General features: G+C 39.3%; 53 protein-coding genes and 1 tRNA gene (2 of these 54 cut by a window edge). 30 read left to right on the top strand and 24 right to left on the bottom strand.

Annotated elements, in window-relative coordinates; all coding sequences use genetic code 11:
* The 4 genes from GNP81_RS01040 to GNP81_RS01025 form a co-directional block, all read left to right on the top strand.
* Positions 1–923, top strand: partial view of an AMP-dependent synthetase/ligase gene (locus GNP81_RS01040; protein WP_155671010.1) — the 3' portion only. The gene continues 916 nt to the left of window position 1, outside the view; the window shows 923 of its 1,839 coding nt (coding positions 917–1,839); its start codon lies beyond the left edge, outside the window; the stop codon is at positions 921–923.
* Positions 924–1,196: 273 nt separating this feature from the next.
* On the top strand, positions 1,197–2,918 hold the full coding sequence (locus tag GNP81_RS01035) for an acetolactate synthase 3 large subunit (RefSeq protein ID WP_155671012.1): 1,722 nt from the start codon (positions 1,197–1,199) through the stop codon (positions 2,916–2,918).
* Entirely contained in the window at positions 2,918–3,412 is a 495-nt protein-coding gene (ilvN, locus tag GNP81_RS01030) for an acetolactate synthase small subunit (protein ID WP_005421038.1), read from the top strand. The genes GNP81_RS01035 and ilvN overlap by 1 nt, the downstream gene beginning before the upstream one ends.
* Before the next feature lie 131 nt (positions 3,413–3,543).
* A complete protein-coding gene (locus tag GNP81_RS01025; RefSeq protein ID WP_155674267.1) occupies positions 3,544–5,439 on the top strand; it encodes a sensor domain-containing diguanylate cyclase in 1,896 nt (631 codons plus the stop codon).
* A 312-nt stretch (positions 5,440–5,751) separates the two neighbouring features.
* Here GNP81_RS01025 and GNP81_RS01015 read toward each other — a convergent pair whose 3' ends face one another.
* The 5 genes from GNP81_RS01015 to GNP81_RS00995 form a co-directional block, all read right to left on the bottom strand.
* Positions 5,752–6,414: a GntR family transcriptional regulator gene (locus tag GNP81_RS01015; protein ID WP_155671016.1), complete on the bottom strand. Its 663-nt coding sequence runs from the start codon at positions 6,412–6,414 to the stop codon at positions 5,752–5,754.
* Between the two features lie 140 nt (positions 6,415–6,554).
* Positions 6,555–7,967 carry a pyruvate kinase PykF gene (gene pykF / locus GNP81_RS01010; RefSeq protein ID WP_005421033.1) on the bottom strand — a complete coding sequence of 471 codons (1,413 nt, stop codon included), beginning with the start codon at positions 7,965–7,967 and terminating at the stop codon, positions 6,555–6,557.
* Between the two features lie 385 nt (positions 7,968–8,352).
* Positions 8,353–8,754 carry a hypothetical protein gene (locus GNP81_RS01005; protein WP_011262672.1) on the bottom strand — a complete coding sequence of 134 codons (402 nt, stop codon included), beginning with the start codon at positions 8,752–8,754 and terminating at the stop codon, positions 8,353–8,355.
* 82 nt (positions 8,755–8,836) lie between these two features.
* Positions 8,837–10,381 (bottom strand): long-chain-fatty-acid--CoA ligase, encoded by a 1,545-nt coding sequence (locus GNP81_RS01000; protein ID WP_155671020.1) that lies wholly within the window; start codon positions 10,379–10,381, stop codon positions 8,837–8,839.
* Positions 10,382–10,525: 144 nt separating this feature from the next.
* On the bottom strand, positions 10,526–11,146 hold the full coding sequence (locus tag GNP81_RS00995; protein WP_155671022.1) for an outer membrane beta-barrel protein: 621 nt from the start codon (positions 11,144–11,146) through the stop codon (positions 10,526–10,528).
* 184 nt (positions 11,147–11,330) lie between these two features.
* Between GNP81_RS00995 and GNP81_RS00990 the strand changes: the two genes are divergently transcribed.
* Entirely contained in the window at positions 11,331–11,504 is a 174-nt protein-coding gene (locus tag GNP81_RS00990; RefSeq protein WP_155674268.1) for a hypothetical protein, read from the top strand.
* Between the two features lie 25 nt (positions 11,505–11,529).
* Here the strand turns inward: GNP81_RS00990 and GNP81_RS00985 are convergent.
* From GNP81_RS00985 to rpsU, 5 genes are all read right to left on the bottom strand, one after another.
* Positions 11,530–11,605 (bottom strand) — tRNA-Ile (locus tag GNP81_RS00985).
* Positions 11,606–11,758: 153 nt separating this feature from the next.
* The gene (gene rpoD / locus GNP81_RS00980; RefSeq protein ID WP_373863484.1) at positions 11,759–13,648 is read right to left on the bottom strand and encodes an RNA polymerase sigma factor RpoD; all 1,890 of its coding nucleotides are present in this window, start codon (positions 13,646–13,648) and stop codon (positions 11,759–11,761) included.
* Positions 13,649–13,699: 51 nt separating this feature from the next.
* Positions 13,700–15,463 carry a DNA primase gene (dnaG, locus tag GNP81_RS00975; protein WP_065597663.1) on the bottom strand — a complete coding sequence of 588 codons (1,764 nt, stop codon included), beginning with the start codon at positions 15,461–15,463 and terminating at the stop codon, positions 13,700–13,702.
* A gap of 74 nt (positions 15,464–15,537) precedes the next feature.
* On the bottom strand, positions 15,538–15,981 hold the full coding sequence (locus GNP81_RS00970) for a GatB/YqeY domain-containing protein (protein WP_005421026.1): 444 nt from the start codon (positions 15,979–15,981) through the stop codon (positions 15,538–15,540).
* 29 nt (positions 15,982–16,010) lie between these two features.
* On the bottom strand, positions 16,011–16,226 hold the full coding sequence (gene rpsU, locus GNP81_RS00965) for a 30S ribosomal protein S21 (protein WP_005421025.1): 216 nt from the start codon (positions 16,224–16,226) through the stop codon (positions 16,011–16,013).
* Positions 16,227–16,453: 227 nt separating this feature from the next.
* Here rpsU and tsaD point away from each other — a divergent pair, with 227 nt between their 5' ends.
* Positions 16,454–17,470 carry a tRNA (adenosine(37)-N6)-threonylcarbamoyltransferase complex transferase subunit TsaD gene (gene tsaD / locus GNP81_RS00960; RefSeq protein WP_155674269.1) on the top strand — a complete coding sequence of 339 codons (1,017 nt, stop codon included), beginning with the start codon at positions 16,454–16,456 and terminating at the stop codon, positions 17,468–17,470.
* A gap of 47 nt (positions 17,471–17,517) precedes the next feature.
* Here tsaD and plsY read toward each other — a convergent pair whose 3' ends face one another.
* Positions 17,518–18,114, bottom strand: a complete 597-nt coding sequence (plsY, locus tag GNP81_RS00955; protein ID WP_133415759.1) for a glycerol-3-phosphate 1-O-acyltransferase PlsY — start codon at positions 18,112–18,114, stop codon at positions 17,518–17,520.
* Positions 18,115–18,259: 145 nt separating this feature from the next.
* On the opposite strand from plsY, the gene folB reads away from it, so the two are divergent.
* Genes folB through GNP81_RS00940 form a run of 3 tightly spaced genes read left to right on the top strand, consistent with a single transcriptional unit; the run spans position 18,260 to position 19,911 of the window.
* Positions 18,260–18,613, top strand: coding sequence for a bifunctional dihydroneopterin aldolase/7,8-dihydroneopterin epimerase (gene folB, locus GNP81_RS00950; protein ID WP_155671029.1), 354 nt, complete (start codon positions 18,260–18,262; stop codon positions 18,611–18,613).
* On the top strand, positions 18,610–19,098 hold the full coding sequence (gene folK, locus GNP81_RS00945; protein WP_155674270.1) for a 2-amino-4-hydroxy-6-hydroxymethyldihydropteridine diphosphokinase: 489 nt from the start codon (positions 18,610–18,612) through the stop codon (positions 19,096–19,098). Before folB ends, folK begins: the two co-directional genes overlap by 4 nt.
* Before the next feature lie 9 nt (positions 19,099–19,107).
* On the top strand, positions 19,108–19,911 hold the full coding sequence (locus GNP81_RS00940) for an undecaprenyl-diphosphate phosphatase (RefSeq protein WP_155671033.1): 804 nt from the start codon (positions 19,108–19,110) through the stop codon (positions 19,909–19,911).
* A gap of 73 nt (positions 19,912–19,984) precedes the next feature.
* Here GNP81_RS00940 and GNP81_RS00935 read toward each other — a convergent pair whose 3' ends face one another.
* The gene (locus GNP81_RS00935; protein ID WP_336495405.1) at positions 19,985–21,208 is read right to left on the bottom strand and encodes a multifunctional CCA addition/repair protein; all 1,224 of its coding nucleotides are present in this window, start codon (positions 21,206–21,208) and stop codon (positions 19,985–19,987) included.
* Between the two features lie 138 nt (positions 21,209–21,346).
* On the opposite strand from GNP81_RS00935, the gene GNP81_RS00930 reads away from it, so the two are divergent.
* Both GNP81_RS00930 and GNP81_RS00925 read left to right on the top strand, forming a co-directional pair.
* On the top strand, positions 21,347–22,903 hold the full coding sequence (locus GNP81_RS00930) for an ExeA family protein (RefSeq protein WP_155674271.1): 1,557 nt from the start codon (positions 21,347–21,349) through the stop codon (positions 22,901–22,903).
* A 1-nt stretch (position 22,904) separates the two neighbouring features.
* Positions 22,905–23,585 (top strand): general secretion pathway protein GspB, encoded by a 681-nt coding sequence (locus GNP81_RS00925; protein WP_155674272.1) that lies wholly within the window; start codon positions 22,905–22,907, stop codon positions 23,583–23,585.
* Positions 23,586–23,646: 61 nt separating this feature from the next.
* Here GNP81_RS00925 and GNP81_RS00920 read toward each other — a convergent pair whose 3' ends face one another.
* From GNP81_RS00920 to GNP81_RS00910, 3 genes are all read right to left on the bottom strand, one after another.
* A complete protein-coding gene (locus tag GNP81_RS00920) occupies positions 23,647–24,258 on the bottom strand; it encodes a TIGR04211 family SH3 domain-containing protein (protein WP_005421005.1) in 612 nt (203 codons plus the stop codon).
* 168 nt (positions 24,259–24,426) lie between these two features.
* Positions 24,427–25,707 (bottom strand): inorganic phosphate transporter, encoded by a 1,281-nt coding sequence (locus tag GNP81_RS00915; RefSeq protein ID WP_005421003.1) that lies wholly within the window; start codon positions 25,705–25,707, stop codon positions 24,427–24,429.
* A gap of 27 nt (positions 25,708–25,734) precedes the next feature.
* Positions 25,735–26,415: a TIGR00153 family protein gene (locus GNP81_RS00910; protein WP_005421000.1), complete on the bottom strand. Its 681-nt coding sequence runs from the start codon at positions 26,413–26,415 to the stop codon at positions 25,735–25,737.
* Between the two features lie 185 nt (positions 26,416–26,600).
* Here GNP81_RS00910 and GNP81_RS00905 point away from each other — a divergent pair, with 185 nt between their 5' ends.
* The gene (locus GNP81_RS00905; RefSeq protein WP_155674273.1) at positions 26,601–28,118 is read left to right on the top strand and encodes a CYTH and CHAD domain-containing protein; all 1,518 of its coding nucleotides are present in this window, start codon (positions 26,601–26,603) and stop codon (positions 28,116–28,118) included.
* A 79-nt stretch (positions 28,119–28,197) separates the two neighbouring features.
* Here GNP81_RS00905 and GNP81_RS00900 read toward each other — a convergent pair whose 3' ends face one another.
* Positions 28,198–28,962: a potassium channel family protein gene (locus GNP81_RS00900; RefSeq protein WP_155674274.1), complete on the bottom strand. Its 765-nt coding sequence runs from the start codon at positions 28,960–28,962 to the stop codon at positions 28,198–28,200.
* Between the two features lie 106 nt (positions 28,963–29,068).
* Here GNP81_RS00900 and GNP81_RS00895 point away from each other — a divergent pair, with 106 nt between their 5' ends.
* The 3 genes from GNP81_RS00895 (at position 29,069) to hldE (ending at position 35,300) form a co-directional block, all read left to right on the top strand.
* A complete protein-coding gene (locus GNP81_RS00895) occupies positions 29,069–30,670 on the top strand; it encodes a methyl-accepting chemotaxis protein (RefSeq protein ID WP_155671042.1) in 1,602 nt (533 codons plus the stop codon).
* 205 nt (positions 30,671–30,875) lie between these two features.
* A complete protein-coding gene (glnE, locus tag GNP81_RS00890; RefSeq protein ID WP_155674275.1) occupies positions 30,876–33,734 on the top strand; it encodes a bifunctional [glutamate--ammonia ligase]-adenylyl-L-tyrosine phosphorylase/[glutamate--ammonia-ligase] adenylyltransferase in 2,859 nt (952 codons plus the stop codon).
* A gap of 135 nt (positions 33,735–33,869) precedes the next feature.
* On the top strand, positions 33,870–35,300 hold the full coding sequence (gene hldE / locus GNP81_RS00885) for a bifunctional D-glycero-beta-D-manno-heptose-7-phosphate kinase/D-glycero-beta-D-manno-heptose 1-phosphate adenylyltransferase HldE (protein ID WP_005420990.1): 1,431 nt from the start codon (positions 33,870–33,872) through the stop codon (positions 35,298–35,300).
* Between the two features lie 93 nt (positions 35,301–35,393).
* Here the strand turns inward: hldE and tolC are convergent, their stop codons facing one another.
* Positions 35,394–36,719 carry an outer membrane channel protein TolC gene (gene tolC, locus GNP81_RS00880; protein WP_012533958.1) on the bottom strand — a complete coding sequence of 442 codons (1,326 nt, stop codon included), beginning with the start codon at positions 36,717–36,719 and terminating at the stop codon, positions 35,394–35,396.
* A 232-nt stretch (positions 36,720–36,951) separates the two neighbouring features.
* On the opposite strand from tolC, the gene nudF reads away from it, so the two are divergent.
* The 6 genes from nudF to parC all read left to right on the top strand — a co-directional run bounded on the left by nudF (position 36,952) and on the right by parC (position 43,750).
* The gene (nudF, locus tag GNP81_RS00875) at positions 36,952–37,590 is read left to right on the top strand and encodes an ADP-ribose diphosphatase (protein WP_155674276.1); all 639 of its coding nucleotides are present in this window, start codon (positions 36,952–36,954) and stop codon (positions 37,588–37,590) included.
* Between the two features lies 1 nt (position 37,591).
* A complete protein-coding gene (locus tag GNP81_RS00870; RefSeq protein WP_047863562.1) occupies positions 37,592–38,023 on the top strand; it encodes a DUF1249 family protein in 432 nt (143 codons plus the stop codon).
* 15 nt (positions 38,024–38,038) lie between these two features.
* On the top strand, positions 38,039–38,863 hold the full coding sequence (cpdA, locus tag GNP81_RS00865; RefSeq protein ID WP_155671048.1) for a 3',5'-cyclic-AMP phosphodiesterase: 825 nt from the start codon (positions 38,039–38,041) through the stop codon (positions 38,861–38,863).
* Positions 38,863–39,447 carry an esterase YqiA gene (gene yqiA / locus GNP81_RS00860; protein ID WP_155671050.1) on the top strand — a complete coding sequence of 195 codons (585 nt, stop codon included), beginning with the start codon at positions 38,863–38,865 and terminating at the stop codon, positions 39,445–39,447. The genes cpdA and yqiA overlap by 1 nt, the downstream gene beginning before the upstream one ends.
* 143 nt (positions 39,448–39,590) lie before the next feature.
* A complete protein-coding gene (gene parE / locus GNP81_RS00855) occupies positions 39,591–41,471 on the top strand; it encodes a DNA topoisomerase IV subunit B (RefSeq protein WP_146862959.1) in 1,881 nt (626 codons plus the stop codon).
* Between the two features lie 2 nt (positions 41,472–41,473).
* A complete protein-coding gene (gene parC / locus GNP81_RS00850; RefSeq protein WP_155674277.1) occupies positions 41,474–43,750 on the top strand; it encodes a DNA topoisomerase IV subunit A in 2,277 nt (758 codons plus the stop codon).
* 54 nt (positions 43,751–43,804) lie between these two features.
* Here parC and degS read toward each other — a convergent pair whose 3' ends face one another.
* From degS to zapG, 3 genes are all read right to left on the bottom strand, one after another.
* The gene (gene degS / locus GNP81_RS00845; RefSeq protein ID WP_005420967.1) at positions 43,805–44,872 is read right to left on the bottom strand and encodes an outer membrane-stress sensor serine endopeptidase DegS; all 1,068 of its coding nucleotides are present in this window, start codon (positions 44,870–44,872) and stop codon (positions 43,805–43,807) included.
* 113 nt (positions 44,873–44,985) lie between these two features.
* Positions 44,986–46,353, bottom strand: coding sequence for a Do family serine endopeptidase (locus tag GNP81_RS00840; RefSeq protein ID WP_155674278.1), 1,368 nt, complete (start codon positions 46,351–46,353; stop codon positions 44,986–44,988).
* A gap of 79 nt (positions 46,354–46,432) precedes the next feature.
* Entirely contained in the window at positions 46,433–46,888 is a 456-nt protein-coding gene (gene zapG / locus GNP81_RS00835; RefSeq protein ID WP_005420963.1) for a Z-ring associated protein ZapG, read from the bottom strand.
* Between the two features lie 124 nt (positions 46,889–47,012).
* Here zapG and zapE point away from each other — a divergent pair, with 124 nt between their 5' ends.
* The 8 genes from zapE (at position 47,013) to sspB (ending at position 53,467) form a co-directional block, all read left to right on the top strand.
* Positions 47,013–48,119, top strand: a complete 1,107-nt coding sequence (gene zapE / locus GNP81_RS00830; RefSeq protein WP_196587404.1) for a cell division protein ZapE — start codon at positions 47,013–47,015, stop codon at positions 48,117–48,119.
* Positions 48,120–48,398: 279 nt separating this feature from the next.
* Positions 48,399–48,827 (top strand): 50S ribosomal protein L13, encoded by a 429-nt coding sequence (rplM, locus tag GNP81_RS00825; protein ID WP_005420958.1) that lies wholly within the window; start codon positions 48,399–48,401, stop codon positions 48,825–48,827.
* A 15-nt stretch (positions 48,828–48,842) separates the two neighbouring features.
* On the top strand, positions 48,843–49,235 hold the full coding sequence (gene rpsI / locus GNP81_RS00820) for a 30S ribosomal protein S9 (RefSeq protein WP_005420956.1): 393 nt from the start codon (positions 48,843–48,845) through the stop codon (positions 49,233–49,235).
* Positions 49,236–49,629: 394 nt separating this feature from the next.
* Positions 49,630–50,223 carry a ubiquinol-cytochrome c reductase iron-sulfur subunit gene (gene petA / locus GNP81_RS00815; protein ID WP_005420954.1) on the top strand — a complete coding sequence of 198 codons (594 nt, stop codon included), beginning with the start codon at positions 49,630–49,632 and terminating at the stop codon, positions 50,221–50,223.
* Positions 50,223–51,491, top strand: a complete 1,269-nt coding sequence (locus tag GNP81_RS00810; protein ID WP_005420953.1) for a cytochrome b — start codon at positions 50,223–50,225, stop codon at positions 51,489–51,491. Before petA ends, GNP81_RS00810 begins: the two co-directional genes overlap by 1 nt.
* The gene (locus tag GNP81_RS00805) at positions 51,488–52,225 is read left to right on the top strand and encodes a cytochrome c1 (RefSeq protein ID WP_155665336.1); all 738 of its coding nucleotides are present in this window, start codon (positions 51,488–51,490) and stop codon (positions 52,223–52,225) included. Before GNP81_RS00810 ends, GNP81_RS00805 begins: the two co-directional genes overlap by 4 nt.
* Before the next feature lie 142 nt (positions 52,226–52,367).
* Complete coding sequence (gene sspA, locus GNP81_RS00800; RefSeq protein ID WP_005420949.1) at positions 52,368–53,003, top strand: stringent starvation protein SspA; 636 nt, start codon at positions 52,368–52,370, stop codon at positions 53,001–53,003.
* Positions 53,003–53,467, top strand: a complete 465-nt coding sequence (gene sspB, locus GNP81_RS00795; protein ID WP_155674280.1) for a ClpXP protease specificity-enhancing factor — start codon at positions 53,003–53,005, stop codon at positions 53,465–53,467. The genes sspA and sspB overlap by 1 nt, the downstream gene beginning before the upstream one ends.
* A 69-nt stretch (positions 53,468–53,536) precedes the next feature.
* Here the strand turns inward: sspB and GNP81_RS00790 are convergent, their stop codons facing one another.
* From GNP81_RS00790 to GNP81_RS00775, 4 genes are read right to left on the bottom strand one after another with little or no spacing between them, the layout of a single operon-like run.
* Positions 53,537–54,124, bottom strand: a complete 588-nt coding sequence (locus GNP81_RS00790) for a BON domain-containing protein (protein WP_005420945.1) — start codon at positions 54,122–54,124, stop codon at positions 53,537–53,539.
* 4 nt (positions 54,125–54,128) lie between these two features.
* Entirely contained in the window at positions 54,129–54,719 is a 591-nt protein-coding gene (locus tag GNP81_RS00785; protein WP_005420943.1) for a phosphoheptose isomerase, read from the bottom strand.
* Positions 54,720–54,722: 3 nt separating this feature from the next.
* Positions 54,723–55,094, bottom strand: coding sequence for a YraN family protein (locus GNP81_RS00780; RefSeq protein ID WP_005420941.1), 372 nt, complete (start codon positions 55,092–55,094; stop codon positions 54,723–54,725).
* Positions 55,075–56,886 carry a penicillin-binding protein activator gene (locus GNP81_RS00775; RefSeq protein ID WP_155674281.1) on the bottom strand — a complete coding sequence of 604 codons (1,812 nt, stop codon included), beginning with the start codon at positions 56,884–56,886 and terminating at the stop codon, positions 55,075–55,077. Before GNP81_RS00775 ends, GNP81_RS00780 begins: the two co-directional genes overlap by 20 nt.
* Positions 56,887–57,064: 178 nt before the next feature.
* Between GNP81_RS00775 and rsmI the strand changes: the two genes are divergently transcribed.
* Positions 57,065–57,671, top strand: partial view of a 16S rRNA (cytidine(1402)-2'-O)-methyltransferase gene (gene rsmI / locus GNP81_RS00770; protein ID WP_047863564.1) — the 5' portion only. 257 nt of this gene lie beyond the right edge of the window; 607 of the gene's 864 nt are visible here — the first part of the coding sequence; it begins with the start codon at positions 57,065–57,067; its stop codon lies beyond the right edge, outside the window.

Below are 57,671 nucleotides of genomic sequence, written 5' to 3'. Positions count from 1 at the left end.
CTTGGGCTGTTAACATGGGTGCTAAGATGTCGGTTTGCCAACAAGAAGGCAAAGAGCCATCATGGATATTGAAACAGTCTTATAAGGTTGCAGATAAGTTAGTCCTATCAAAACTTCGCATGATCTTAGGTGGTAATATTAACTTTATGCCATGTGGTGGCGCTAAACTGGATGTTACTATTGGCCGTTTCTTTCATGCTCTTGGCGTGAATGTGAAACTAGGTTATGGCATGACAGAAACAACCGCTACGATTTCATGTTGGGAGGATGGTAAATTCCACCCTGATTCAATCGGTACGTTAATGCCAGGCGCGGAAGTTAAAATTGGTGAAAATAGCGAAATCCTAGTTCGTGGCCCAATGGTAATGAAAGGTTACTACAATAAACCTGAAGAAACAGAAAATAACTTTACTGAAGATGGTTTCTTAAAAACCGGTGATGCTGGTGAGTTTGATGCTGATGGTAATTTGTATATTACTGACCGTATTAAAGAGTTAATGAAAACATCTGGTGGTAAATATATTGCACCACAAGTTATCGAAGGCGCGATTGGTAAAGACCATTTTATTGAGCAGATTGCCGTGATCGCTGATACACGTAAGTTTGTATCTGCATTGATTGTTCCTTGTTATGACGCGTTGGAAGAGTACGCAAAAGAGCTAAATATTGCTTATCATGATCGCATGGAACTGATTAAACACAGTGAAATTGTTGAAATGCTTGAAAAGCGTGTGGCTAATCTGCAAAAAGAGTTAGCACGTTTTGAGCAAGTGAAGAAATTTACTTTATTGTCTAAAGAGTTCTCTATGGATAAAGGTGAGTTGACACCAACACAAAAACTGCGTCGTAAAGTAATCAATGAGCGTTATCAAGACGAGATTGAAGAAATGTACGATGAAAAAAAAGAGAAGAAAGATAAGTAATATCAAACTCTAAATACGATTTAATCAATAAAAGCCAACTCGAAAGAGTTGGCTTTTTTTATTTGGTTAAAATTTCCCCTAGACCTGAGTGCTAATAAAAGGTTAAAGTTGTTTCGTAAAAGGTGGTTTTGTTACCTACATTCACCACCAACATAGGAACTTAATCTAATTAATTTCAGTTTAGGCTAAAAATAAGCCCTAACTATGTAAAACCGTTAATTTAGCGATAATTCACGTCGACTGTTTTAAGGTTTTCAGTGTCTGGAGAACAATATGGAAATGTTATCTGGTTCAGAGATGATCGTACAATCTCTGATTGATGAAGGTGTTGAGCACATATTTGGCTACCCTGGTGGCTCTGTGTTGGATATATATGATGCGCTGCACATGAAAAGTGATGTGATTCAGCATGTACTTGTAAGACATGAGCAAGCAGCAACGCATATGGCTGATGGCTATGCAAGAGCAACCGGAAAGCCTGGTGTCGTTCTTGTGTGTTCAGGTCCTGGTGCAACCAATACCATTACGGGTATAGCTACTGCTTATATGGATTCAATCCCAATGGTTGTACTTTCTGGTAACGTTCCTACTAATATGATCGGTAACGATGCTTTTCAAGAATGTGACATGGTTGGTGTCTCTCGACCGGTAGTCAAACACAGCTTCTTAGTTAAGAAAGCCGAAGATATCCCTGAAACCCTTAAAAAAGCCTTTTATATTGCTTCTACAGGCCGTCCTGGTCCTGTGGTAATTGATATCCCTAAAGATGTAATGAATCCTGCTATTAAGTTTTCATACCAATATCCTGAATCCATGAAGATGCGTTCGTATAATCCAACAACATCTGGTCACAAAGGACAGATAAAAAAAGGATTAAAAACATTATTAGAAGCTAAGAAGCCTGTTTTGTATGTTGGCGGTGGCGCAATAATTTCTTCTGCAGAAAAACAAATACTTAAATTAGCTGAGACTCTTAATTTACCAGTTGTCAGTACTTTAATGGGATTGGGCGCTTTTCCTGGCACTCATAAAAATGCGCTTGGCATGTTAGGTATGCATGGTAAGTATGAAGCTAATATGGCTATGCATAACGCAGATCTTATTTTTGGTGTTGGGGTTCGTTTTGATGATAGAACCACTAATAACTTAGAAAAATACTGTCCTAACGCCACGATCATGCATATCGATATTGATCCATCGTCGATTTCAAAGAATGTTCGAGTTGATGTTCCAATTGTTGGTTCTGCAGAGATCGTTCTTGATTCTATGCTAAAGCTATTAGTAGAGCAGGGAGGAACGAACGATGAGACAGCCTTAGCAACGTGGTGGGAAGAAATTGGGGTTTGGCAAGAGCGTAATTGCTTAGCTTATGAAACCTCTCCTGATCGCATTAAACCACAGCAGGTTATCGAAACACTTCATAAACTAACTAACGGTGATGCTTATGTCGCTTCTGATGTTGGGCAACATCAGATGTTTGCTGCTTTGTATTACCCATTTAATAAACCACGTCGTTGGATTAATTCTGGTGGATTAGGAACCATGGGCTTTGGTTTGCCAGCAGCTCTTGGGGTTAAGTTTACACATCCTGATGAAGTGGTGGTTTGTGTTACTGGTGATGGCAGCATTCAGATGAATATTCAGGAGCTATCCACAGCATTGCAATACGATATCCCTGTAAAAATCATTAATTTGAATAACCGTTTCTTAGGAATGGTGAAGCAGTGGCAAGATATTATTTATCAAGGCCGTCATTCAAACTCTTATATGAGTTCGGTTCCTGATTTTGCCGCAATTGCTGAGGCGTATGGCCATGTAGGAATTCGTATTAATCATCCTGATGAGTTGGAATCAGGTTTAGAGAAGGCTCTTTCCCTAAAAGATCGCCTTGTGTTTGTGGATATTAATGTTGATGAAACAGAGCACGTTTACCCAATGCAAATTAAAGGGGAAGCGATGGATAAAATGTGGCTAAGTAAAACGGAGAGAACCTAATGAGACATATTATTTCACTATTATTAGAGAATGAACCGGGTTCTTTATCACGTGTTGTTGGCCTATTTTCTCAGCGTGGATACAACATTGAATCTTTAACGGTATCTCCAACCGAAGATCAAACATTGTCGCGATTAAATATCACAACCGCCAGTGATGCAATGGAGTTAGAGCAAATTCAAAAACAACTTCATAAATTGATTGATGTCATCAAAGTTCAAGAAGTAACAGAAGCGGATCATGTTGAGCGTGAATTATTACTGGTAAAAGTAAAAGCAAGTGGCTTTGCTCGAGCGGAAGTTAAGCGTACCGCTGATATTTTCCGTGGTCAAATTGTTGATGTAACCAGCTCATTATATACCATCCAATTAGCTGGTACTTCTGAAAAGTTAGACGCGTTTATTTCGGCTGTATCAGAGGTTACAGATGTGGTGGAAGTTGCTCGAAGTGGTGTCGTTGGCATTGCTCGTGGAGACAAGGCGTTAAAAGTATAAATATACTTAACAAGAGCCCTCATCCTATAAATAAAACCCTTCTTAGAAGGGTTTTATTTTATCTTGTGTAATACAAAATGATTATATAGAATTCTGTACTGTAGCTTGTTCATGAAATCATAAGGTAAAGTATGCAATATAAAAAAACGAAAGCTGTAACCTATTCAGCCGCTGTATATATAATCTTTTCCTTATTTATTTTCTTATATCTATATGGTGATTATCAAAAAAAGAAATTGATTGCTGTTGAACAAATTCAGAGTGAATCAACACGTCAATTGGCTTATACACACAATGAATTTAATGAGTTATCGGTTCGAATATCTAATACATTAGAGCTTCTTGCTGACAGTCGACCTTTATATGATTATTTTATACATCCTTCAGAAAGAGTCACAAATACGGTCGAATCATCATGGTTGAAATTGGTGGCATTGGAAAAGTTTTTTTCCCGATTAGAGCTTATTGATGATAAAGGAAATTATTTACTTTCTATCGTTTATTCAAATGATAATAAGCAAGCAATGAAACAACTCCCTACTTCTCTTTCTGTTAATCATTCTTTGCTTGATAAGTTAACTCTATTACCTAAAGGGCAAGCTTTCTCTGAAGGCGTAAGATTAAATGAAGCATTAGCTGTTTCTGGAGTTTATGAGCCGCTAATGCAGGTTGCTATTCCTATTGATATATCAGGGAAGAGGAAGGGATATATTCTTGCAGAGCTGAATGCATCCATCATTATTAACGTAGTAAAGTTCTCTCCTACATTAAGTATTTCTCCTGCCATGATCAATCAAGATGGTTATTATCTTTTATCTGATGATAATCAGAACATGCTTGGTCATCTTGTTAATGAACGAGTGAGTAAAACACTAAAAATTCAAAAGCCTGCATTATGGAGTGTAATGTCGAAACAAAAAGAAGGAAGCTTATCACTTGATGATGGTATTTATTCTTTTTATCGTTTTGATATGGAAAAAAAGATTCCAAATAAAAAAATGTATTTTTTACTTTATTACCCTACCTATGAAGTGAATGTTTTATTTGAATTAATCCGTGTTGAAATAATGGAAGAGGCCGCAATTATTTTTCTATTATTAAGTCTTATCGTTATCCCTTTTGGGATCCTACTTAGTTTTTGGGATAACTCTAATTTAGAAAGTCAGTTAGCTAAATCTGCATTAGAAGGTATGTCTGCTGTTGTTATCACTGATAGATATAGAAGAATTTTAAAGGTGAACCCTGCATTTACTTCAATTAGTGGTTTCTCCGCAAGTGAAGTTATAGGAAAAAATACTTTCGATGTATTGCTATCTGAGAGTGAAAACGTTGATAAACGCCTAAATACATGGAAGCAAGTTGAAGATCTTGGGGCTTGGCAGGGGGAGCTCGATGTACTGAGTAAAAATAAGAAAAAGCTAAGCCTACTTGTTCGTATTCAATCAGTGAAAAGTAAAAGAAAAGCGACTCAGTATTATATTATTTCCTACATTGATATTACCAAGCGTAAAGAGCTAGAAAAAGAATTGCGTTATTTAAGCGAAAAAGATGTGCTTTCTGGTTGTTGGAATCGTAGAAAATTTGAATTTGAATTAGAGAATCAGACTTTATTAACTCAGCGTTATTATCCTGTGCACCAATGCTGTCTTGCCATATTAGATATTGATTTATTTAAACGAATTAATGATACAAAAGGACATGACGTTGGTGATCAAGTTATACGTTTAGTTTCTGATATCTTAAACAGCGGGAGTCGAGAAACAGATTTTGTGGCTAGGATTGGTGGGGAAGAGTTTGCCATTATAATGCCGCATACCACGTTGATGGATGCTGAAATGGTAATAAATAGATTGCGAGTAGCTGTTTCTCAATTAGAGGAATATCACGTAACAATAAGTGGTGGGCTAACTGATTTAGGTCGTTCAAAAAAAGACGCTTATAAGTGTGCAGATCTAGCGCTATATGAATCAAAAACGAATGGACGAAATCAAGTGTCGATTTGTTCTAGTTTGGAAGATCTAGCATAACGGATGAAATAAAAGACCTATTAGACTAAAGTCTAACCTTGTCTATACTTATGATTACCGATACATAAGTCTAATGGTGAAAGCATGACTCTAAGAGAGTGATGGAAGAGGACTGAGAATGAAGTGAGGTTGATATGTTTACTGATTTTTTAGTAAGGCTCACAGTTGGTAGTTTAGCTATTTTAGGTTTCAAACTAAGCGCAATTTATTTTTTATTAATGGTATTGTTGATCAGTACCCATAATAAAGAGTTTTTTGGGTGGTAACTGTTTTGCTAAAAGCCAGGCATCATGATGTCTGGCTTTTTTGTTTTTAAGCAGAAAAGTAACCCGATATAAGATCAATCGCCTTTGAATAATGGTTATTTAAATACTTTGTTGCTTGCTCTGAGTCGCGTGATAAAGTGAATTTCATCATAGTTTCATGCTCTTCTAAGTATTGAGCATAAGTTTCACTAATTACTTGAGGATTATTATTTAGATGTCGGTAACGTGTGATTTGATTCGATATATCTTGATAGAATTGATACATGATAGGAGACTTAGCACCCTCTAGCAGTGCATTGTGGAAGTGAGTATATCGCTCTTCCCATTCTCTTAGCTCTTCTAACTCTGCATCTTTTAATTCAATCTTACTTAGCTTATGGAAACTGGTTAATACATTTAATTCCCAATTTTCATTCCCATTAGCGATAGCTTTAGTTAATAAAACTTGGCCGATAGTTCGTAAGCTCTCAAACAGTTCTTTAAGTTCATCAAGTGAAATTGAAGCAACCCAACATCCTTTTTGAGGCTCAAGTTTGACGTATTTATTCCAAGATAATTGAACTAGAGCTTCACGAATAGGAGATGCTCCTACGTTATAACGTTCTTTTAGTTCAGCAACGACCAACTTCTGACCAGGTTTTAATTTCCCTGAGAGAATATCTTTGTAGATCATTTTTGAAACTTTATCTGTGAGAGTTAAGCTAGACATCTTATATACAATTTGGCGTGCGGTTAATATTGTTCGATAGTATAGCGTATTGTTTGTTTTGGGCAAGAAAATTTCATAAAAAAAGAGGGCGAAAGCCCTCTTTTTATTAACTAGTTGTATTCGTTTATTAATTCAATGAATTATAGAACGTGTACAGAAGCTGTGTTTGTAGTACCAGATGGAACTAGAGCACCAGAAACCATAACAACGATATCGCCTTTAGCGCCAATACCTGATTCAAGAGCTAACTCTTTACCACGTAGGTAGAATGCGTCAGTGCTATCGATTGAATCAACGATCATTGGAGTAATACCTTTAGAAAGACATAGTTGTGCAGCAGTCTTAGTATTAGTAGTTACAGCGATGATTTTAGCTGTTGGGAAGTACTTACGGATTGAACGAGCTGATTTACCAGCTTCAGTTGCAACAACGATAACAGGAGCGTTTAGTTTCTCAGCTGTATCTACTGCACCTTTACATACCGCTTCAGTGATACGTAGACGTGGGCTATCTAGACGAGAACCTAGTTCTGCTTTAAGAGCTGCATCAGTACGAGCACAGATTTGAGCCATGATAGTTACAGCTTCTACTGGGTATTTACCTTTAGCAGATTCACCTGAAAGCATTACAGCATCAGTACCATCCATGATTGCGTTCGCAACGTCACCCGCTTCAGCACGAGTTGGACGTGGGTTTTTGATCATAGAATCAAGCATTTGAGTTGCAGTGATTACAACTTTACGTGCACGGTTACATTTCTCGATCATCATCTTCTGAGCGAAGATTACTTCTTCAACTGGGATTTCAACACCAAGGTCACCACGAGCAACCATGATACCGTCAGAAGCTTCTAGGATTGAATCGAAGTTATCAACACCTTCTTGGTTTTCAATCTTAGAGATGATTTGAATGTTCTCGCCGCCATTAGCAACAAGTAGTTCACGGATTTCTTTAACGTCTTCTTCTTTACGGATGAAAGAAGCAGCTACGAAATCAACACCTTGCTCACAACCAAATTTAAGGTCAGCTTTATCTTTTTCAGATAGAGCAGGAAGTTGAACAGAAACGCCAGGAAGGTTAACACCTTTGTTTTCGCCTAGGTCACCGTTGTTAAGAACTTTACACTTAACTTCAGTTTCAGTTGTCGCAACAACTTCCATTTCGATTAGACCATCATCAACAAGGATAGTGTTACCAACTTCAAGGTCGTTTGCGAAACCTGGGTAAGTTACAGCAACAACGTCTTTGTTACCAACAACTGAAGTATCTGTTGTGAATGTGAAATCTTGACCTGCAACTAGAGCAACGTCGTCGCCGTTTTCTAGTTTGATTGTGCGGATTTCAGGACCTTTAGTATCAAGAAGAATAGCAAGTTGTTTGCCAGTGTTTTTCATTACTTGACGTACGTTATCAATACGTTGGCCGTGTTCTGCGAAGTCGCCGTGTGAGAAGTTTAGGCGCATAACGTTCATACCAGCATTTGCTAGTTCAGTTAGTTTTTCAACTGATTCAGTTTTTGGGCCGATCGTACAAACGATTTTGGTCTTTTTCATGTGAGAAATCTCTCCAGATGAGTATATTTAAAATGATAAACGCAGTAATGCCCAGCTAATGTTTGAAGTGTTGAAAAATTACAACAATTTTATCTTCAAATAACACGATAGCTAAGCATTGAAATTCAGTAATTACCTGTATTTTAGCTCGAAAAGAGTAATGGATTATTGATTCAGGTAAACAATTTGTACTTTAATCACAATATTAAAAACAAATTTACATTACTCGACATAATTTCGAACATGTCTTTTTCGTAAGTTTCTATCTATTTTGACGCAAATTCTAACAGTAAAACCAGTGAAGATCACTTTCTAGTTAGTATGATCTTCGTCAAATATTTATTTTATGACTCGAAATAAAAAAGGCACATTAAGTGCCTTTATATTATTGATTTTCAATTGGTTGATATGCTTTAAGTTTTTGCATGCCTTTCGCTAATTTAACGAACCAAGTACCAATAGCAAGTACTGAGATTACCGCACCAACAACTGGAATTGCAGCGTAAACTTTATCAAGGATAGAGCTATCTACCCAGTAATCGAGACCCGCAGCCATACCACTCATTGTTGCAGCAGTTACTGCCAAAACAACGAAAAATGTAAGAAAAAGGAAAAAGCTTTTTATGATCGCGTAGTAATGACTATCGATGACTTCATCATTAGTGCCTTTATTCATTTGGTAGCCCGCATAAATAATTGCAATAATACCTGAAACCATAAGAGTGATTGGAGTTAGTAGGCTTGCAATATAAGCAAACCAAATACCATTATCTGTTTTCTTTGACATAATATTTGTCCAGTAATGAAATGAATGTAGCAAGTATATACCTTATTTTTATTATGGGAATATACTTGCTGAGTAGTAGCGATTATTTCAGCATTCTTTTTAGAATTTTACCGGTTGCTGTCATTGGTAAAGCTTCAACAATATCAAGATGTTTAGGACATTTATAATCAGCTAAATGCTGACGACTCCATTTCATTAATTCTTTTTCTGAAATAGAGTGTCCTTCTTTTAGAATGACAAAGGCTTTCACTTCTTCACCAAAGCGAGGGTGCTCAACACCAATAACAGCCACAAGGTGAACAGAAGGGTGTGTCATATACACTTCTTCTACTTCTCTTGGGTAGATATTGTAACCACCGCTAATGATCAGTTCTTTTAAACGATCAACAACATAGATATATCCTTCATCATCAAAGCGAACAATATCACCAGTATGAAGCCAACCATTGACGATTGTTTTTGCTGTTTCTTGTGGTTTCTTGTAATAACCTTTCATTACGTTATGACCACGAATCACTAATTCACCTTCTTGACCGTTTGGAACGTCATGACCATTTTTGTCGACGACTTTCATGGTTACCCCCGGTAATGGTTGGCCAATACTTCCCGGCTTGCGTTCAAACTCTAGGTGGTTAAATGCAGCTACTGGTGAAGATTCAGATAAACCGTAACCTTCGATAACCGGTACCTGTAGTTTCTCTTCAAATTGTTTTAGAACTTCCACTGGCATAGAGGCACCACCGGAGATCGCAACTTTCAATGTTTGTGCAATTTCTTTAAGGTAAGCCCCCGGATGTTTTTCTGCATAGGCTAACAAGCCAATAAACATAGTTGGAACACCTGCTAAGTGAGTTACTTTATGCTCATGTATTTGCTGAACCACTGTTTTTGGAACAAAGCGAGGAATAAGAACTAAAGCACTGCCAGCAAGGATGGAAGTGTTCATTATTAATGATTGGCCGAAAGTGTGGAAAAGAGGCAAGATCGCAATACTTACATCTGTACCTTTTTGGTTCGTTAATGCTTGGCAAGCTTGAGCATTACATAGCATATTACTTTGGCTAAGCTCTGCTCCTTTTGCAGCTCCAGTTGTACCTGATGTGTATAGGATTACGCAGCTATCTTCTGCTGAGCGATAAACGGTTTCGAAGGTTTTTCTACCCGTTTCTAACCATTGATTAAAAGAGTGTGCTTCGGCTGGCTTTTCAGATACAGGAGCGGTTTCGATAAGAATAAAATGCTCACAAAAATCAGCTTTAGTATAGCCTTCGTAACCAAATTGGCCGATAGGCATCGCATCAGAACCTTGATATGAAATAAGAGCTACAGCATCTGAATCTTTTAAGTGATAAGCCACTTCTTCGCCTTTTAGCATGACATTTAAAGGAACAACAACGGCTCCTATTTTTTGAATGGCATAATAGGCAATAACGAATTCTGGTGTGTTAGGGCAAGAGAGGGCTATTTTTTCATTTGGTTTAATATTTAACTGACTTAGGTGATCTGCAATCGCGTTTACTTTTTGATTTAGTTCTTGGTAAGTAATTTTTAGCTCTTGAAAGATTAAAGCAATGTTGTTTGGACGAAAAGTCGCGTTACGCTCAAGATTATTGGCTAAATTGTACATAGATAACCTTTATTGTTATTAGTTAATGGTGAATATATGGAAGTGTATATCAAGAAAGAAATAAAAGCAGAAAGGAAAAAAAGATTTTATTGATTATATTAAGAATAAGAGCAAAGGATGAGATACCAATGCTCTATTTAATCATTAAAATTTATATGAAGCACCGACATATAAAGAGTCTAAGGCATATAAGTTTGTTTCTGTTGTTAGTCCTGTACCACTTTGATAATCAAGATATTCAACAGCATACATATCCATTTCATAAGCGGCTCTAAATTGAACTCCACCTAATGCTTTTGGGGTGTATTCAACGCCAAATCCAAACTTAAAAGCGGCTCCGCTATCGTCAGTGAGTAACTCTTCACTTTGATTCAAATCTAAATTCGACATACCAACGAGTCCAAAGGGTCTAATACCATTTGCAAAGGTATAACCTAAGTTTGCCGCTAAGGAAATAGAGGTGGGTTTCATTGAATAATTACCAACCTTCGCTTTAGCTGTACCATAGTTAGTGTATGTCCCTTCAATCCCGACAATTTTATTGAATTGGTACCCTAGATAGACTTTTGTTGAGTTACCATCCGCTTCTGCTGAAATAGGGTTATTACTATAGCCCCAAGAATCTTCTTCAGAGTAACCAAATGAACCAAAACCTACCCCGGCATAAAAGCCGCTGATTTTGGGCTGAGATATGTCCATATTATCGTTAGCAAGCGTGTAGAAAGAGGTGGTAGAGATAAGGAGAGGAAGAAATATTCGTTTCATTGATAGCTCCATAATCAAAGTAATTATCAATCAGTATAGGTAGCTTTATTTAATATCCAAATTATTAATGACTTTTTGTGATCTATTGATAGTGCAATTGGTTCTTTGATAGTGCGATTAGCTATTTTTCATTATTGAAAGGATCTTGAATAATAGTCTTTGAGTTATTTCTAGGATGGAGTATATGAATAAAAAAGGATTATTGGCGATTGTTACTATATTAATTATTGTCGCAGTATGTACTTCAGGTTTAATGAGAGCGGTGATAGAACTATCAATATTTTTACTTTTGATGGGGTACTTATTCATCGTCAAAAAAAAAGAAGATAAAATAAAAAGCAAAAAGGCTGATAAGTAAAAATACTCATCAGCCTTTTTTAATTTGGTGGCCCCTCCCAGACTTGAACTGGGGACCGAACGATTATGAGTCGTGCGCTCTAACCACTGAGCTAAGGGGCCTTTGTAGGTGGTCGATTATAGGGGAAGATGAAAACAGTGTCTAGACATAAGGCGACTGCTTTTTAATCAGTTGATTGAAAATATGCGTTCAGATCGAAAAAAGGTGAGCCTAAGCCCACCTTTTTGATTCTATTAGCAAATAATTGTGTTTAATTATTCGTCTAAGAAGCTACGTAATACTTCAGAGCGACTTGGGTGACGCAATTTACGAAGCGCTTTTGCTTCGATTTGACGAATACGTTCACGTGTAACGTCAAATTGTTTACCCACTTCTTCTAGAGTATGGTCTGTATTCATGTCGATACCAAAACGCATACGAAGTACTTTTGCTTCACGAGGAGTTAGACCTGCAAGAACGTCATTTGTAGCAAACTTCAAGCTAGTTGATGTAGCTGAGTCTACTGGTAGTTCAAGCGTGTTATCCTCGATGAAATCACCTAGGTGAGAATCTTCATCATCACCGATTGGTGTTTCCATTGAAATAGGTTCTTTAGCGATCTTCAGCACCTTACGGATCTTGTCTTCTGGCATTTGCATGCGCTCAGCAAGTTCTTCAGGTAGTGGTTCACGGCCCATTTCTTGTAGCATTTGACGTGAGATACGATTCAGTTTGTTGATCGTTTCGATCATGTGAACTGGAATACGGATCGTACGTGCTTGGTCAGCGATCGAACGAGTGATAGCTTGACGGATCCACCATGTTGCGTAAGTAGAGAACTTGTAACCACGACGGTATTCAAATTTATCTACTGCCTTCATTAGACCAATGTTACCCTCTTGGATAAGATCTAGGAATTGAAGACCACGGTTTGTGTACTTTTTAGCAATAGAGATTACAAGACGTAAGTTTGCTTCAACCATCTCTTTTTTCGCACGGCGAGCTTTTGCTTCACCGATAGACATACGACGGCTGATGTCTTTAATATTCTCTACAGGTAAACCTGTTTCTTTTTCGATGCTATCTAGTTTTGCGATAGAGCGACGGATATCTTCTTCGTAACGCTGTAGACGCTCAACGTATGGCTTATCTGAAGCCATAATTTCATTGAACCACTCATCAGAAGATTCATTACCTGTGAATAGGGCAATGAATGATTTCTTAGGCATTTTACCGTATTCAACACACATACGCATGATTAGGCGTTCTTGTGTACGAACACGATCCATACCATCACGCATTTCTTTTACTAGGTAGTCGAATTGTTTAGGGATCAGTTTAAATTCACGGAAAATATCCGTTAATTCACCAATCGCTTCGCGTGATTTTGCATCATCACGGCCAAATTCTTCAAATGCTAACTGCATATTATGGTAAGAAGTACGAAGCTCTGTGAATTTCTCTAGAGCAAGTTCAGGGTCAATACCTGCATCTTCTTCTTCTTCCGTTTCAGCATCTTCTGCTTCATCATCTTCATCATCAAGCTCAGCTTCGCTTAATTCAGAACCGATATGAGTCGCTGTTGGTGCAGATGAACCGTCATCATTTGGATCAACAAATCCTGAAATAATGTCAGTTAAACGAATTTCTTCTGTTTGTACTTTGTCAAACTGTTCTAGTAAGTATGAAATAGCGCCAGGGAATTCAGCAACAGAACACTGAACTTCGTTGATACCTTCTTCAATACGTTTAGCGATGTCAATTTCGCCTTCACGAGTAAGAAGTTCAACTGTGCCCATTTCACGCATGTACATACGCACTGGGTCAGTTGTACGGCCAATTTCACTTTCTACACTTGATAGTGCTGCTGCAGCGGCTTCTGCTGCATCTTCATCAGTTACGGCATCATCATCATTTAATGACATGTCATCAGCATCAGGAGCGGTTTCTACCACTTTGATACCCATGTCATTAATCATTTGGATAATATCTTCAACCTGCTCAGAATCGACAATCTCTTCTGGTAGGTGATCGTTAACTTCTGCGTAGGTCAGGTAGCCTTGTTCCTTGCCTTTGATTACAAGTAATTTTAGCTGTGACTGCGGATTTTGATCCATAGACGGTATCCTACTTCTGGTCTGTGTGACGGAATTAGTATGCGATATGCAAACCACTAATAATAACAAATTTTTTCATTGATGACGACAATTTGGGTTCTACGCTTTTAATTCTAGCATTAAGGCTAGCAGCTCCCTTTTTTCTTCGACTGATAAGCCAAGTGTTCTTTCTTTCGTCTGCAAACTTTCAATTTGTTGATTGATGCACTGGGCTAAAACGCTGTCCAGTGAATCCATGAATACATCTTGTATATTGTCTTGGTCTATAGGGAGTTCCCATGCTGCCAAGCGTGATAATAGTTTTTCATTTTTATCACCGCGCCAATGTTCTAATAACAGGCCTGTGGTGATATGGGGATTATGTCGACAACTTTCAAGTAGCTGAAGAAATAAACTTAAACCAGGAAGTGGAATTTCTTTAACACTTTCTAGATCTGGTACTAATTGAGCTAATTCTGGGTTTTGTAATAATAAGGTTATTACTTCTCGCATAGCCGTACGTTTTATTTCTGGTTGCGCAAGGCGTTTAGGCTCTACAGCTCCTTGTTTAGATATTAGTTGCTGTAATTGACTTTCATCGAGAATTCCAAGCGTTTTGCCAAGTTGCTCACGTAAATAAAGGCGTAATGTTCCACCAGGCACTTTATCTATTAGTGGCACTGCAAGTGTTGTTAATTTTGCTTTCCCTTCACGCGTGCTGGTATCAATTTGGTCAACCAGAGTTCTGAACATAAAGTTAATTAATGATTCAGCATTGGCCACTTCTTGCTCAAATGCTTCTTTTCCATATTGACGGATATAGGTATCAGGGTCTTCACCATCAGGTAAGAACATAAATTTAAGTTGGCGCCCATCATTTAAATAGGGAAGCGCTTGTTCCATTGCTCGCCATGCTGCTTCTCGACCAGCTCGGTCACCATCATAACAACAGACGACAGTGCTCGTTTGACGGAAAAGAAGCTGCATATGATCGCCAGTTGTTGCTGTTCCTAGAGAGGCTACGGCATAATCAACACCATATTGCGCTAGAGCAACTACATCCATATAACCTTCAACAACGAGTGCTTGTGGTAGGTCTTTGTAGGCTTGCAATGCTTCATATAAACCATAAAGCTCTTTGCCTTTATGGAAAATAGGCGTCTCAGGTGAATTTAAATATTTGGGAGTGCCTTCACCAATTACGCGTCCACCAAAGCCTATAACGCGACCACGACGATCTCGAATTGGGAACATGACTCGACCACGGAAACGATCGTAACGGCGTCCATTATCGCTTTCAATTAACATCCCACCGCTGACAAGGGCATCTTGTGATGCTTTATCGCGGCCAAAGTTATTTTTAACTAACTCCCATTCATCAGCAATATAACCAATACCAAATTTTTGGACTATCTCACCAGAGAGACCTCTATCTTTAAGATAGTTGATTGCGTGAATGTTTGCTGCAGATTTTAATTGGGAGCGATAAAACTGACTAATGCCGCCCATTAAGTCATACAAGCTGCGTTTTTGTTCTGAATTCGCAGTTGGACCTGATGATGGAGCATTAAAACCACTGCGTTGTTCTCGAGGTACATCAAGACCAAGCATTGATGCTAGTTCTTCGATAGCCTCTACAAACTCAAGTCGGTCAAACTCCATAAGGAAGTCAATGGCGTTACCATGAACACCACAACCGAAGCAGTGATAGAACTGTTTTTCTTGGCTTACAGAGAAAGAAGGGGATTTTTCATTATGGAATGGACAGCATGCACCGTAGTTTTTCCCTTGTTTTTTCAGTTTTACTCTTGCGTCAATGATATCGACAATGTCGTGTCGATTTAAAAGCTCATCTATAAAACTGCGAGGGATATGTCCAGCCATCTTTTCTTTTCCTGTAGATACAAACAAGCCGTGCAATCAAAGATAGCACGGCTTGTTTTATAAATAGAGTATTATTAAGCCAGTTTAGATTTAACTAATTGGCTTACTTTACCCATGTCAGCGCGGCCTTGGATTTGAGGTTTTAACACACCCATCACCTTGCCCATATCTTGCATACCAGCAGCACCTGATTCAGCAATTGCTTTGTCTAATAACTCAGCAACTTCTTCATCGGTTAATGCTTGTGGCATGAAATCTTCCAGTACTGTAATTTCAGCACTTTCTTTTTCAGCAAGATCATCACGACCAGCAGCAGTAAACTGCGAAACTGAATCGCGACGTTGTTTAACCATCTTCGTTAAAACAGCAATGATTTCGTCGTCAGACAAAGTTGTTTGACCATCGACTTCACGTTGTTTAATTTCAGATAAAGCTAAACGAATAGTGCCAAGGCGTAATTTATCCTTGGCTTTCATCGCTAACTTTTGCTCTTCTTTGAGTTGTTCAATTAGAGCCATAACTTAGTCCTAAATAGTTAGGTAAGTTATTAGTACAGGCGAACGCGACGTGCGTTTTCGCGAGACAGCTTCTTAGCGTGACGCTTTTGAGCTGCTGCTTTAGCGCGTTTACGTACTGTAGTAGGTTTTTCGTAATGTTCACGACGGCGAACTTCAGAAAGAATACCTGCTTTTTCGCAAGAGCGCTTGAAACGACGTAGTGCAACGTCGAACGGTTCGTTTTCACGTACTTTAACTACTGGCATATGCCTTTCACCTCAGGTGTTAGTCAATTCGCTGGTAGTTATAATTAACCAGCTATTATTCAAATTGGTGCCGAATTTTAATCCGATCTAGTCTCTTTGTAAAGCATTCTTGATTAAGAATTGAGTAATTTCTTTGTTTATTTTGTCTTCTTAAGGCATCTCCTTGCTTGAGGTAGCTCAGGGATGTAGGTAATATGGCGATAAATTAACAGGTAGCTGAGAAAAATATGCGAATTTTAGGCATTGAAACCTCGTGTGATGAAACGGGTGTTGCGATTTATGATGATGAAAAAGGGTTATTAGCTCATCAGCTGTATAGCCAAGTAAAACTGCATGCTGATTACGGCGGTGTAGTGCCTGAATTGGCTTCTCGTGATCATGTTAAAAAAACCATTCCTTTGATCAAGGCGGCACTGAATGATGCTGGTTTAACCAAAGATGATATCGATGGTATTGCTTATACCGCAGGCCCTGGTTTAGTCGGTGCCTTACTAGTGGGTTCGACGATTGGTCGAAGCATCGCTTATGCATGGGATGTTCCTGCAATTCCTGTTCATCACATGGAAGGACATCTGCTTGCTCCAATGCTTGAAGATGTGCCACCTGCGTTCCCATTTGTTGCTTTACTTGTTTCTGGTGGTCACACCATGATGGTTGAAGTAAAAGGAATTGGTGAGTATCAGATCCTTGGTGAATCGGTAGACGATGCAGCAGGCGAAGCATTCGATAAAACTGCAAAACTGATGGGCTTAGATTATCCTGGTGGACCATTGCTTTCGAAATTAGCAGAGAATGGTACAAAAGGACGTTTTAAATTTCCGCGTCCAATGACCGATCGTCCTGGTTTGGATTTTAGTTTTTCAGGTTTGAAAACATTTGCAGCAAATACGATTCGTGCTAATGAAGATGATCTGCAAACACGAGCTGATATTGCTTTTGCTTTCCAAGAAGCGGTAGTTGATACATTAGCAATTAAATGTCGTCGTGCTTTAAAACAAACAGGCATGAAACGTTTAGTGATGGCTGGTGGTGTGAGTGCGAATAAATACTTACGTCAAGAACTTGAAGTGGTGATGAAGAAAATTGGTGGAGAGGTATATTACCCTCGTACTGAGTTTTGTACCGATAACGGTGCAATGATTGCTTATGCAGGTATGCAACGTTTGAAAAATGGTGAAACGACAGATTTAGCTGTTCAAGCTAAGCCTCGTTGGCCAATCGATCAATTAGCGCCAATCAAATAGTGATCTATTTGGATCACAAAAGATCGTCATCTATATAAAGGGGCTAATTAGTCCCTTTTTCTTTGCCAGATTTTTGTTTCTTTTCCTTCAAAGAAGCGTTTTATGTTCTCATGGTGTTTTAAAACGATTAAGCAAGAGAGCATGGCAACAGGCAAAGTGTATTGAGGTTTTACAAGCCAAGTAAATAGAGGGGCAAGTAAAGCGGTGATCATTGAGGCTAATGAGGAATATCCAGTTACTAATACTGTTACGACCCAGCAACCAAATAACATACCTGTTAAATCTAATCCTATCGGGGCTAATGCTCCAAGAGCGGTTGCTACACCCTTACCACCTTTAAAGTGGAAAAATAGCGGGTACATGTGACCTAAGCAAGCTGAGATGGCAATGACACCAAGCATAAAAGGGTTTATTTCAAGAAAATAGCCACCCCATACAGGTAACATTCCTTTGAGGATGTCGCATAAAAGAACTAGCCCAGCAGCACTTCTTCCACCAATTCTAAATACATTCGTGGCGCCTGGATTATGTGACCCAGAAGTTCGAGGGTCAGGTAACCCTTTTAATCGGCAAATTAAAACCGCACTAGAGATCGATCCTAGCAGATAGGCGATGATGATCATAATTAGTGCAAGAGGGGTCATGAATGAGCCTTAATTTAAGCGATCGAGAGCGATCAGAAATCATTTTTATAGTATATTGCTCGACACATTGAGCAAAGTAATATCAATATTACGTTGTTTTTCTTTTGATGGGTATCCGACCTCTTAATAAAAAGTGTGATCAAAGATGGATTTAGTATTTATAAAACAGCTTGAAGTAATTACCACCATTGGCGTTTATGAATGGGAACAAGGAATTAAACAAAAGCTCGTATTAGATATTGATATGGCTCACGATAACAAACCAGCGGCAAAATCGGACGATGTTGAGTATTGTTTAAATTACGCTGAAGTGAGCGAAGCAGTAACAGAATATATTCAAAATGGTCGATTTCTATTGGTTGAACGTGTTGCTGAAGAAATTGCCGAGTTAATCATGACTCGTTTTTCTGTTCCTTGGGTTCGAATTCATTTATCTAAGCCAGGTGCAGTTGTAAATGCGCATAGCGTCGGCGTTGTGATTGAGCGAGGAAATAAATGATCACAACCTATATTGGTATTGGCTCCAATATTGAACCAGAAAAGCATGTAAAGGCTGCGATAGATGAGTTAAAGCTGTTAGGAAATATAGCTCAAATATCAACCGTATATGAGGCTGAGCCGGTAGGCTTTTCAAGTAATAATTTTTTTAATTTAGTCGCTGAATTAGAAGTTACGTGTTCATTAAGTGAACTTGCAACTCAATTACGTGCGATTGAACTAAAATGGGGAAGATTACCTGATGCACAAAAGAATCAAGATCGTACTTTAGATCTGGATATCTTGTTGTATGGTGATGTGATCTCAAATAATGATCCTAAATTACCTAGAGAGGATCTATTTAAGTTTGCATTTGCTATTTTGCCTCTTGTTGAGCTTAACCCTGATTTAATTGTACCTGGTACAAAAACCACTATTAGTGAGATATGGAACCATTTCACTCACAGTCAATCACTTAAACCCGCGTTAATTAACTTAAGGTCTTAATGGAATATCATGACGTACTTTGAAGCTTTCTTTCTTGCTCTTCTGCAAGGATTCACAGAGTTTTTACCTATTTCAAGTTCAGCTCATTTAATTTTACCTTCTGCAATTTTAGGTTGGCCAGATCAAGGTCTAGCTTTTGATGTTGCAGTTCATGTTGGCACATTAGCTGCCGTGGTTATCTACTTTAGAAAAGAAGTGGTGACATTATTAACAGCTTGGGTAGGCTCTATTGTAAAAAAAGAGCACAACAAAGAATCAAATTTGGCTTGGTTAATCGTGTTAGCTACGATTCCTGCAGCTTTATTTGGTTTACTATTTAAAGATTTTATCGAAGTGTATTTACGTAGTGCATGGGTTATTGCTACGACTACGATTGTTTTTGGTCTATTGCTTTGGTGGGTAGATAAAAATGCAACGTTAGCAAAAGATGAATACCAAATGACGTGGAAAAAAGCGTTATTTTTAGGTATCGCTCAGGCAATGGCGATGATCCCAGGTACTTCTCGATCAGGAATTACAATTACCGCAGCTTTGTATCTTGGCTTTACTCGTGAGGCTGCAGCTCGATTTTCTTTCCTAATGTCCATTCCAATTATTACACTTGCTGGATCTTATCTTGGTCTTAAATTGGCGATGAGTGATATTTCAATTCACTTAGGCCTATTAAGCACCGGAGTGATAATTTCTTTTATTAGTGCTTATATCTGTATTCATTTCTTTTTGAAGCTGATTTCAAGTATGGGGATGATGCCGTTTGTTATCTACCGTATCTTATTAGGTTCAAGTTTATTGGTATGGTTAGCTTTGCACTAGAGACTAGAGACTAGAGACTAGAGACTAGAGACTAGAGCGAAGCGTTCTAGTCTCTAGTTAGCGTGCGTATAGCTTATTTGATATTCAACTTATCCTTCACTGCTTCAATTCGTCTTTTACTCAACTCGTCTCTAATCTCCGGCCCTTTAAATCCTGCTGCAACCACTTCTTTCACTTCCACATTTTTTGCTGCATCAAATGCCGTTTCAAAACGTTGTTTTTGTGGGTAAGGTTGAGTTTCTAATCCCAATCTTCCAGCATGATCAGCTTGGCAACAAAGTAAAATTGGCTCTAAGCGTTCTGGTTTACGCCACACATCCATTTTATCGAATATTTTAATGAAGGTTTGTGCTCGTAATTCTGGGGCTCTATGGATATTTGAGTGATGTTCACATACTAATAGAGCAAGATCTCGATAGTCATTTGGTACACGAACACGATCACACAATCTTTTAATCAGTTTAATGCCTGTATGGCAATGCAGTTTATGGCTTGGCCATTCTGATTCTGGTGTAACGCCTTTTCCAAGGTCATGTACTTGTGCTGCGAAACGAGTCGGTAAGTCTTGGCTTAATAGGGCGGCTTGCTGAGCAACCATTAGGGTGTGGATCCCTGTATCAATTTCAGGATGCCATTTTTCTGGTTGTGGTACACCAAATAAAGCATCGATTTCAGGCAATACAATAGCGAGAGCACCACACTCTTTTAGTGTAGAAAGAAAGATTTCAGGATGTTGACTAGATAATGATTTTTGCCATTCTTGCCATACTCGCTCAGCAGTTAAATAAGAGAGTTCACCACTATCCACTAACTCTCTCATTAAGTCCATGGTTTCAGGGGCAACCATAAAGCCTAGATGGTGAAAACGAGCAGCGAAGCGGGCTACACGTAGTACTCGTAGGGGATCTTCAGTAAAGGCTTCAGATACATGGCGAAGTGTTCGATCTATAATATCTTGTTGACCATTATAAGGGTCGATGAGTTCACCATTATCAGCTTGAGCGATGGCATTTATGGTAAGGTCTCGACGTAATAAATCTTCTTCTAAAGTAACGTCTGGCTCTGCGTAACAGGTAAATCCTTTATAACCTTGACCACTTTTTCGTTCGGTTCGTGCAAGTGCGTATTCTTCTTTAGTTTTAGGGTGCAGAAATACAGGGAAATCTTGTCCAACGGTTTGATAACCTAGAGCTCCCATTTCTTGTGGAGTGGACCCAACAACAACCCAGTCCTTATCTTTTACGTCAATATTGAGAAGTGAATCTCGAACTGCACCACCAACTAAATAAATTTTCACGTTTTGTCCTAATCGCTGCCAAGATAAAGAGAACTTTCTTTACTTTCTTACATCCAATGATACCGTGCAAATAGAGTTTTTCGACTTTTTATTCCCATGCTTTGTTTTTGTTGAGCCGATTAGGATAGATTTAACCTTATGTACCAAGATTTTTTTGGCTTTGATGAGCTGCCATTTTCAATGACACCAAATGCGCGATTTCTTTATTTAAGCGATCGTCATAAAGAAGCATTGAATTACTTATTGTCTGGTTTAGGACAGGGTGGTGGCTTTGCACTATTAACAGGGGAAGTTGGCACAGGAAAAACAACGGTTTCAAGAGCGCTTTTTTCACAGTTAGACGAAAAGGTAAATTTGGCTTTAATTTTAAATCCTATGTTTAGTGCTCAAGAGTTATTGGAAGCGATTTGCGATGAATTTGAAATTGCTTATTCTTCTCTTGCTTCATTAAAGCAGTTGACTGATAACATTGTTCATTACTTAAAAAGTGAAAATGAAAAAGGCTATCAGACCATTGTTGCGATCGATGAGGCTCAACACTTAGGCCCTGATGTTCTCGAACAATTGCGACTATTAACAAATTTTGAAACTGATAGCGATAAGTTATTAAAAGTATTATTAATTGGTCAACCTGAGTTACAACAAAAACTCCAACAAACTAACTTACGACAATTAGCGCAGCGAATTACGGCAAGGTATCATTTACTGCCTTTAACACCTCAAGAAATTGAGCATTATATTACTCATCGTTTGAATGTTGCTGGCGGAGATACCACACTTTTCTCTCCCTCATTAATTAAAAAAATTGCTCAGCATTCAAATGGGGTTCCTCGTTTAGTTAATTTATTATGTGATAAAGCATTATGGGTTAGCTATCAAAATGGGAATCCCAAAATAGATCAAGCTGCAGTTAATAAAGCAAGTGAGTTGGTTCTTGATTGGCAAGTTGCTTCTAGTACTGAACGTTCATCTATAAATACTCAAGCGCGTCGCTTTATTCCGTTAGTCGCTATCGGTGTGTCGGCTTTGTTGTGCTTTGGCATTTATTCTATGCTGCCTAGTTATTTAGATAAGCATTTTCCAATACAAGAACCAGTTGTTGAAGCGCCTTTAGTGGGGTTTCATGATCAATCTGATGCATTTAAACAGTTACTTTCCGTATGGGGCTACTCTGTTAATTCATTCCAAGCTAACTGTACCAATGCAAAACGTGCGCAATTATATTGTTTAGATGACAATGGATCTTTAAATGATTTGCTTGCTGTGAATCGTCCGGCGGTTGTTTGGTTACAAGAATATTCTGGTGAAGGCCTGTTAGCTATTGTATATCGTGTGAGCTCTAAAGGTATTGAGTTGTTGCTTCCTTCTAAGCGTGTGGAAGTATCACACCAATGGTTTAGTCGCCACTGGAATGGGGCATACGTGCAATTATGGCAAAAGCCAATAATAACAGAACGAGCAATGAGAAAAGGAGACGAAGGTGAAGCTATTTTTGCTTTAAATCACTTACTTTCAACCGCATTAGAGCAGCCAATGGTTGAGTCAGATCGATTCGATGAACAAACGGAACAACAAGTAAAACAATTTCAGGAAATTTTTGGTTTGAAAAAGGATGGAATTGCGGGTTCTAGTACCTTGATGTGGTTAGATAGTGTTACCAATGCAAATGCACCGTTATTACAAGGAGAAGATTAATATGTTGTCCAAATCGATATCTCCCGTAATCATTGGAGCAATTATTATTTTACCTCCGATATCACTTAGTGCGTATATAGCTTGGCCTTATTATCAAGCTCAGCAACAAGAGATAATTATGTCACCTTCGACTTATACAGAACTTTCATTTCCAAAGGTAGATACTCAAAAATTACCTATTCAGGCAACGAAGCTCGCATTGATTTCATCTGTTAAAAGTAGGGGCAATACGATTGAATCTTCTTTGGTTTCAGAACCTGAAACAAAGGCGCCTATAAAAAATAAAAGCATGGGAGATTCTGGTGATTTCAATGTAAATGAATTGGATCTGTCTGGGTTATCTCCAGAATTAGCCGCTCGATTTGAGTCAATATTGAATGATCCTGAAAATGATTATGTTGAGTCAGAAGCTGAAGAGTCGTCAGATACTTATTCTGGCGTTGTCGCATTAGATAAAAATGCAGCTCAATTTATCGGGCGCTTGCCTGCGATGAATTTTCAAACGCATAACTACACGTCTAAGCCTAGCCGTCGATGGGTTAAAGTAAATGGAAAAGAGGTGAATATAGGCGGACATATAACGTCAAATATTTCCTTATTAGAAATTAACCCAAGAAATGTGGTCGTTGATTTTAAAGGACAGAAAATTGAAATCCCAGCACTGTATGAATGGAAAGGGTAATTTGTAATAAATAAAAAAGCTCAGAATATTCTGAGCTTTTTTATTATATGAAACTTGTCGATTAAGACCAGCCGTTTGGTTTCTTCTTACGACTTGGGATCATGTGTGGAAGTAGTAAACCAAACAATAAACCGATACCAGCAACACCACCACCGTACATAAAGTATTTTAGTAGTAGGTCTTCTTTTTGTGTATCAAGTTTAGCTCGTAGTTCACGAACTTCTGTTTGAGAGCTAATTAGTTGATTATTTACATCACTGTAGCTTTGCTCTAAATCTTGAATTTGTTTATTACGTTGTTCCAAGCTATCAGCTAACCCGGCTTTTTCATTGTTAGCCGCTTTACGAGCGTTAGCCAGTTGTGTTTTAACTGTAGCCAGTTCTTGTTCAACCTTTGGTAAACGCTCACCTAAACCTGGTTGACGAGAAACAAACTTACTTTCAACCCAGCCTTTACGACCTTTAGTATCTACGATTTGCGTAAAACCAGTACTTCTGTTACTTGCCAATTGAGTGATTCGATCACCCGCATTAACACTACCAATAATTTTGTATTGGTTGCTTGGACCTGAATGCATGTAAGTAAACAGGTTATCAGAAATATAACGAGTTTGAGCTTGTGCTGGCGCAGCAATAGCCCAAGCAAGTAGAATCAGGCTAATAAAATGCTTCACAATAATATTCCTTTGAAAAATGGACCCTGAATCATTTTGAGATCATCAAGTGCTGATATCTTATCGATTCAAACGAAGCTATAGATACTAAAAATAATTGGGCCCAGATGCAAGAAAAGAGGAGATATTACTCTCCTCTTTGTGCCATTGTTGCAAAATTGATTAAGCTTATGCGCCGATACCAAAGATCGCTTGCATTGCGTAGTAGAAAACTACCGCTAATAACGCACCTGCAGGTAGGGTAACAACCCAAGATGCAACAATGTTACGAACCACACCTAAGTTTAGTGCGCCAATACCACGTGCAAAACCTACACCTAGAACCGCACCAACTAATGTTTGTGTTGTTGAGATTGGAAGACCAGTACCTGACGCTAATACAACCGTTGATGCTGTCGCTAATTGAGCAGCAAAACCACGGCTAGGAGTCAGTTCTGTAATACCAGTACCAACTGTTGCCATTACTTTGTGACCTAAAGTCGCAAGACCAACAACAATACCAATACCACCTAATGGAAGAATCCACCAAGCGATGGTGCTTTTCGCTGTGATTTCGCCCATGTGCTCAACCGTTGAAACAACCGCAGATAGAGGACCAATCGCATTAGCAACATCGTTTGAACCGTGAGCGAAAGCCATCGCACACGCTGTGATAACCATAAGCGTACTGAAGATACTTTCTACGCCAGTAAAACCACGGCTGTCTTTCTCATCGTTTACAGTATTTGCAAATTTACGAGAAATATACATGTAACCACCAACCATTACTAATGCAGAGATACCTGCAGAAGCAATCCATGCCTCACCATTACTTAGGTGTAAGCCAACATGTTTTAGACCTTTTTTGATCGTAACAAGAGCGATAACCATAGTCGTAATGAACATGTAAACAGGAACAAAACGTTTCGCATTCATCAGTGGCTTATCTGTATCGAATATCAGTCGTTGAGCACTGATAAAGATCATATAAGCAAAGATACCAGAGATAAGCGGGGTAACTAACCAGCTACCAACGATACCTTGAACTGAGCTCCAATCAACCGCTTCTGTACCAACAGCAACACACGCGAAACCAATGATAGCACCAATGATTGAGTGAGTTGTTGATACTGGCCAGCCCATGTAAGAAGCAAGTAATAGCCAAGTACCAGCAGCAAGTAGTGCTGACATCATACCGTAAACTAAAACTTCAGGTTGGCTAGCGAATAGAGAGGTATCAATTACCCCTTTGCGGATTGTATCTGTAACCTCACCACCTGCAAGGTATGCCCCTGCAAATTCGAAGATCATAGCAATGATGATTGCTTGTTTTACTGTTAGTGCTTTAGACCCTACAGATGTGCCCATTGCATTGGCAACATCATTTGCACCAATACCAATAGCCATAAGGAAGCCAAAGAAGGCTGCGATTAAAATAAGGGTCGTGCCGTAGTTAGCAAGAATATCCATTGTATTACCTGTTACTGAATCACAAACTTATGAGCGAGATAGCATTAGTTCTAAACGAGAACCAACACGTTGTGCTTGGTCGGCAATGCCACCAACCCACTCAAGGATTTTATAAAGGAACATAACATCGATCGGATTGTACTTGTGTTCGATGCTCATGAGTTGTTGGCGCAGTTTAATTTGCAATTCATCAGTATCATCTTCAATGATATCTAATTTATTGATCATTTCTGCAACCAAAGTGACTTCACGTCCTTTAAAGCCTGTTTCCAATAGCTCGTCCAATTCGCTGATTACTTCTTGTGCTTGACTAGCAGCATCTAAACAGCGTTGAACATAAGCTAAAAATGCATCCTGCATGGAGCTTGGAATTTCAAGTTGGCGACCAACAACGCGGCCAGCAATATCTTTAGCTAAGTTAGCAAGTTTATCTTGCTGAGTTAAAAGACCAAGCATATCGGTACGATCAACTGGCATGAATAAACCGCGTGGAAGCTTCAAACGGATTTCACGTTTTAATACATCCGCTTCTTTCTCTAAATGAGAAATCTGCGTACGAATTTCATTCGCTTTTTCCCAATCACCTTTTGTGCACGTTTCGAAAAACGGAACAAGAAGTGAGCAGCATTCATTGACACAAACAACGTGACGCTGCAAAGGTTTCATAGGGGACTTTGCGAATAACCCCATAATAGTATTTACTGGCATGGTTTCTTAACCTATAAAACAAGCACCTAATGGTGATTTGTTAGACGATGGCCATAAAGGCGCGAATGTTAACCCAATCCTAGACTCAATAAAACTACTTTAGATCATGGTTTGGGCATTATTTCTTGCTTGATACCGAACAGTTTAAGCCATATCCTTGGAAAGACAACGGTTATGAGGTCATTATGGAAACTGAAATAGAATTGAAATTTTTTGTATTTCCTGAGTTTGTAGACACTATTATAGACAAAATTTCAGGCGCGAAAGTCATAGAACAAAGCTGTCTTAACCTAGGAAACATCTATTTTGATACTCCTGAACAGCATCTTCGTAAGCATGATACTGGACTTAGAATCCGACGATTTAATGATGAACGCATTCAAACATTAAAGACTGCGGGAAGAGTTGTTGCTGGTTTACATCAACGACCAGAATACAATGCAGATCACGATTCTGACATTCCAAATGTTTATTTACATCCTTCCGATGCATGGCCAGATGACATCACTTTAGAAGATCTTCAGCAGCAACTTTCTCCTCTTTTTTCTACCAATTTTGTTCGTCAACAATGGTTAGTTGCTATGCCTGATGGCAGTGAAATTGAATTGGCATTTGACCAAGGTGAGGTGATTTCGGGTGATAAAACCACTCCGATTTGCGAAGTTGAACTTGAACTTAAATCAGGTCAAACCGATGCATTATTTACCCTAGCGCGTGATTTGTGTAGCTCTGGTGGAATGCGGTTGGGCAACCAAAGTAAAGCGGCAAAAGGGTATCGTTTAGCGATGGATACGCCTACGGATAGCGTAAAACCATTAACCTTAGTAAGAACCGAATCAAGCGATAGTGTAGAAACGTGCTTTGTTAATTCGTTAGAGCATGCGTTGTCACATTGGCATTATCATGAACAAATTTATGTCGATACTCAGGATAAATTAGCACTACAAGAAATTCGCATTGCTATCGCATTCTTGCGACAAATCTTCTTGGTGTTTGGTGAAATGGTACCTAAACGAGCCAGTGAATTATTACGCCAAGAGTTAAAATGGTTAGAAGAAGAGTTGCATTGGCTGGATGAATCTGAACACCTTGAGTATTTAATTGAAGAAAAAGGCAATGTATTAAGAAAACTGGATGCTCGTAAGTTTTTAGTTGCCAGCTTAAAAGAGAGTGCAGAAGCATTACCTACAACTGATGAGATGATGAAATTATTAATGTCAGCTCGTTATTGTGGTCTTTTACTCGATTTAAGTCGTTGGATATTAACTCGTGATTGGCAGCCTTTCCTTGATGATAAAAAACGTCAAGTGTTGCAAGAATCTATCGATAGTCACTCTGGCATATTGCTTGATCGTACGTGGGAAGCGTTAGATTCTGCATTCTCGACAGAGAACCAATTATTACCTGTGGACTACTTTAAACAGAAAATGCGTTTGCGTCGTAATTTGATGACAGGTACTTGTTTTGCTCTTATTTATGATGAAGAGCGAAGAAAAGGGTTCCGTCTGCCTTGGTTAGATTTATTACAAGGTATTGGTGACTTGATGAGTTTAGAGCCATTACGTTCGCGAGTGCAGCTTTTGGAAGATAACGAAGAGCGAGAGCAACTTGAACGTTGGCTACTTCGTCAAGAACGCTCAATTCTGCACGCCATGGAGCAAACTCGTCGAGCTGGGCTTGAATATCCTCCTTATTGGCAATAGAGGTTTACATAACTCTAATTTATTGAGAGCCAGTTGCAGTTGTAACCAAGAGAGAAGGAATTAGCCTAAGTAGGTTTAATTACTTCTCTTTTTTATTTTCTATGAGCTCAATCTTTTTCAAAATCTCGGCTTGCTGTTGTAAGAGTAAATTGAGTTTTTCATCTCTTTCTCGCTTTTCTTGTTGCTCATGTCGTCTCTGTTCTAGTTTCGCTGGCTCTGTGATGATTGATGTTATTAAGCCTGAGATCATACCGAAAATACCAACGCCAGATAAAATAATCATTACCGCTAAAATTTTTCCTGCCACCGTTATTGGATAATGATCGCCATAGCCAACCGTTGAAATGGTCACAAAGGCCCACCATATAGCATCCCCTGCGGTTTGTATGTTTGCATTAGGATTATTACCTTCAAACATCAGCATAAAGACAGAACCTAAAGAAATAAGGGTGACCATCAATACTAAAATGGAGGCAATAGTGGCTTCTTTACGGTTTGAGCGGATTTGTTTTAGTAATGATTGGCTAGATCGTAGTAAGCGGAAAACACGCAGAATGTGAAAAATACGAGCATAACGAACAGGTTCAATAATCGGAATGCTAGCAACAAAATCTATCCAATGATCTTTTAGATATTGTGTTTTATGTTTTGTACGGAATAAGTCTAGAGATAGTTGAAATAAAAAGAGTGCGCAGATAATAGTATCAAGTGCGATCAGTATGGTGCGACTATTATGTTCTAGTGGTACAAACAGTAGGCTAGAGATCACAATTAACGATAAAAAGGAAAGTATCAGTGACATTAAGCTCATTGGTTTAAGGTCAACTTTGTTATTATTCATCATAATTATTTATGTATTTCCGTTAAAAACAAAAGTGATATGTGTATCTGCATGAAGCGTTTTCATCATGCACTAAAAAATTTAATTCTGAAAGGTTGCGGGAGAAACTATGTCAGTAATAACGTTTAAGCCATGGGAAAGGCTAGTCACCGATATTAAATTGGTACCAAAATTGGTCATGTTAATGGTATTTAGTACCATATTGTTGGTAACGAAACAGTTATGGGATGCTAATACATTTTATCAATCCGTTATTACTATTCAGAAAGAGCGAGCACAAGAATCTGCAATGGCGAATGCTGAACTTGTAAATCGTCTACTAAATTATAACGCTGAAGGAAAAGAGTTAGCTGCAGAAGCCATCACAATTCAAGCTAAGGGCTGGAAAGACGGTAACTACATTTATGTAATTGACCGTGACACAGGTAAAGTCTTTGGACATCAATCAGCAACATCGCTTTCATCGTTAACTCAAACGTTAGATGAAGGGGCATCATTACAGCAAGTATTTGAGCAACTCACTTCTAATAAAACCTATTCATTACTTGATCACACTCGATATGAGTCAGCGGTGAAAGTTCCAGACCATAACTGGGTTGTTGTGGCTTCTCAATCAGCTAGTGTTGCAGAACAATATTATCAAGATTATCTCACTCAAGTGATCTGGCAAACTTTGGCAATGATTGTGTCATTCATGGTTATTTTACTTGGTGCTTCAAGCATTATGCTACGACAAATGAAATACTTGAATACGTCAATGAAGCAGATCGCGGAGCAAAATTTATCAGAGCCAGTAGAGATGAACTGTAAAGATGAATTTGGTGATTTAGCAAGAGAGTTGAATAAAACACGGTTACAACTAAAGAGTGTTGTTGAGACTCAGTTGTCAGCATCTCAAGAGCTCGCGGGTTTAACTGAAGTCATGACTATCAGTATGGAAGGTACAAAGGAAGCGGCTCAAGAGGAGTTTGCAGAAATTGACCAGTTAGCAACAGCGATGAGTGAAATGAACTCAACGGTTCAAAATGTTGCTGAGAATGCACGTAATGCTTCAATTGGAACTGAGCAAGCTCAATCTCAAGCGAAAATTGGCCAAGAGTTTGTAGAAGGTACAATTGTTAAGATTCAAGCATTGTCAGGTGATATTGCTGCCTCAGCAGAAGTGGTAAATCAAGTAGAAGAGCGAGTGGTTTCTATTAGCTCTGTTGTTGAGACGATTCGTGGTATTTCAGAACAGACTAACTTACTTGCTCTTAACGCGGCGATTGAAGCGGCACGTGCTGGTGACGCTGGTCGTGGTTTTGCTGTCGTTGCTGATGAGGTAAGAAACCTTGCGCAGAGTACTCAAGGGGCGACAGTAGAAATTCAAGATATGATCACGCAACTTCAAAACAGCGCTAATCAAGCGGTAGAGTTGATGGAAAAAAGCGTAGTTGAAGCCGCGGAAGGTGTTGAGCTTGTTACGAATGCAGGGTCTGAACTTGATCGCATTGTTGAACAAGTAAATAAGATTAATGAAATGAACTTCCAGATCGCAAGTGCTGCAGATCAACAAAGCAGCGTAGCGGAAGAAATGGATCAAAACCTAACTAATGTTAGAGAGTTGGTTGATGCTTCTGTTGTGGTGATGACTGAATTAACGGAAACCTCAGAAGAAATGCAGAAAAATGCAGAAGAGTTAGAGTCAAAAATGAAGGTTTTTAAAATCTAACTTATCCTGCTTTAAAATTAATAACGCCTACACTCCAGTTGTAGGCGTTTTTGTTTGCGGCTAAAACTAAAATTTGGCACAGTGTTATTTGCTCTGTGTACTATGCTACTAATCCAAATAAGTCTATGGCTATTTTGCTTGTTAACATAACCGATTCATTTATTTGCTCGAATTGGTATGAATGGAACTTTCGATAAGGAATATCATGTCTTTGCCATCATCTCTACTTTCTCTCGCTGAACATCGTTTTCAAGAGCTTACATATATTGATCATATTCAATCGTGGCCAGAAGCGTTTAAAACTCAATTAATGATAGCTTTGGGATGCAGTGACTTTCTTCATGAAGCGTTTGAACAAGATGAATATCTTTGTCAGCATTTTCCAAACTTATTCGAAGTGGAGTGTCGTAGTGAACAATATCGAGAGTTATTACAAACTCAGTTAACGAAATGCACCGATGAAAATAGTTTAATGAGGGAACTTCGTTATTTTCGTCGTCGAGAGATGAGTTACATTGCATGGCAGGATTTTAATTTAGCTCACAATGACACCTCCAATTGGTCATTAAAGCAAAGCTTATCTCACCTATCGTTACTGGCTGAAGCCCTAATTGTTGAGTCGTATCAATGGTTATATAAGCAAGCGTGTATTGATTGGGGTACACCTAAGAACGAGAAAGGTGAGGATCAACCCATGCTCATTATCGGCATGGGTAAATTGGGTGGTGGAGAGTTGAATTTCTCATCCGATATTGATTTGATTTTTACTTATCCTGAAAACGGGGAGACCGAAGGCGCTCGTCGTAGCATTGCCAATGCACAATTTTTTACTCGATTAGGCCAAAAGCTGATTAAAGCGTTAGATCAAAAAACATTTGATGGTTTCTGTTATCGAGTTGATTTACGACTTCGTCCATTTGGAGACAGTGGACCGTTAGTCATGAGTTACGCAGCGTTAGAAGATTATTATCAAGAGCAAGGGCGTGACTGGGAGCGTTACGCAATGATAAAAGCGCGAGTAATGGGTAAAGAAACGTATAGCCATTATCAAGAACTTCGCCAAATGCTGCGTCCCTTTGTTTTTCGTCGCTATATTGATTTTGGTGCCATTCAAGCATTACGTCGAATGAAATCCATGATCACCAGTGAAGTTCGCCGTCGTGGATTAAGTAACAATATTAAATTAGGCGCAGGTGGTATTCGAGAAGTTGAGTTTATTGCTCAAGTATTCCAACTTATTCGTGGTGGACGTGAGCCATCATTGCGTGGTCGTGGGTTACTAGAAACCTTATCTGCGATTAAAGAATTAGGACAACTTTCTGTTTCAGATGTTGATACCTTAATGGTGGGGTATTGCTTTTTAAGACGTTTAGAAAACCTGTTACAAGCTATCAATGACAAACAAACGCAGACGTTACCTGATGATGAAAGAGATCAAATGCGTTTAGCTTTTGCGATGGGAATGCAAGATTGGTCAACCTTGTATACAGAAATACAGCAACACATGACGTCAATTCATGCGGTATTCCATGACCTGATTGGTGATGATGACGATGAGTCAGAAAACAGTATCGATTCATCTTATCGTGAGTTATGGGATATGGCTCATAACAAAGAAGTATTAGAGCACATTCTCGAAGAGCTCAATCCAGAGCAATCAGTACAACTCACTAATCAGATTATTGACTTTAAAGGTGAGCTTAAAAAGAAAACCTTAGGGCCAAGAGGGCGAGATGCGATTACGCATTTAATGCCGAAATTGTTCAATATTGTGATTAAGCGAGAAGACGCAGCTGATACTTTACCTCGCCTAACTAAATTGATTCAGGCCATTGCAACTAGAACAACGTACCTTGAATTATTGGATGAACATAATGGTGCACTGCAGCATTTAGTTCGTTTGTGTTCAGCAAGCCCAATGGTTGCAGAGCAATTAACGCGATATCCAATATTATTAGATGAACTATTGGATATTAACCAACTCTATAATCCTATTGAATTAAGCCAATATAAAGTCGAATTGCGTGAGTTTTTAGCTCGTATTCCTGAAGATGACATGGAACAGCAAATGGAAGCTTTGCGCCAGTTTAAGCAAATATGCTTGCTTAGGATTGCTGCATCAGACATTGCTGGTGGTTTATCGTTGATGAAAGTGAGTGATCACTTAACTTATCTATCAGAAGCAATAGTAGAGGCGGTTGTAAACCAAGCTTGGTTACAAGTAACTGAGAAATTTGGTGAACCCTCTCATTTAGAAGGTAGAGATAGTAAAGGTTTTGCGGTTATTGGTTATGGTAAAGTAGGCGGATGGGAGTTAGGTTATAACTCCGATCTCGATATCGTATTCATGCACGATTGTGATGTTAATACGTATACCAATGGTAAAAAAGAGATTGATGGTCGCCAATTTTATTTACGATTAGCGCAGCGCATTATTCATATTTTTTCAGTTCGTACTGCATCAGGCATTTTGTATGAAGTGGATACTCGTTTACGTCCATCTGGCGCATCGGGTCTGCTCGTTAGTACGAGTGAGGCGTTTGATGAATACCAAAGAGAGGATGCGTGGACATGGGAACATCAAGCTTTAGTTCGAGCTCGTATGATTTATGGTGATGAACAATTACAACAAGCTTTTAGAACTACACGGCATGAGATTTTGTGCTTAGAGCGAGAAGATGAAAAGCTAAAACAAGATGTTCTTGATATGCGAGAAAAAATGCGTGATCACCTTGGTGGGAAAAAAGCGCATCGTTTTATGATTAAGCAAGATGCTGGGGGAATTACAGATATTGAATTTTTGGCACAATATCTTGTTTTGAAATACAGCCATACACTTCCCAAGTTAACCCATTGGTCAGATAACGTTAGAATATTTGAAAGCTTTGCTCAGCAAGATGTGATGGACAATGGTACTGCAAATGAGCTCGTTGAGGCTTATTGCACATTAAGAAATGAAATACATCACCGTAATTTACTTGGTTTTGATGCCGACGTTGAAGACGATAAATTCAGTGATGAAAGAAACGCCGTAATAAAAGCTTGGGAGCATTGGCTTAAATAATAGTTAACGTTAGGTTTAAAACGACTAAGTTGGCGTAGAACTTGCGTAAATGCTACCATTTGTAACAGTAGATTTTTTATAAATAGCTCGAACCAATAATGGTGGATAGTTTGCTATTTATTGCCGGAGAAAAGAATGAAACCGACACTTCCAAATTATGATCAATCAAGCGTATTGATTGTTGGTGATGTGATGCTTGACCGTTACTGGGGTGGCCCTACGAGTCGTATTTCACCAGAAGCACCAGTACCTGTTGTTAAAGTTGAAAAAATTGAAGAACGTCCAGGTGGTGCAGCAAACGTAGCAATGAATATTGCTGCATTAGGTGGTGATGCACACTTAGTTGGATTGGTTGGTGAAGATGAGCCAGCACAAGCGTTAACAACAACATTAGAGTCATTAAAAGTACATTGTGATTTTGTGGCTCTTCCTGAATTTCCAACTATTACTAAATTACGAGTGATGAGTCGCGGTCAGCAACTTATTCGTTTGGATTTTGAAGATAGTTTTCATGATGTTGCTGCTGAACCAATTATTAGTCGTATGCAACAAGCACTATCAAGCGTAAAAGCAGTTGTTCTTTCTGATTATGCGAAAGGCGCTTTAGAGCACGTTCAGTTGATGATTCAAGAAGCACGTAAAGTCAATGTACCTGTGTTTATTGATCCAAAAGGTGCAGATTTTGAGCGTTACCGTGGTGCAACGTTATTAACGCCTAATATGCTTGAATTTGAAACGGTAGTTGGCAAAGTTAAAGATGAAGATGATCTAGTCGCAAAAGGTCAACAGATTATCGAAGAATTTGATTTTGAAGCATTACTTGTTACTCGTAGTGAACACGGTATGACATTACTACGCCGTAATATGGAACCATTGCATTTACCGACTCAAGCACGTGAAGTGTTTGATGTGACAGGTGCTGGAGATACGGTTATTTCAGTATTGGCTGCATCAGTATCAACAGGTAAACCGTTAGATGAAGCGTGTGCATTAGCAAACGCCGCTGCGGGTGTTGTTGTTGGTAAATTGGGTACTTCTACGCTATCAACCATTGAACTTGCAGAAGCGATTCATGGTAGCCAAGATTCTGGCTTTGGTATTATCGGTGAAGAACAGCTGATCAGTGCAGTAAAACAAGCTCGTGCTCGTGGCGAGAAAGTTGTTATGACAAATGGTTGTTTTGATATTTTACATGCAGGTCATGTTTCTTATTTAAATCATGCTGCTGAACTGGGTGATCGTTTGATTGTTGCTGTAAACACTAATGAGTCAGTACAACGATTAAAAGGTCCTGGTCGCCCAATTAACCCAACAGATCGTCGCATGGCGGTATTAGCTGGTTTAGGTGCGGTTGATTGGGTAGTTCCTTTCTCTGAAGACACACCGCAACGATTAATCTCACAAGTACTACCATCACTATTGGTTAAAGGTGGTGACTACGCGATTGAAGATATCGCAGGTGGTGCTGAAGTGATTGCTGCCGGTGGCGAAGTGAAAGTATTAAACTTTGAAGATGGCTGTTCAACAACGGGTATCATTGAAGCCATTAAAGGCGGTCGCGGTTAATATCCCTAACGCATAAAAGAAAAGCCACATTATAGTAATGTGGCTTTTTTGTTTGTGTACCCATAATGTGACAATTACATAATGGGCATAAACTTATTTGGTTTGCGTTGTCTTATTCGCTTTTAAACCCATATTGATATCCATGATATCTTGTTCGCTTAGTGTACCAACCGCTTGTTTTAGCTGAAGTACGCTAATAATGTAATCGTAACGAGCGTTTGCTAAGTTACGGTTTGCATCATATAAACGACGAGTAGAGTCTAATACATCAACAATAGTACGAGTACCAACATCAAAACCAGCTTCTGTTGCTTCTAATGCTGATTGTGCAGAGATAACTGTCTGTTCGTATGCTTTTAAAGCACCAATTGACGCATTGATGTTGTTATTAAATGCACGTACATTTTTAGTTACATCACGGTACGTTGCTTCTAGCTCTTGGCTTGCTGCTACATATTGGAATTCAGCTTGGCTTGTTAGTGAGCTTGTATTGCCACCCGTGTACAGTGGAATATATAGGTTAATACCCGCATTGATATCGCCATAGCTTCCATCATTTGCAGAGATACCAGAGTTACTTTGGTCTGTGTAATTATAACCCGCATCAAAAGTTAGAGACGGCATATGACCTGAACTTGCTAGAGAGATATTATCTTTTGCTACATCAGCGCTAATACGAGCGGCTAATAAGCTTAAGTTTTTCTCTTGTGCTTCTTCAATTAGGCTATCAGATGTTTGCTCTGATGGGCTTGCTGAAAAGCGTTTAGTATCAAGTACACTTAGGTGAGTATGGCCTTGGCCTGTAATTACTCGTAAATCTTCGTAGCTATTGACTAATTGGTTTTCTGTTAATACTTCATTTGCTAATACGCTATCGTATTGAGCTTGAGCATCATGTACGTCAGTAATTGCTGATAAACCAACATCAAAGCGTTGTTTGGTTTGTTCAAGTTGACGAGCAACGGCTGCTTTCTCTGCGCGTACAAATTCTAGATTATCATTGGCACGTAATACGTCAAAGTAAGCTTGTGCAACACGTAGAATGACACCTTGCTGCTCTGCAGCATAGGCTGAATCTGCTTGGCGAGCACTTTTCTCAGCAATGTCTAGGCTAACCCAACTAGATTGTTGGTATAGCTCTTGAGAAAGGTTAATACCAGCAGTTAAACGGTCGTTATCGCGACGATCTTCGTCACTACGTAAAATATTGTAGCCTGCTGTTAAATCGATTTGAGGTAACAATGAACTTTGCGAAGAGTTTACCGCTTCAAACGCTGCGTCTTTCGTTGCAGCAGCTCTTAATAGCTGAGGGTCATTTTCTTTAGCTTGGTTATAGACTTGTGCTAGATCATCGGCAGCAGCTAAAGAGCTGAAACTACCTAGTGCCATTCCAATAAAGAGTGGAAGCAGTTTTCTCATGGTGGTTTGTCCTGCAAAAATTGTTTTATATAATATAGTTCATAGAGTGTACCTTATCTAGACACTCTCTGGCTCTAAAGATTACGTTTTTTTACGTTTTATAAGCATTACTTCAAACAAATATAATGGAAAGCTTATAAAAAAAATGTAAGCATTATCAAAAAAGTTGAGTTAATAAATTGTTGCTCGTAAAAATGAGTGATAAAACAGAGCGAGAAATTGAGAGGAATCGATGGTTTTATCATCAAATATGGACCCTGTGAATCAGTTTAATTCTAAAGATGTTGAAATAATATCGAAAGAGCCTTTGTTTAATGGTTTCTTTAAAATGACAAAAGTTGCTTTTCGTCACCAATTGTTTAGCGGCGGTTGGAGTGAAGTCATTGAACGAGAGCTTTTTGAGCGAGGTCATGCGGTTGCATTATTGCCTTATGATCCTAAAACGGATCAGGTTGTATTAATTGAACAGATCCGAGTTGGGGCATTAGAATCTAACGCGCCTTGGCAATATGAAATTGTCGCAGGCATGATCGATAAAGATGAATCGGCAGAACAAGTAGCAGTACGTGAAGCCAACGAAGAAGCTGGTATCTCCGTTGCGCATTTAGAAAAGATATCGCATTTTTATCCATCTTCGGGTGGCTGTACTGAAAGAATCGATGTTTTTGTTGGGTGTGTTGATGCGTCTAAAGCCGAAGGTATCCACGGTTTAGAAGATGAAAATGAAGATATTCAAGTACATGTTGTTTCTCGTGAAGAGGCGTATGCTCTTGTTAATCGTGGCATAATTGAGAATGCAGCCTCAATTATTGCCCTTCAATGGTTAGAATTAAATGTTTCGCGTTTGCGATCACAGTGGAATGCGCAATAACATGCGTAAATACCATGTAGATTTAGCAAGCTTGATGAGAGTATATGAAACTAATTACGCTAAATTAGTGTCTCTTTTACCAAAGAAAGAAAATATAGGTGCATTAGCAAGCTATCAAGTGTGCCAACAGCAGTATCAGATAAAAGTCTTGGAAGTCACGGTATATACCACCTTGGTTGAGGTTTATCAGATTGATGAACAACCGATATATCCGCTTCCGAAATTAACGGTTCGACTTTATCATGATGCGAGAGTTGCAGAGGTATGTGCGAGTCAGCAACTTGCTTATATCAAAGCAAAATATGATTATCCAAATGGAAAGATGCTTCAGAAAGATGAAAAGCATCAATTAAACCAGTTCTTAAGTGACTGGCTGACGTTTTGTTTAAAAAATGGGATAAGCCAAGAACCCATTTTTTTAGAAAAGAATTAAAAGGTTGTAGCTATTTTGCTCTCTGAAACATTACTTAATGAAGAAAGCGATTCGATTCGCTTGTTACAGATAACAGATACCCATTTGTTTGCGCCAGAAGATGGAGCATTACTTGGCGTACCTACACGAAAAAGCTTTCAAAGCGTTGTAGAACAAGTGCTACAACGAACTCCTGATTTTGATGCCATTCTTGCTACGGGTGATATTTCTCAAGATCATACCGTTGAATCTTATCAGCACTTTGTTAAGGGAATAACACCTCTAAAAAAGCCTTGTTTTTGGCTTCCTGGTAATCATGACTATAAGCCAAGCATGGGCGGTGTTTTGCCTTCTCCTCAAATTAGTGCGTGTGAACACTTACTTATTGGTCAGCATTGGCAAGTGATTATTCTGGACAGTCAAGTTGTAGGTGTTCCTCATGGTGCATTATCTGATGAACAATTAACATTATTAGATAACGCATTATCTCAACACCCTCAACGTCACTCGTTGGTATTATTGCATCATCATCCATTACCTGCTGGAAGCGCTTGGCTAGACCAACATCAACTTAAAGAAAGTGACCAATTTTGGTCTGTTTTAGCAAAACATCGCAATGTGAATGGGATAGTTTGTGGACATATTCACCAAGAGCTAGATCGTATCGTTAACGGTGTTCGCTTATTAGCAACGCCATCCACTTGTGTTCAATTCCTACCTGATTCGGATGATTTTGCTTTGGACTCTCAAGCTCCAGGTTGGAGGACGTTAGATTTATTACCAAATGGTGATATTGAAACTCAGGTGCATCGCCTTAAAAATTGTGATTTTTCAGCGGATAGTGAAGCAGGAGGCTACTAATGAGTAAACCAAGTTTGCTTTTGTATATCCATGGTTTTAACAGTTCCCCTTTGTCGCATAAAGCACAAGTTATGGCGGAGTACTGCAAAGTACATCGGCCTGATATAAAGGTCATTGTTCCTCGATTACCTTCTTATCCTTCACAAGCTGCTGAATATTTAATTCAACTTGTTGAAGAATATAAAGATACTTATCAGATTGGTTTAGTTGGTAGTTCTCTTGGCGGATATTTATCTACTTGGTTGAATCATCGATATGGTTTTAAAGCCGCTTTAGTTAACCCAGCTGTTAAACCTTATGAATTGCTTGTTGATTACCTTGGAAAACAGATAAATCCATATACTCAAGAAGAATACTTTCTTGAGGAAAAGCACATGGCTGAGTTATTCGCTTTACAAGTAGAAACTATCCATTCAGTAGATGACTTATGGCTATTGCAACAAGAAGGCGATGAAGTCCTTGATTATCGACAAGCCGTAGATAAGTATTCAGCTTGTAAACAAACAATAGAAAAGGGCGGCGATCATAGTTTTGTTAACTTTGAACGTTATCCTGAACAAATTATTCAATTTCTAAATTTATAGTTACTGTTTCTCTACGCACGAGACACAGTATCTATACAATCTTTAATACAAAGCCACATATTTAGAGTGGAATAAGGGCGTTTGCTTGACTTTCTTTCCTCGCTTTCAGACTATGTGACAAATTTTAAGAAGCCTTCCGAGATATGACTGAACAATATAATGCAGGAGCCATTGAGGTTCTAAATGGCCTTGAGCCCGTTCGTCGCCGTCCTGGTATGTATACCGACACTGTCCGTCCAAACCATTTGGGCCAAGAAGTTATTGATAACAGTGTCGATGAAGCCCTAGCCGGACACGCGAAAAAAGTTGAAGTAATTTTACATGCCGATCAATCACTTGAAGTTATTGATGATGGGCGTGGTATGCCTGTTGATATCCATCCAGTAGAAAAAGTATCAGGTGTTGAACTTATTTTGTGTAAGTTACATGCTGGTGGTAAATTCTCAGGTAAAAACTACGAATTCTCAGGTGGCTTACACGGGGTTGGTATCTCTGTAGTAAATGCCCTGTCAAAACGAGTTGAAGTAACGGTTCGTCGTGATGGCCAAGTGTATGAAATTGCATTTGAACACGGTGATAAAGTATCTGATTTAACCGTAACGGGCACTTGTGGTCGCCGTAACCGCGGTACCAGTGTTCATTTCTGGCCTGATGCGAGCTATTTTGATTCTGCAAAATTCTCTGTTACTCGTCTTATCAATAATTTAAAAGCCAAAGCGGTACTTTGTCCTGGCTTAGAAATTGTTTTTAAAGATAAAGTTAACGATAAAGAGCATAACTGGTGTTATGAAGACGGTCTTAAAGATTATCTTCTTGAAGGTGTCACTGGCTTTACATTATTACCAGAAATTCCATTTACAGGTGCTTTTTCTGGCACTGGTGAAGCGGCAGATTGGGCGGTAACTTGGCTACCAGAAGGCGGTGAGCTAGTTGCTGAAAGTTATGTAAACCTTATTCCTACAGCACAAGGTGGTACACACGTAAATGGCATGCGCCAAGGTCTTCTTGATGCAATGCGTGAGTTTTGTGAATTCCGTAACCTTGTTCCTCGCGGCGTTAAGTTAACTGCTGATGATATTTGGGACCGTTGTGCCTACGTCTTATCGGTGAAAATGCAAGATCCACAATTTGCAGGTCAAACTAAAGAGCGTTTATCTTCACGTCAGTGTGCGGCGTTTGTTTCTGGTGTGGTAAAAGATGCATTCAGTTTATGGTTAAATGAGAAACCACAAATTGCAGAGCAACTTGCTGAAGCATGTATTGCGAATGCGCACCGTCGTATGCGTGCAGCTAAAAAAGTGGTTCGTAAGAAAATTGCTTCAGGTCCAGCTCTTCCGGGTAAATTGACCGATTGTTCTGTTCAAGATTTGGCTCGTACCGAACTTTTCTTAGTGGAAGGGGATTCGGCGGGCGGTTCTGCAAAACAAGCCCGTGATCGTGAGTTCCAAGCGGTTATGCCACTGCGTGGTAAAATTTTGAATACATGGGAAGTATCAGCTGACCAAGTATTAGCATCTCAAGAAGTACATGATATCTCTGTTGCTTTGGGTATTGACCCTGACTCTGATGACTTATCTGGTTTGCGTTACGGTAAAGTATGTATCCTTGCCGATGCTGACTCCGATGGTCTTCACATCGCAACCCTGCTATGTGCACTTTATCTAAAACACTTCAAAGCATTAGTTCAAGCTGGTCACGTTTATGTTGCCATGCCTCCTTTGTATCGTATTGATTGCGGTAAAGAGGTGTTCTACGCACTTGATGAAGAAGAAAAAGAAGGCGTATTAGATCGTCTAAGCAATAAGCGCGCAAAAATTAACGTACAGCGATTTAAAGGATTGGGTGAGATGAACCCACTTCAATTGCGTGAAACGACGATGGATCCAAATACACGACGTCTTGTTCAACTGACGATTGATGATGATGAACAAACCAATGAAATGATGGATATGCTTTTAGGTAAGAAACGTGCAGACGATCGTCGTGCTTGGCTACAATCTAACGGCGATCAGGCAGAGGTATAAAAATGAGTACAGAAATGTCCTTAGAAGGTGTTGAACAGCTGCCACTGCGCAAGTTTACAGAAGACGCTTATCTAAATTACTCCATGTACGTAATCATGGACCGTGCATTACCGTATATTGGTGATGGTTTAAAACCTGTTCAACGTCGTATTATTTATGCGATGTCTGAGCTTGGTTTATCAGCAAATGCAAAATATAAGAAGTCAGCACGTACCGTTGGTGATGTATTAGGTAAATACCACCCACACGGTGACTCTGCGTGTTATGAAGCCATGGTATTAATGGCCCAGCCTTTCTCTTATCGCTATCCATTAGTTGATGGTCAAGGTAACTGGGGTGCACCAGATGATCCTAAATCATTTGCTGCAATGCGTTATACGGAATCAAAACTGTCTAAGTTTGCTGATGTATTATTAGGCGAAATTGGTCAAGGTACAGTTGATTGGCAGCCAAACTTCGATGGCACAATGAAAGAGCCAACGATATTACCTTCACGCTTACCTCATATTTTATTGAATGGTATTACTGGTATCGCAGTTGGTATGGCAACAGATATCCCACCTCATAACGTGCGTGAAGTAGCGAATGCGACTGTTCACTTATTAGAAAATCCAAAAGCGGATTTAGATGAGGTGATGGATTTTGTAAAAGGTCCAGATTACCCAACCAAAGCTGAAATTATTTCACCATCAAGTGAAATTAAAAAGATTTACCGTTCAGGTAGAGGCAGCATTAAAATGCGTGCGGTGTGGCATAAAGAAGAGGGGGATATTGTTATTACCGCTCTGCCACACCAAGTTTCTGGTAGTAAATTATTAGAGCAAATCGCAAACCAAATGCGAGCGAAGAAGTTACCTATGGTAGATGATCTTCGTGATGAATCTGATCATGAAAATCCAACACGTATCGTTATCGTTCCTCGCTCAAACCGAGTGGATGCGGAACCATTAATGAACCATCTATTTGCTTCGACAGATCTTGAAAAAAGCTACCGTGTTAACTTAAACATGATTGGTTTGGATCAGCGCCCTCAAGTGAAAGGTTTGGTATCTATTCTTTCTGAGTGGATTGAATTCCGTCGTACAACAGTGCGTAAACGTCTTCAACATCGTTTAGATAAAGTGCTAGCTCGTCTACATATTTTAGAAGGTCTTTTAGCGGCTTACTTAAATATCGATGAAGTGATTGAAATTATCCGTACTGAAGATGATCCAAAGCATGAGTTAATGACTCGCTTTGATTTATCTGAGAAACAAGCGGAAGCGATTTTAGAAATTAAACTTCGCCAGTTAGCTAAACTGGAAGAGATTAAGATCCGTGGTGAACAAGATGAATTAGCTAAAGAGCGTGATTATCTTGAGAAACTATTAGGTTCAGAGCGTCGCTTAAACACATTAATTAAGAAAGAAATCTTAGCTGATGCTGAGAAGTTTGGTGATGATCGCCGTTCTCCATTGGTTGAGCGTGCAGAAGCTAAAGCGATGACAGAGCGTGATCTTATTCCGAGCGAAGCGATTACGGTTGTTCTTTCTGACAAAGGTTGGATTCGTCATGCTAAAGGTCATGATGTTGATCCAACAACATTGAACTATAAATCAGGTGATAAATACTTAGCCCATGCGCGTGGTAAGAGTAACGCGCCAGCTGTCTTTATGGGCAGCAATGGTCGAAGCTACGCACTTGAATCACATACATTACCTTCAGCAAGAAGTCAGGGTGAGCCAATTACGGGTCGTCTAAATATTACTGCGGGCAGTCAAATAACACATGTGGTTATGGGTGAAGAAGAACAGACATGGTTAATCAGCTCTGATGCTGGTTACGGTTTTGTTTGTAAGGGTGCAGATTTACTGTCTAAAAATAAAAACGGTAAAGCACTGTTAACTCTTCCTGAAAACTCACAAGTAATGAACCCTGAAGCGGTATCTGATTTAGAAAGTGATGAGATTTTAGCTATCACTAACGAAGGTCGAATGCTTTTATTCCCTATTAAAGATTTACCACAATTAGGTAAAGGTAAGGGTAATAAGATCATTAATATTCCAGCAGCACGTTCAAAATCTCGTGAAGAATTTTTGTCTCACTTATTGCCATTGCCTCAAGGTGCAACCATTACCTTGTATGCCGGTAAACGTAAGTTAGGATTGAAACCTACGGATTTAGATAATTTCCGTGGTGAGCGTGGTCGTCGTGGTAGTTTATTACCTAGAGGCTTACAACGAGTCACTCGCATTGATATTAATGGTGAGAGTGCAACGACTGAAGAAGAAAGTGAATAGCCTTTAGTCATTGCTTAGATACAAAAATAGCGCATTTTTTAATGCGCTATTTTTTTATTCATTACTTGGGTCTTCTTCAATTGTCACTTTAATTGTTTTGGTTATTCCTTTACGGATCACATCGACATCTACTTCAGTACCCGGTCTTAACTCTGTTACGATATCAATGACACTTTGTCTATTGGTTACACTTTTACCATCGATACTGGTAATTATATCTTGAGTAATAATACCTGCTTTTTCTGCTGGGCTATTTGGTGAAACACCTAAAACTAAAATACCGTTGATATTATCCGCATTCATTAATCTTGCCATGGCTGGGTTAATGTCTCTTCCATCGATGCCGATGTAGCCACGAATTACTTGTCCATCCGCAATCAATCGACGCATGATTTTATCTGCAAGAGCATAAGGAATTGCAAATGAAATACCATAAGTTTCTAGCTCAGTAGCTTGTTGAAATGAGGCTGTATTGATACCAACGAGTTCACCTCTGGTATTGACTAGAGCACCACCAGAGTTACCCCTGTTGATTGCAGCGTCGGTTTGGATTAATCCTTGTGTTCCATCAGCACTCAATGCAGCTCGACCTGTTGCTGAGATAATGCCAAAGGTTGTTGTTTGTCCTAGGTTGTATGGATTACCAATAGCCAGCACAACATCACCAATATCAGCTTGATAGTTTGGGTTTAATGGAATAACAGGTAGGTTGGTATCTTTAATTTGTAATACAGCTAAATCAGTACGTTTATCTTTACCAATTAATTGAGAGTTAAATAGGCGTCCATCTTGAAGAGCAACAATAACTTGATCGGCATCGGCAACAACGTGGTAGTTAGTAATAATGTAGCCTTTATCGCTAACGATAACACCAGAGCCTAAGCCTTCTGTATCTAAACGTAGACGGTCATTATCGTTGTATTTACGGCTATAGATATTTACAACCGCAGGGGCTGCACGACGAACGGCATAATTAAATGAAATTTGGTTACTGATTTGAGAGGTTTGTTCTATCGTATTTTGCTCAGGGGTGATGCTTGAGCGTAGGTTAGGGAATGCAAACAGCAATATCGCAGCTGTTGCGATACCTATCATAGCTGAACGCAATAAGAATGAGAGCATTGGCTTCCTAACCTTGATGAATAAAAAAATAATTGATTAGGATAACATTGAATCTAGTGAAAAAGTAGAGGATGAAAGGGCAAGCACTCAAAGAATGAGTGCTTGCTTCTAGGTTACTTAATAACTAGATAAAGTGAGTGTTCACCACGCTGGATGTTTAATGCGAGTACAGGTGGTTTACTTTCTAGTAGCTTTCTAAATTGCTGTAAATTTTTCACAGGTTTACGGTTAACACCGATAATAATGTCGTCTTTTTGTAAACCGTAGCGTTGTGCCATGGATGCTTTTTCTATATTACTGATTTTCACACCTTTTACTGGATCTGATTGAGAGGTGTTTTGTAGTTCTGCTCCCTTTAGGCCGTCATGAAGATTTTCAGCTTGTGCTTTAATTTGCTCAGCTTCTTTTAGTGTTGCAGTAACGGTTTTTTCTTTTCCATCGCGGATTAGGCCTAAGGTCACTTTTTTCCCTGCACCTAAAGTGGCGACTTTTGCACGTAACTCACCAAAGGTTTGAATCTTTTTAGCATTGATAGAGATCAGTATATCACCCGCTTGAATACCCGCTTTGTCAGCTGCGCTATCTGGTACCACTTGGCTAACAAAAGCACCATGATTGGTTTCATAGCCGAATGCTTCTGCGAGTTCTGGTGTTAACTCCCCTCCTTGAACGCCAAGAATACCGCGCTTAACATGCCCAAACTCTAAAATTTGTTCTGATAAATTACGAACCATATTTGATGGGATAGCAAAGCCGATGCCTACATTACCGCCATTTGGTCCTAGTATTGCGGTGTTAATACCAATTAAATCACCATTTAGGTTTACCAGCGCACCACCTGAATTGCCGCTGTTTATTGCGGCATCAGTTTGAATAAAGTTTTCAAAGTTATCTAGGTTTAATCCACTGCGACCTAAGGCTGAAATAATGCCTGATGTTACGGTTTGACCAAGACCAAAAGGATTACCAATCGCAACACTAAAGTCCCCGACACGTAAATTGTCAGAATCAGCTAATTTTATTTCGGTTAGGTTTTTTGCTTCTTCAAGTTTAAGTAAAGCGATGTCAGATAATTCGTCACTGCCAATTAATTCGGCAGTGTATTCACGTCCGTCGTGTAACTGTACCAGTATTTTTTCTGCGTTATTAATGACGTGATGATTAGTAACAATATACCCTTTTTTAGCATCGACAATAACGCCGGAACCTAGTCCTCTAAAAGGTTGCTCTTGAACTTGTTCTGAAGGAAAGTCTGGACCAAAAAAGAAACGAAACTGTTCGGGTATATGACGCTTAGATACTTGGGTACCTTCTACGGCAATACTCACGACAGCTGGAGTGATTTTCTCCAACATAGGTGCAAGGCTTGGTAATTGTTGTGAATTCACCGCAAGTGGTAAGGCTGCTTGGGATTGAATGGGGGTAATTATCGCACTGATGCTTAAAGATAAAGCACCTAAAACGAGCAAAGGTTTTTTCATCGAAATGTACTCTTAATTAAACAAAGTGTACTTATTCGACTCAAAAACCTTTGAGAAAGTTCATCGATAACATCGTATTTTAAGCGATTTTATCTTCTTTTTTTGCGTTGATATCAACTAGGTGCTCATCCTTTAAAAGGCCTGTTGCTCCATTAGCGTAATCTTTAGGTTGCTTACTAATTTCATCTTTTACATGAGCCACTTTTTTGTTTAGCTCTGGTGAAAGAGTCATTTCTCCTAGACGCGCTGAAAACGGGTTGTCTTGTTCAGGAAGATTAGGCATCAACTCTTTTGATGTTGAAGCCATGTGGTCATACATCTTATTAAAGTCTTTTGCTAACGCTTCTAGCATTGTTGCACTTGTTGCGAAGTGATCAACCAACTCTTGACGGTATTGCTCCAATTCATATTTGGATTTTTCTAAATCTTGTTTTAATGATTTTTGGTGTTTAATACCGGGTACTGTAAAACGAGAAATCATAAAGCCAATGGTAATACCAACAGCTAAGCCAATTAAAGCGTATGTCCACGCCATGAAATACTCCTTACCGTTTTTATTAATATGGGTAGGCATAACTGTGAGTTAGCCCACTCATAGGGTGTGTTGAGAACATGCTACTATGAAGGGAGTCAATCAACAAAAGAAAAGATTAAAAGTGATGACACCATTAGAAAAATATCAGCAAGACCTCAATCAAGAGGGGTTTATGCATGATAGCGCTCAACAAAATGCTGTAGAACATCTTGATGATTTATATCGACGTTTTTTAGAATTAAAAGTTCCTCAACAACCAGTAAAAAGATCCTGGAAACACTTTTTTATAAAAGCAGCACCACCAAAGTTAATTCCCGAAAAAGGGTTGTATTTTTGGGGTGGGGTCGGTCGAGGTAAAACCTATTTAGTTGATACCTTTTATGATGCATTACCCACCCAAAGAAAAATGCGAGTTCATTTTCATCGTTTTATGCAGCGAGTTCATGATGAACTAGGCGACTTAAAACAGCAGTCTGATCCTTTGCTTATTGTTGCTGATAAATTTAAACAAGAAACCGATATTATCTGCTTTGATGAGTTTTTTGTTTCAGATATTACTGATGCGATGATCTTAGCAACTTTATTGGAGGCTTTATTTGATAGAGGGATAACGTTAGTCGCTACGTCGAATATATTACCTCAAGACTTGTATCGTAATGGGTTACAGCGAGCTCGCTTTTTACCTGCTATTTTTCTAATTGAGCAGCATTGTGACATTATCAATGTCGATAGTGGTGTTGATTACCGCCTTAGAACGCTAGAGCAGGCAGAAATATACCACTACCCATTAGATAGCGATGCCGAAATTAATATGAAAGGTTACTTCTTACAGTTAGTTTCTGGTTGCGATTACGAATCGACTCAAATAGAAATTAATCATCGTCTCTTAGAGGTAAAAGCCGAAGGGGATGGTGTGGTTCATTTTGATTTTGCATCTCTATGTGAAAGCGCTCGTAGTCAGCATGATTATATTGAGCTCTCTCACTTATATCATACGGTCTTGCTATCTAATGTGAAAATCATGGGGGAGCTAAATGATGATGCGGCTCGCCGGTTTATCGCTATGGTTGATGAGTTTTATGAGCGAAATGTAAAATTAATCATCTCTGCAGAGACAGATTTAGCCTCTATATATCAAAAAGGTCGTCTAACGTTTGAATTTAAACGTTGTCAGTCAAGGTTGATTGAAATGCAAAGTCATGAGTATCTAGCAAAAGAACATTTATCTTAATAAAAGAGAGTCATTTTTTGATGATTTAAGAGCTTCATTTACTGTGATGAAGCTCAAAACTTGTTTTTTTTAAACTTTTTGACCGATATGTGAAATATCTTCAAAAAAAAGGTGATTTTTTCTTCATGCTTCTCTATAATCCTCCGACCCACCGTTACTGTACTGGCTTAATTGCCAAGAGTGCCAACCACTCGAAGGGGTGATGACTGGGCTCAAAAATATACAGTGGGAGCGAAAGCTCCTAATCAGTGAAATTATTTAATAACGGGTATCATTAGCATGAAAACTTTCGTTGCTAAACCAGCCGCTGTAAAGCGTGACTGGTATGTTGTAGACGCTGAAGGTAAAACTCTTGGTCGTATCGCAACTGAAATCGCATCTCGCCTACGCGGTAAGCATAAAGCAGAATACACTCCTCACGTAGATACTGGTGATTACATCATCGTTATCAACGCTGAGAAAGTACGAGTAACTGGTAAGAAAGCATCTGACAAGATCTACTACCGTCACTCTGAATTCCCAGGCGGTCTAAAATCTATTTCTTTCGAGAAACTGATCGATCGTAAACCTGAAATGGTTATTGAATTAGCTGTTAAAGGTATGCTTCCACGTGGTCCTCTTGGTCGTGCTATGTACCGTAAACTTAAAGTTTACGCTGGCGCTGAGCATAACCACACTGCTCAACAACCACAAGTACTAGACATTTAATCGAGGATTATGGCAATGGCAGAGAATCAATACTACGGCACTGGTCGCCGTAAAAGCTCAGCAGCTCGTGTTTTCATCAAACCGGGTACTGGCAACATCGTAATCAACAAGCGCAGCCTTGAAGTTTACTTCGGTCGTCCAACAGCACGTATGGTTGTTAACCAACCTCTAGAGCTAGTTGAAATGACTGATAAACTAGACCTATACATCACTGTTTCTGGTGGTGGTATTTCTGGTCAAGCTGGTGCGATCCGTCACGGTATCACACGTGCTCTAATGCAATACGATGAATCACTACGTCCTGCACTACGCGCAGCTGGCTACGTTACTCGTGACGCACGTTGCGTTGAACGTAAGAAAGTTGGTCTACGTAAAGCACGTCGTAAACCACAATTCTCTAAGCGTTAATTTTACGCTTCCAAGGAGTTTTGTTTCAAAGCTCCTTTGGTATTGTGGTCAAAAGCCCAGCATTTATGCTGGGCTTTTGTTGTTTTTGTGAGCTTAAAACATTTTTAAGTCTTGAATTCCTTTCTCTTTTTTTATCCTTTCTCCAATCTCACTACAAAAACTCTACATATCTCACAAATGTTGCAAAAAAGTAGCTTTATCTTGTCAAAAAGTAAGGTTTTCTTTATCATTTATGGGTTAAAACAGCAGCTTAATAATATATGAATTAATTTTGAGCCTCTTTAGAGCGTTTGGAATAGTAAAGTTCTGTTGTATCACACCATTGAAAGTTAGCCGTAGCTCGTAAATGTATGGACATAATAAAAACCGCATAGAGCAAATGGGAGAAAGTTGGATGAGCAATGCGCCAGTGAGTAATGGTCGACGTCGTTTCTTAACCGCCACAACAGCTGTTGTTGGTGGGCTAGGAGCTGCTGCGGTGGCCGTACCTTTTATTAAATCTTGGAACCCGAGTGCAAAAGCGAAAGCTGCTGGTGCTCCGGTTGAAGTCGATATCAGTAAGCTCGAGGATGGGCAAATGGTTCGTGTTGAGTGGCGAGGAAAGCCTGTATGGGTTGTTCGTCGTTCAGAAGCACTTTTACAATCATTAACTGAGATTGAGGGTCAACTTCGAGACCCGTCTTCTGGAGAAGAACAACAACCTGAATATGCCCAAAATGCATATCGCTCAATTAAGCCAGAAATCTTTTTAGCCGTTGGCATCTGTACTCACCTTGGCTGTTCACCTACCTATTTACCTGACAGTTTTAGTGAACAAGTTGAAGGGGTTAATTCTGGTTTCTTCTGCCCATGTCATGGTTCTAAATTTGATATGGCTGGTCGAGTATTCCAAGGTGTACCTGCACCTTTGAATCTTGTTGTTCCTAAGCACATGTACCTTAGTGATACTCGTATCCTAGTTGGGGTTGATGAAGGAGGGGAAGCCTAATGCAACCGTTACTTGATTGGGTAGAAAAGCGTCTGCCTGCGATGAATGCATATAAAAAGCATTTATCTGAGTACCCAATGCCAAAAAACTTTAACTTTTGGTATTTCTTTGGCTCTTTGGCCATGTTGGTTTTAGTTAATCAGATCGTAACTGGTATTTGGTTAACAATGAATTACGTTCCTTCTGGAGAAGGAGCATTTGCCTCTGTTGAATACATCATGCGTGATGTTGATTATGGATGGTTACTTCGTTATATGCACTCAACTGGGGCGTCTGCCTTTTTTGTTGTTGTTTATCTGCATATGTTCCGTGGTCTGATTTATGGTTCTTACCAAAAGCCGCGTGAACTGTTGTGGTTATTTGGTATGTTGATCTTCTTAGTTTTAATGGCTGAAGCATTCATGGGGTACTTATTACCGTGGGGGCAGATGTCTTATTGGGGAGCTCAAGTAATTATTTCTTTGTTTGGCGCAATTCCTGTTATTGGTGATGATCTTACACTTTGGATCCGTGGTGACTATGTTATTTCGGGTGCGACGCTAAACCGTTTCTTTGCGCTTCATGTTATTGCACTACCAATTGTTTTGTTACTTTTAGTGGTACTTCATATTTTAGCTCTACATGAGGTTGGCTCTAATAACCCTGATGGTATTGAAACTAAGCTACCAAAAGCAAAAGACGATAAAGGTGAGCATAAAACACAGTTTAAGTTCCACGAATATTATACAAGCAAGTATAACATCATTGATTCAGTGCCTTTCCATCCATATGGAACGGTTAAAGACATGATTGGTGTGGCTGGTTTCTTATTTTTCTTCTGCTACGTGTTGTTCTTTAATCCTGAAATGGGAGGCTACTTCCTTGAGCCGCCTAACTTTGAAGCAGCAAACCCATTAAAAACCCCTGAGCACATTGCGCCTGTTTGGTATTTCACACCATTTTATGCCATCTTGCGTGCTGTTCCTGATAAATTATTAGGGGTAGTAGCAATGGGGGCATCGATAGTCGTGCTGTTCTTACTTCCATGGTTAGACCGCTGTAAGGTTCGCTCTTATCGTTACCGTAGTAAGTTACACTTATTGAATATTATCCAATTTACTATCAGCTTTATTGCATTAGGTGTATTAGGTGCATTACCTGCAACACCAACTTATACGCTGTTAGCTCAAATCTTTAGTCTGATGTACTTTATGTTCTTCGTTATTCTGTTTATTTACAGTAAAAATGAAGCCACAAAACCATTACCAGAGAGGGTGACATTCAAATGAAAAAGTTGATTTTAGTGCTTTTTGCTTTGTTGCCATCAATGGCGATGGCAGCAGGTGCAAATGTATCATTAGATAAAGCGAATAATGATATTAGCGATCAAGCATCTTTACAAAATGGTGCAAAGATCTTTATGAACTATTGTGCGGGTTGTCACTCAACACAATACCAGCGCTATAACCGTGTTGCAGAAGATCTAGGTATTCCACCAGATTTGATGATGGAAAACTTAGTGTTTAATCCTGATGCGAAGATCGGTGACTTAATGAAGAGTGCAATACCTGAAAAACAAGCCGCAGGCTGGTTTGGTGCTCCTCCACCGGATTTAACGCTTGTTGCTCGTGTGCGAGGTACCGATTGGTTATATACCTATTTACGTACTTTTTATGCCGATCCAACGCGTCCATTTGGTGTGAATAACATGGTATTCCCAAGTGTTGGTATGCCTCATGTTCTTCAAGAGCTACAAGGTGTAACTACACCAGTTTATGAGACAACAATTGTTGATGGTGTTGAGCATAAAGTTGTTGTTGGTGTTGAGTCAGATGGCACTGGAGAGCTTAGCTCAGGCGAATACGATATGGCAGTTCGCGATTTGGTCAACTTTTTAGAATATTCAGGTGATCCTGTAAAACTTGAACGTCATCGTTTAGGTTGGTGGGTTATGGGCTTTTTAGTGATATTTGCCTTTGTTTCTTATTTACTTAAGAAAGAATATTGGCGTGATGTCCACTAATCGTGATATTCTAGATCGTTAATTGTACGCAATGGAGGCTTAGCCTCCATTGTTTTTGTGTCACTATTATTTTAATAACAATAATAGATGACGGCACCCTAAGTGTGGTGCTTTTGCTCCTAGATAAATACCGGAGGGCTCAATGGCTGTTGCTGCCAACAAACGCTCAGTAATGACGCTTTTTTCAGACGCTTCTGACATGTACAGTCATCAAGTACGTATCGTACTTGCTGAGAAAGGAGTAAGTGTTGAAGTTGAATTGGTTGATCCATCCAACTTACCTGCAGAACTTGTAGAATTAAACCCTTACAAAACTGTACCTACACTAGTTGATCGTGAGCTTGCTCTATACAACTCTAACATCATCATGGAATACTTAGATGAGCGTTTTCCTCATCCACCATTGATGCCTGTTTACCCTGTAGCTCGTGGTAACAGCCGTCTAATGATGCACCGTGTTGAGACAAACTGGTACTCACTAGCTGAGAAAGTAGTTAAAGGTTCATTCGAAGAATCTGAAGCTGCACGTAACAAGCTACGCAATGACCTACTAATGTTAGGTCCAATCTTTGCTGAATACACATACTTCATGAGTGATGAGTTTAGCTTAGTGGATTGTTACTTAGCTCCGTTATTATGGCGTTTACCATCTATGGGTATTGAATTATCAGGCCCTGGTGCTAAAGAACTAAAAGTATACATGAACCGAGTATTTGAACGTGATTCATTCCTAGCTTCTCTAACAGAAGCAGAACGTGAACTACGTTTAACAAACTAATGGATATTCGTTCAATGATGCCGCGTCGCCCTTATTTGTTACGAGCATTTTATGAATGGATCGTAGATAACGAGTTGACGCCTCATCTTGTTGTTGATGCAACAATGAATGGTGTTCGAGTTCCAGAAGAGTTTGTTCAAGATGGCCAAATCGTTTTAAACGTTGCGCCACACTCTGTTGGGAACTTGGAGATGGGCAACGAGGCCGTGACATTTAATGCACGTTTTAGTGGTCGTCCACATTCAATTATTTTACCTCTATATGCGATTCAAGCAATTTACGCACGTGAAAATGGTGCTGGAACGATGTTTGAACCAGAAGAAGCATATGAAATGACGGAAGACGAAGGTATTTTTGAAGAAGAGGTGACATTAAATGCTGTCTCTGAAGAGAGTCCTTCGCCAGACGATGAGCCTGAACCTCCGCGTCCAAGTGGTCGTCCGAGCTTAAGAGTCGTTAAGTAAAGTGCAACAATTGAATCCTACTAAAAAGCCTACAGAAATGTAGGCTTTTTTATTGTGCTTTGGTTTTAACTATTGCTCGACACTGCCACCTTGGCCGTATTCAAATGCTTTAATTACGCCTTTTACCCCTTTAATATTACGAGCAACGTCTGCTGCAATATTGCCTTGTTCTTCAGTTACAAAGCCAACTAAGAACACTTCTTGAGCTTCAGTAAATACACTTATTTTGATTCCATTTAGCTCACTTTTAGCGAGCAGTGAAGATTTCACTTTTGTCGTGATCCAACTGTCATTATTGATTTGAGTAAAAGTGAGTAGTGGGCGAACTCTAATTTGGTTATAAACCGTGTTAACCCCTTTCATATCTTTTATTTTTTTCTCAAACTCTTGATTCATTTGAGCATCTTTTGCTTGTCCCATTAATAGCACTTTACCATCATAAGTAACTGCATTTACTCGCATGTTGTATTGGTAAGGTGCTTTATTCGCAAGCCCTGTAGCTTCTAAAGAGAGGTTTTTATCTGATAGTTGTTCTTTAACTGTGCGGTTATCTGTTACAACAGACGCGGTTGTTGCAGCGCCAGCAATGAACAAGCCAGCACAACCTTGCAGTAATACCGCAGAAAGCAGTAAAGCACTTAATTTCACTAATTTCATATTATTACTCGGTGTGTTGTGGAAAAAGGACCTGATCAACAAGATCACAAATACAATGCAATGTTAATAGGTGTACTTCTTGAATACGCGCGACACGATGGGAAGGAATGCGAATCTCAACATCCGATTCACCAAGCAAACCTGCCATAACGCCACCATCCATGCCTGTTAAGGCAATAATCGTCATGTCACGACTTACCGCAGCTTCCATCGCTTTTAGGATATCTTGGCTGTTTCCACTTGTTGATATTGCTAATAAAATATCGCCAGGTTGACCTAGTGCTCGAACTTGTTTTGAAAAGATTTCAGAGTAATTGTAATCATTAGCAATCGCGGTCAATGTTGAGGTATCAGCAGTAAGAGCCATCGCTGGAAGGCTAGGGCGTTCAGTCTCAAATCGATTTAATAGACAAGAGGCAAATTGTTGGGCGTTTGATGCTGACCCACCGTTACCGCAACATAGAATTTTGTTACCGTTTAGCAAAGTCGCTACCATTGCTTGAGAAGCATGCATAATATGATCTGGTAGAGCTTCCGCTGCGGCAATTTGGATTTGAATGCTTTCAGTAAAGCTTTCTTTGATATTTTCTAGCATTGTTTACCCTTCAACAATAGCATTTTTGATCCAGTTGATTTCCTTACCTTGAGCATGGATAGCAACGACATCAAATCTAAAAGATGTATGTTCAACAGAGAGCTTATTCTTCATAAGCCAGAAGAGAGCGGTTCGTTGTAATTTGCGCTGTTTTTGCCATGTTACCATTTCTTGCGCAGAACCGAAATTTGAAGTGTTACGGTATTTTACTTCAACAAACACAAAAGAGTCTTGATCTCGCATGATGAGATCAAGCTCTCCGGTTTTTGACTGGAAATTGCGGGCAATGAATGTGAGTTGATGTTGCTCTAAATAGCGTTGTGCCATCAACTCATAAAATTCGCCCTTTGCTCGCTTATTCTGTTTCTTCTCCATGAACAGCCCAGCTCATTTTACGTTGGATTACGCACTCTTGGTTAAGGCTTAACTCACCCGTTTTACCTTCCATACGATAATTATCAACGGCTTTCATTTGAGGTAGTTCAGCAACCAGCTGATAAGCGTCCATACCTAGAGCATGAAGTCGAGTTTCACCGTTGCTACTTTTTGGCCACAGTTCATCGTATTGTGCTTTGAAACTGTGGTTTTCATTCGTTAATAATGGAATATCACTAAACTCAATGCCTTTAATTTCAACTAACTTAGTTTGACGGCCACTGTTACTACGAGAGCTTGCATACAGTTTTGGTGGTTTGATTCCAGGGTTAATTGCAACTTCAATAAAAGGCTTTAATAGAACCAATTCACTGCTTTTAGCAACCATGTAAACCGCATCGATGTCACGACGACTACGTGGCTGAGCTTCTAATTCCATGTTCGCTAATGCGTTCATTTGGTAGATACGTGCTTGGCTACTTTCAATGCCAAAAACACTGTTTACCTTTTGTTGTAGTTGCGCTTTTGAGCCAAAGTAGCTGATTGATGGACGTTTTGCTGTTAGTTGGAACCATTTGTCACTGAACGCTTGGCTTAGTCGCTCACCCATAGTGCCTTGAGGTGCAAGGTATAATGGGTGTTTAAAGCCTTGTTTAAATAAATGTACAGCCGCTTGCTCAGCTTCTTGTTCTGGCGATAAAGTGAAATAACAACTGTTTATATCAGTATCAATTTCACTTGGGATATTAAGAGCTAATTGTGCAATCTCTGTTGAATTTAAAGACTGGAACTCTTCAATTTTGCTACGAACCAAAGGGCCAACAACAAATTGAATTTGTTCTTTTTCTAAGGTTGCCATTATTTCTGTCATTGATGTCGCTTGAGTGTCGATGATTTTAAGTTTAGTAAACTCATCTCGCTCTTTATCTTCCATCATGGCATTAATGAAACCATCTCGAACACGAATACCTTGAGGACCAAAACGACCACTCAAAGGTAGTAATAGTGCAACGTTTTCAGGACGAACAATCTCAAGAGCAAGAATATCTAAGATAACTTGAGGTGTGTATGTCGCTGCTGGATGAGTTGGGTTTGCAAGTAACCACTCATTTAAGGTTTCTTGTAATCGCATCGGTGAATGCTTCAATGTATCTAGGTAAGTTGCAAGCTGCACCCAACCATGTAGGTTAGTTTCACTTTCATCAAGTTTTACTTCTTCAAGAGCTGTGCTGTTTAATGAAGAAACACTTGTCCAAACTTGAGTCCAAAGTTGAGCTTTTTTGTCTTCAGCTGTGAATGGTTCTAATTTAATTAGCTCACGGGCTGAATTTAGATTATCACCACTTAGTAAATATAACTCATGGCGTAACTTGTGATAGTCGACCCATTGGCTGTCTTCTAACTTCCACCATGCCTCAAAATTTAGCGTTTGTAGTGCCTCTTCGTACTGACTTTGTGATTTCAGCATTTTTGCATGGGAAAGTTGCATTTCTGCGGTTTGTGCTGGAGACAGCTGCATTGTTGCTAGGCGTGTTAATAGCTTATCTGCAAGATCAAAGTTCTGTTCTTGCACTGCAGCTTTTAATGCCATGATTAAGAAATCAGCTTCAAGCGCCCCTTGTTGTTGGTCTGCTTTTAAAATATATGCGTTACTCGTTTCAGTTGGAGATTGAGTAATATCCAGACGTTCAGGTGCTTTTGGTGAGCTTGAACAAGCAGCCAATGTTAGAGCTAAGGCTACAGGAGCAATCAAGCGTGTTACACTGTTCTTTCTCGGGGTCATATTTGCCATGGGTAATATACTGGTCCTACTAAAAAGGGCTGTTGTTACTATGGATGCTCATCACCCAAACAGCTAAAATATATTTTTGATTATAGTGATTGCTTAGTCTAATACCTAATCTATGAAACAATTTTTCAGTAAGATTGGTATTATTCCCTATATTAATCGCAGAAGAGATAGTAAACAAATGACAGAACACAATTTATCTGTGGTGAATACTGCAACTTTGTACATTGTTCCTACACCAATCGGTAATTTAGGGGATATCACGCAGCGAGCCATCGAGGTTTTAAAGTCCGTTGACCTTATTGCCGCGGAAGATACACGACATACTGGTAAGTTATTGTCTCATTTTGGTATAGCGAGTCAAACATTTGCGCTGCATGATCATAATGAACAGCATAAAGCAGACTTATTGATCAGTAAATTGCAGCAGGGCTTATCTATAGCTCTTGTCTCAGATGCGGGAACACCATTAATCAGTGATCCAGGTTATCATTTAGTCAATCGTTGTCGTCAAGCGAATGTAAATGTTGTGCCATTACCTGGTGCTTGTGCCGTTATTACAGCACTTTCAGCCGCTGGCCTTCCTTCTGACCGCTTTAGCTTTGAAGGGTTTCTCCCTCCAAAAAGTAAAGGCCGTCGTGATAAATTTGAAGAGATTGCACAAGCAGAGCGCACTTGTATTTTCTATGAGTCTCCACACCGTATTATGGATTCATTGGATGATATGTTGACGGTTCTTGGGCCTGAGCGACAAGTTGTATTAGCTCGTGAGCTAACAAAAACCTATG

Origin of the sequence: Aliivibrio fischeri (genome assembly GCF_009727955.1) — a bacterium.
GTDB classification, from domain to species: Bacteria; Pseudomonadota; Gammaproteobacteria; order Enterobacterales; family Vibrionaceae; genus Aliivibrio; species Aliivibrio fischeri_A.
The sequence above is the reverse complement of the archived record's forward strand: the minus strand, read 5'-3'. Positions and strand labels throughout refer to the sequence as shown.

What these genes read in the sequence shown, in the direction of transcription:
- GNP81_RS01035 (WP_155671012.1), top strand. Translation starts at nt 1,197, where the DNA reads ATGGAAATGTTATCTGGTTCAGAGATGATCGTACAATCTCTGATTGAT.
- ilvN (WP_005421038.1), top strand. Translation starts at nt 2,918, where the DNA reads ATGAGACATATTATTTCACTATTATTAGAGAATGAACCGGGTTCTTTA.
- GNP81_RS01025 (WP_155674267.1), top strand. Translation starts at nt 3,544, where the DNA reads ATGCAATATAAAAAAACGAAAGCTGTAACCTATTCAGCCGCTGTATAT.
- GNP81_RS01015 (WP_155671016.1), bottom strand. Translation starts at nt 6,414, where the DNA reads ATGTCTAGCTTAACTCTCACAGATAAAGTTTCAAAAATGATCTACAAA.
- pykF (WP_005421033.1), bottom strand. Translation starts at nt 7,967, where the DNA reads ATGAAAAAGACCAAAATCGTTTGTACGATCGGCCCAAAAACTGAATCA.
- GNP81_RS01005 (WP_011262672.1), bottom strand. Translation starts at nt 8,754, where the DNA reads ATGTCAAAGAAAACAGATAATGGTATTTGGTTTGCTTATATTGCAAGC.
- GNP81_RS01000 (WP_155671020.1), bottom strand. Translation starts at nt 10,381, where the DNA reads ATGTACAATTTAGCCAATAATCTTGAGCGTAACGCGACTTTTCGTCCA.
- GNP81_RS00995 (WP_155671022.1), bottom strand. Translation starts at nt 11,146, where the DNA reads ATGAAACGAATATTTCTTCCTCTCCTTATCTCTACCACCTCTTTCTAC.
- GNP81_RS00990 (WP_155674268.1), top strand. Translation starts at nt 11,331, where the DNA reads ATGAATAAAAAAGGATTATTGGCGATTGTTACTATATTAATTATTGTC.
- dnaG (WP_065597663.1), bottom strand. Translation starts at nt 15,463, where the DNA reads ATGGCTGGACATATCCCTCGCAGTTTTATAGATGAGCTTTTAAATCGA.
- GNP81_RS00970 (WP_005421026.1), bottom strand. Translation starts at nt 15,981, where the DNA reads ATGGCTCTAATTGAACAACTCAAAGAAGAGCAAAAGTTAGCGATGAAA.
- rpsU (WP_005421025.1), bottom strand. Translation starts at nt 16,226, where the DNA reads ATGCCAGTAGTTAAAGTACGTGAAAACGAACCGTTCGACGTTGCACTA.
- tsaD (WP_155674269.1), top strand. Translation starts at nt 16,454, where the DNA reads ATGCGAATTTTAGGCATTGAAACCTCGTGTGATGAAACGGGTGTTGCG.
- plsY (WP_133415759.1), bottom strand. Translation starts at nt 18,114, where the DNA reads ATGACCCCTCTTGCACTAATTATGATCATCATCGCCTATCTGCTAGGA.
- folB (WP_155671029.1), top strand. Translation starts at nt 18,260, where the DNA reads ATGGATTTAGTATTTATAAAACAGCTTGAAGTAATTACCACCATTGGC.
- folK (WP_155674270.1), top strand. Translation starts at nt 18,610, where the DNA reads ATGATCACAACCTATATTGGTATTGGCTCCAATATTGAACCAGAAAAG.
- GNP81_RS00940 (WP_155671033.1), top strand. Translation starts at nt 19,108, where the DNA reads ATGACGTACTTTGAAGCTTTCTTTCTTGCTCTTCTGCAAGGATTCACA.
- GNP81_RS00930 (WP_155674271.1), top strand. Translation starts at nt 21,347, where the DNA reads ATGTACCAAGATTTTTTTGGCTTTGATGAGCTGCCATTTTCAATGACA.
- GNP81_RS00925 (WP_155674272.1), top strand. Translation starts at nt 22,905, where the DNA reads ATGTTGTCCAAATCGATATCTCCCGTAATCATTGGAGCAATTATTATT.
- GNP81_RS00915 (WP_005421003.1), bottom strand. Translation starts at nt 25,707, where the DNA reads ATGGATATTCTTGCTAACTACGGCACGACCCTTATTTTAATCGCAGCC.
- GNP81_RS00910 (WP_005421000.1), bottom strand. Translation starts at nt 26,415, where the DNA reads ATGCCAGTAAATACTATTATGGGGTTATTCGCAAAGTCCCCTATGAAA.
- GNP81_RS00905 (WP_155674273.1), top strand. Translation starts at nt 26,601, where the DNA reads ATGGAAACTGAAATAGAATTGAAATTTTTTGTATTTCCTGAGTTTGTA.
- GNP81_RS00900 (WP_155674274.1), bottom strand. Translation starts at nt 28,962, where the DNA reads ATGATGAATAATAACAAAGTTGACCTTAAACCAATGAGCTTAATGTCA.
- GNP81_RS00895 (WP_155671042.1), top strand. Translation starts at nt 29,069, where the DNA reads ATGTCAGTAATAACGTTTAAGCCATGGGAAAGGCTAGTCACCGATATT.
- glnE (WP_155674275.1), top strand. Translation starts at nt 30,876, where the DNA reads ATGTCTTTGCCATCATCTCTACTTTCTCTCGCTGAACATCGTTTTCAA.
- hldE (WP_005420990.1), top strand. Translation starts at nt 33,870, where the DNA reads ATGAAACCGACACTTCCAAATTATGATCAATCAAGCGTATTGATTGTT.
- tolC (WP_012533958.1), bottom strand. Translation starts at nt 36,719, where the DNA reads ATGAGAAAACTGCTTCCACTCTTTATTGGAATGGCACTAGGTAGTTTC.
- nudF (WP_155674276.1), top strand. Translation starts at nt 36,952, where the DNA reads ATGGTTTTATCATCAAATATGGACCCTGTGAATCAGTTTAATTCTAAA.
- GNP81_RS00870 (WP_047863562.1), top strand. Translation starts at nt 37,592, where the DNA reads ATGCGTAAATACCATGTAGATTTAGCAAGCTTGATGAGAGTATATGAA.
- yqiA (WP_155671050.1), top strand. Translation starts at nt 38,863, where the DNA reads ATGAGTAAACCAAGTTTGCTTTTGTATATCCATGGTTTTAACAGTTCC.
- parE (WP_146862959.1), top strand. Translation starts at nt 39,591, where the DNA reads ATGACTGAACAATATAATGCAGGAGCCATTGAGGTTCTAAATGGCCTT.
- parC (WP_155674277.1), top strand. Translation starts at nt 41,474, where the DNA reads ATGAGTACAGAAATGTCCTTAGAAGGTGTTGAACAGCTGCCACTGCGC.
- degS (WP_005420967.1), bottom strand. Translation starts at nt 44,872, where the DNA reads ATGCTCTCATTCTTATTGCGTTCAGCTATGATAGGTATCGCAACAGCT.
- GNP81_RS00840 (WP_155674278.1), bottom strand. Translation starts at nt 46,353, where the DNA reads ATGAAAAAACCTTTGCTCGTTTTAGGTGCTTTATCTTTAAGCATCAGT.
- zapG (WP_005420963.1), bottom strand. Translation starts at nt 46,888, where the DNA reads ATGGCGTGGACATACGCTTTAATTGGCTTAGCTGTTGGTATTACCATT.
- zapE (WP_196587404.1), top strand. Translation starts at nt 47,013, where the DNA reads ATGACACCATTAGAAAAATATCAGCAAGACCTCAATCAAGAGGGGTTT.
- rplM (WP_005420958.1), top strand. Translation starts at nt 48,399, where the DNA reads ATGAAAACTTTCGTTGCTAAACCAGCCGCTGTAAAGCGTGACTGGTAT.
- rpsI (WP_005420956.1), top strand. Translation starts at nt 48,843, where the DNA reads ATGGCAGAGAATCAATACTACGGCACTGGTCGCCGTAAAAGCTCAGCA.
- petA (WP_005420954.1), top strand. Translation starts at nt 49,630, where the DNA reads ATGAGCAATGCGCCAGTGAGTAATGGTCGACGTCGTTTCTTAACCGCC.
- GNP81_RS00810 (WP_005420953.1), top strand. Translation starts at nt 50,223, where the DNA reads ATGCAACCGTTACTTGATTGGGTAGAAAAGCGTCTGCCTGCGATGAAT.
- GNP81_RS00805 (WP_155665336.1), top strand. Translation starts at nt 51,488, where the DNA reads ATGAAAAAGTTGATTTTAGTGCTTTTTGCTTTGTTGCCATCAATGGCG.
- sspA (WP_005420949.1), top strand. Translation starts at nt 52,368, where the DNA reads ATGGCTGTTGCTGCCAACAAACGCTCAGTAATGACGCTTTTTTCAGAC.
- sspB (WP_155674280.1), top strand. Translation starts at nt 53,003, where the DNA reads ATGGATATTCGTTCAATGATGCCGCGTCGCCCTTATTTGTTACGAGCA.
- GNP81_RS00790 (WP_005420945.1), bottom strand. Translation starts at nt 54,124, where the DNA reads ATGAAATTAGTGAAATTAAGTGCTTTACTGCTTTCTGCGGTATTACTG.
- GNP81_RS00785 (WP_005420943.1), bottom strand. Translation starts at nt 54,719, where the DNA reads ATGCTAGAAAATATCAAAGAAAGCTTTACTGAAAGCATTCAAATCCAA.
- GNP81_RS00780 (WP_005420941.1), bottom strand. Translation starts at nt 55,094, where the DNA reads ATGGAGAAGAAACAGAATAAGCGAGCAAAGGGCGAATTTTATGAGTTG.
- GNP81_RS00775 (WP_155674281.1), bottom strand. Translation starts at nt 56,886, where the DNA reads ATGGCAAATATGACCCCGAGAAAGAACAGTGTAACACGCTTGATTGCT.